The sequence below is a fragment of the uncultured Paracoccus sp. genome (assembly GCF_947487305.1).
Lineage (GTDB): Bacteria > Pseudomonadota > Alphaproteobacteria > Rhodobacterales > Rhodobacteraceae > Paracoccus.
Genome location: NZ_CANKWH010000017.1, coordinates 1 through 53,684, shown reverse-complemented (window position 1 = coordinate 53,684; position 53,684 = coordinate 1). Strand labels below are relative to the sequence as shown.

Sequence of the window (53,684 nt, the reverse complement as noted above, 5' to 3'; positions counted from 1 at the left end):
TGGTACATACTGTCCCGATGGATACCACACCCACCCGCGCCCGCCGCTTCCAAAGCTATGACCAGTCTCGCGGCTGCGCCGTCGAGGGCGCGCTGGAAGTCATTGGCGGCAAGTGGAAGGGGGTCATCCTCTTCCACCTGCTGGGCGGCAAGCTGCGCTTTGGCGAGATCCGCCGCGCGGTCGGGTCGATCACCCAACGGACGCTGACCAATCAACTGCGTGAGCTCGAGGCTGACGGCATCCTGACCCGCACCGTCCATGCCGTCGTGCCGCCCAAGGTCGAATACGAGTTGACCGCCAAGGGGCAGGCGCTGGCTCCGATCCTGCTGGCTTTGCGGGAATGGGGGCAGGAGCATGTCCTCGCGGCGCGCGAGGATCGCTGAGCGCAATCGGTGTACGCGCTGTGAATGCCCTGTGCACCCGCAGTGCACGCCCTGTGCAGCCAGATTCCCCGCAATTGCTGGCCGAAATGACAACGCCGCGCCGGGTGTTGCCCGACGCGGCGTTCGCTTGTTGCACGCCCTCGGCGGGCGGAATCAGACCCGCTCGATCGCCACGGCGATGCCCTGACCGCCGCCGATGCACATGGTAATCAGGCCGATCTTGCCGCCGGTCCGCTCCAGCTCATACAGCGCCTTGACCGTCAGGATCGCCCCGGTCGCGCCGACCGGGTGGCCTAGCGCGATGGCACCGCCATTGGGGTTCACCTTGGCCGCGTCGAAGCCCAGCTCCTTGCTGACCGCCAGCGCCTGCGAGGCAAAAGCTTCATTCGATTCGATGACATCGAAGTCCTCGACCTTCAGGCCGGTCTTCTCCATCAGCTTCTGCACCGCCGGGATCGGCCCGATGCCCATGATCCGCGCCGGCACCCCGGCCACGGCATAGCCCAGCACCTTCGCGCGGGGTTTCAGCCCGGCGGCCTCGGCGGCTTCCGCCCGCGCCAGCACGATCGCCGCAGCGCCGTCATTGATGCCGCTGGCATTACCCGCCGTCACCGTGCCGTCCTTCTGGAACACGGTCTTCAGCCCGGCAAGTTTCTCGAGGCTGGTTTCCTTGGGATGCTCGTCCGTGTCAAAGACCTGCGGCCCCTTGCGGCCCTTGATCTCGACCGGAACGATCTGCTCCTTGAAATACCCGCCCGCAATCGCAGCCGCCGCGCGCTTTTGCGATTCCAGCGCGAATTCGTCCTGCATCTCGCGAGTGATCTGGTTCTCGGCGGCAACGTTTTCCGCCGTCACACCCATATGGCCGGTGCCCATCGGGCAGGTCAGCGCGCCGGTCATCATATCCAGCATCTTCTGGTCGCCCATCTTGGCGCCAAAGCGCGCGGAGGGCACCGCATAGGGCGCGCGGCTCATGCTTTCGGCGCCACCCGCCACGGCGAAATCGGCATCGCCCAGTTCCAGCGACTGCACCGCCGAGACGATGGCCTGCGCGCCCGAGCCGCACAGCCGGTTCACGTTCATCGCCGGGGTGGTGTCAGGAACGCCGGCATCCAGCATGGCCACTCGGCTCAGATACATGTCGCGGGGTTCGGTGTTGATGACATGGCCAAAGACCACATTGCCGATCTGGTCGGGGGTCAGGCCGGCGCGCTCGATCGCGGCCTTGGTGACGGTGGCGGCCAGATCGATCGGCGGCGTGGCAGCGAGGCTGCCCCCGAAGGTGCCAATGGCGGTGCGCGCACCGGACAGGATGACGATATCGCTCATGTGAATTTCCCCCAACAACATATGATGGCGGCAACCTAACCACCACTTTGCCCTGCGGAAACCCCTTGCTTTCGGTTGTGACGCTTGGTGAAGATGCGCCCCATGCCGACCGACAGCGCCTTTCCCCGGATCAGACTGCGCCTCGATTTCGGCCGCGGGCTGGTGCTTGGGCCGGGCAAGGCCGATCTTCTGGCTGGGATAGCCGAACTGGGTTCGATCTCGGCGGCGGGGCGGCGGATGAAGATGAGCTACAAGCGTGCGTGGTCGCTGGTGGAAGAAATGAACGCCGCCTTTGCCGCGCCGCTGGTCGACAGCAGCCGTGGTGGCGCGGGCGGCGGCGGCGCGTCGCTGACCCCCACCGGGCAGGCGGTGCTGGCGCATTTCCGCGGACTCGAGGCGATGCTGGCCGAGGATGCCCGGGGCGATATCGCCGGGATCAGTGCGCTTCTGGCCGATATATCCGATGGAAAATAACCCTTGCCCCGTCGCGCGGCAGGCGGTTATGTCCGTTGAGACATATCGGAGCTCGCCATGCGCCTGACGCCTCTCGCCCTCGCTCTCCTTCTCGCCCTGCCGGCCCAGGCCGAGCAGATCAATGTCTTCGCCGCCGCCAGCCTCAAGACCGCGCTGGACCGGATCGCCGCCGACTGGCAGGCCGAAACCGGCGACGAGGTGCTGGTCTCCTATGGCGGCTCCTCGGCCTTGGCCCGTCAGATCGTTGAAGGCGCGCCCGCTGACCTGTTCATCTCGGCCTCGATCCCGTGGATGGACGAGATTGAAAAGGCCGGGCTGGTGCAGGACGGCAGCCGCAGGGACGTTTTGGGCAACAGCCTGATCCTCATCGCCCATGGCACGGTCGAGCCGATGACAGACCTGCCCGCCGATCCGGTTGCGATGCTTAGTGGCGGCAAGCTGGCCATGGCGCTGGTCGATTCGGTGCCTGCCGGCCAGTATGGCAAGCAGGCGCTGAACTCGCTGAACCTTTGGACCGCGCTGGAACCGCATGTCGCGCAATCCGACAATGTGCGCGCCGCCCTGGCACTGGTCGCCACCGGCGCCGCGCCCTATGGCATCACCTATGCCAGCGACGCCATCGCCGAGCCGAAGGTCACGGCGGTCTATACCTTTCCGGCCGAGAGCCACGATCCGATCACCTATCCGGCGGCGCTGACCTCGGACAAGCCAGCGGCCAGGGCCTTCCTCGACGGCCTGTCCTCGCCCGGGGCCACCTCGATCTTCACCGCCAATGGCTTTGACCCTCTGACATGAGCTGGCTCGGCCCGGAGGAATGGCAGGCGGTTGCGCTGTCCTTGCGGGTTGCGACCGTCGCCAGCCTCTTCGGCCTGCCACTTGCCATCGGCATGGCCTGGCTCTTGGCCCGCAAACGCTTTCCCGGGCATGGACTTCTCAGCGCGGCAACGCATCTGCCGCTGGTCCTGCCGCCAGTGGTAACGGGGCACCTTCTGCTGATGACCTTTTCGCGTAATGCGCCCCTCGGCGGCTTTCTGGATCGGATCGGCATGTCTCCGGCCTTTCACTGGACCGGGGCGGCCATCGCCGCTGGGGTCATGGCATTTCCCCTGATGGTCCGGGCCATTCGCCTCGGGTTCGAAGCGGTCGATCCACGGCTCGAGCAGACCGCCCTGACACTTGGCGCCGGTCGTCTCTCGGTCTTCTGGACCGTGACATTGCCGCTGATCCTGCCGGGAATCATCGCAGGCGGCGCCCTCGGCTTCGCCAAGGCCATGGGAGAGTTCGGGGCGACCATCACCTTCGTCGCCAATATCCCGGGCCAGACCCAGACCCTGCCGCTTGCGATCTTTTCGCTGCTGCAGGTTCCCGGCGGCGAAACAGCGGCGTCGCGATTGGTGCTGATGTCGATCCTGATTGCGGTGGGCGCGGTCATCATCTCTGAAATTCTGGCGCGCCGGGCGCAGGCACGACTTCTGGCATGAGCCTTCACGTCGCCTTTCGCCGCCGCTTTGCCGGCCTGTCTCTGGATGTCGATTTCGATGCGCCAAACGGGGTGACGGCGATCTATGGCCCCTCGGGCTGTGGCAAGACGTCCAGCGTCAATGCCGTGGCCGGGCTGCTGAGGCCCGACGCGGGCCGGATCGTGCTGAACGGTCACACCCTGTTCGATGACAGGGTGAACCTGCCGCCGAATCGGCGGCGCATCGGCTATGTCTTTCAGGATGCGCGGCTGTTTCCGCATATGACCGTGGCGAAGAACCTCGACTACGGCGCGCGTTTCGCCCCCGATCCTGCCGATCTGGCGACAAGGTCGCGGGTGATCGACATGCTCGGTCTTGGCGAGCTGCTGACCCGCCGCCCCGCCGGTCTTTCGGGAGGCGAGCGTCAGCGGGTCGCCATCGGAAGGGCGCTCTTGTCCTCGCCGCAGCTGCTGATCATGGACGAGCCGCTGGCCTCGCTGGACCCGGCACGCAAGGCCGAAATCCTGCCCTATCTGACCCGGCTGCGGGCGGCGGGCGGGCCGCCGATCCTCTATGTCAGCCATGCGATGGCCGAGATCGCGGCCTTGGCCGATCAGCTGATCGTCATGGCCGAGGGCCGCGTCACCCATGCCGGGCCACTGACGGATGCATTGGCCGACCCCATTGCCGCGCGGCTGATCGGCGGGTCCGAGGGCGGTGCATTGCTGCCCGCCACCATCGCCGAGCACAGCGCCGATGACCTGACCCGGCTGGACACACCGGCGGGCGCCCTGTGGCTGCCGCGCGCGCCGCTGGCCGTCGGCGAACAGGTGCGGCTGCGCATCCTTGCGCACGAAGTAATGCTGTCACGCGAGCATCCGCAGGGGCTGTCGGCGCTGAACGTGCTGCCGGGGCAGGTGCTGCAGGTCTCGACAGGGGCCGACAAGGTGCTGGTGCAGCTGCAACTCGGTCAGGCGCGGCTGCTGTCGGCGATCACCGCGCGCTCGGCGCAGGCACTGGCGCTGGCACCGGGCGCAGCATGCTTTGCGATCTTGAAGACCGTGGCGCTGATCCAGACCGGCTGAGGCGCGTCAGGCGATGACCACGCGCGTTTCCCATTCCTTGCAGCGCCGCATCAATTCGGCGGGCAGGGGGCGATCGACGAACACGGCATCGAGATCGCGGATCGAGATGATCCGGACCGGGGCCGAACGCTCGAGCTTCGAGAGGTCGGTCACAAGAAATGCCTTGCGCGCCTGCGCCACGATGGCGCGGCTGACGCGCACCTCGGCCATGTCGAAATCCAGAAGATCGCCATCCGCATCCAGCGCCGACGTGCCGATAACGGCATAGTCCGGCTTGAACTGCGCCATGAACTCGGTCGTCAGATCGCCCACCAGACCGCCATCCGACCGCCGCAACGCGCCGCCCGCCACCACCACCTCGCAGGTCTCGTTGGCGACCAGGATATTGGCGACGTTCATGTTGTTGGTGATCACCGTCAGGTTGCGATGGTTCAGCAATTCGCGCGCCACCGCCTCGGTCGTGGTGCCGATATTGATGATCAGCGAGGAATTGTCGGGGATCTCGGCCGCGCAGGCGCGGGCGACAGCGGCCTTGGCCTCCTCGTTCATCCGACGGCGCTCTTCATAGCCGATATTGCTGACACCCACCGGCATGACCGCGCCGCCATGCACCCGGTCCAGCATCCCCTGATCGGCCAATTCGCTGAGATCGCGCCGAATCGTCTGTGCCGCGACCTCGAATCGCGTCGCCAGATCATCGACCGAAACCCGGCCACTGGCCTTGGCCAGCTCCAGAATCTCTACCTGCCGGATGTTCAAAGCCATGTTCACTCTCCCATGCCGCTAGGTAAGATCGATGTTCGTTTTCTGTCAATACGAACATATACGAACCAAAACGAATAATTCTGATTGACAGAACGCACGCCCCCGTGATCGGATGCAGCGCAATGGGAGAGGGGAACCATGTCGGAAACGACCGATCTGTTCATCATTGGCGGTGGGATCAACGGCTGCGGCATTGCCCGCGATGCCGTGGGCCGCGGGCTGTCGGTGCGTCTGGCCGAGATGGGCGATCTGGCGCAGGCCACCAGCTCGAAATCGACCAAGCTGTTCCATGGCGGGCTGCGCTATCTGGAATACCTCGAAATCCGGCTGGTGCGCGAGGCACTGCGCGAACGCGAGGTTCTGTTGCGGGCCATGCCCCATATCAGCTGGCCCCTGCGCTTCGTGCTGCCGCTTGACCCGAAGATGACCTTCGAATCGGACACGCCGGTGTCGCGGATGCTGTCGAAGCTGATGCCCTGGCAGAAGGGCCGTCGCCCCGGCTTCCTGATCCGCGCCGGGCTGGCGATGTATGACAGCCTTGGCGGGCGCAAGATCCTGCCGGCGACCACCTCGATCGATCTGACCACCGGCCCCGAGGGTCGCCCGCTGCAGGACCGGCTGGCGAAAGCCTATGAATACAGCGATTGCTGGGTCGATGATGCGCGTCTGGTGGCGCTGAATGCCCGCGACGCGGCCGAGCGCGGGGCCGACATTCTCGTCCGCGCCGAGGTCAGCGATGCCCGGCGCGAGGGCAAGCTGTGGAAGATCACCCTGTCGGATGGGCGCATCTTCCATGCCCGCGCGCTGGTCAATGCCGGTGGGCCCTGGGTCGGCCATGTGATCCATGACGTGATCCACCTGCCCAGCACGGAATCGGTGCGGCTGGTGCGCGGCAGCCATATCGTGGTGCCGAAACTCTATGACCACGGCAAAGCCTATTTCTTCCAGGGCTCGGACGGGCGGATCATCTTCGCCATTCCCTATGAGCGTGACTTCACCCTGATCGGCACCACCGATCAGGACCATCAGGGCAGCCCGCTGGATGCCGAATGCACGCCGGCAGAACAGCAATACCTGTGCGATTTCGCCTCGCAGTATTTCAAGCAGCCGGTGACGCGCGAACAGATCGTCTGGACCTATTCCGGGGTCCGGCCGCTCTACGACGATGGCGCGAAATCGGCCACGGCGGCGACGCGCGAATACGTGCTGTCGCTTGATGCCAATGGTGCGGCCTGCCTGAACGTCTTTGGCGGCAAGATCACCACCTATCGCAAGCTGGCCGAACACGCGCTGCAGAAGCTGGCGCCGCATTTCCCGCAGGCCAGCGGCGACTGGACGGCCGGTGTGCCCCTGCCCGGTGGAAATTTCCCGGTGGACGGCGTCGACAGCCTGATCGCCACGCTGCAGCGCGATTATCCCTTCCTGTCGCCCGATTGGGCGCATCGCCTGATCCGCGCCTATGGCATCGATGCCCGCACCCTGCTGGGCGATGCACGCAGCGCTGCCGATCTCGGCCGCGACTTCGGCGGAACGCTGACCGAGGCCGAGGTCCGCTGGCTGATGGACCATGAATTCGCCCGCCATGCCGATGACGTCGTCTGGCGGCGCAGCAAGTTGGGCCTGCGGATGCAGTCCGATCAGATTGCCGCGCTTGAGGCGTGGATGACCGAGAAAAGGGCGGCCGCATGAGCCTAGAGCTGAAAGACATCTCGAAATCGGTGGGCGGGCGGATGCAGATCTACCCAACCGACCTGACGCTGCAGCCGGGCACCATGAACGTGCTTCTGGGCCCGACGCTTGCAGGCAAGACCACGCTGATGCGGCTGATGGCGGGGCTCGACAAGCCCTCAACCGGGCGGGTCATCTGGAACGGTCAGGACGTGACCGACCAGCGCGTGCAGGACCGCAAGGTCGCCATGGTCTACCAGCAGTTCATCAACTACCCGTCGATGAGTGTCTATGACAACGTCGCCTCGCCATTGCGGCTGATGGGCGTCAGCCGGGACGAGATCGACCGCCGGGTGAAGGCAACGGCCGAGATGATGCGCCTGACCCCGATGCTGGGCCGCAAGCCGCTGGAACTGTCGGGCGGCCAGCAACAGCGCTGCGCATTGGCCCGCGCGCTGGTCAAGGGTGCCGGCCTGGTGCTTCTGGACGAACCGCTGGCTAACCTCGACTACAAGCTGCGCGAGGAATTGCGCGCCGAGATCCCGCGCATCTTCGAGGAATCGGGCGCGATCTTCGTCTATGCCACGACCGAACCCGAAGAAGCGCTGCTTCTGGGCGGCAATACCGCGACCCTCTGGGAAGGCCGGGTCACGCAATTCGGCCCGACGCCCAGCGTCTACCGCGCGCCCCGCGACGCCACCACCGCCCGGGTGTTCAGTGATCCGCCGATGAACTTCACCACCGTCACCGTCTCGAACGGTCGAGCCGGCATCCGTGATGCGGTCTGGTCGGCAGGCGATCTGCCCAATGGCAGCTATCTGGCCGGCTTCCGCCCCTCGCACCTGTCGCTGCACCAGACACCCAACGCGCTGCCGCTGTCGGCGGTGCTCGACACGACCGAGATCACCGGCGCACAGACCTTCCTGCATCTGCATCACGAGGGCGACCGCTGGGTCGGCCTGGTGAACGGCGTCCATGACCGCGATCACGGCCAGCAGCTGACCGTCTGGCTCGACCCCGCGCATATCTATCTGTTCAGACCCGACGGCGCGCTTGCCCGGTCCGCGCCCTATGCGGCGGCGGCCTGACAGCGCGACGAGGGAGGAGAAACATGACCAAGATCACACTGGAAAACCTGGCCCACAGCTATCTGCCCAATCCGACCAAGGATTCGGACTATGCGCTGAAGCCGATGACGATGACCTGGCAGGATGGCGGCGCCTATGCGCTGCTGGGCTCGTCCGGTTGCGGAAAATCGACGCTGCTGAACATCATCTCCGGGCTGCTGGTGCCCTCGCAGGGCCGCATCCTCTTTGGCGACCGTGATGTGACCAGCCTGCCCACGGCGGACCGCAACATCGCCCAGGTGTTCCAGTTCCCAGTCGTCTACGACACCATGTCGGTGCGCGACAACCTGGCCTTCCCGCTGCGCAATCGCGGCATGACCGAGACCGAGGTGGCCCAGCGCGTGGCGCAGGTGGCCGAGATGATCGGCATGGCCGACACGCTGGACCGTCGCGCCCGCGGGCTGACGGCAGATGCCAAGCAGAAGATCAGCCTTGGCCGCGGCATGGTGCGGCAGGACGTGAACGCGATCCTCTTCGACGAGCCGCTGACCGTCATCGATCCGCATATGAAATGGGAATTGCGCACCCAGCTGAAGGACCTGCACCGTCAGTTCGGCCATACCATGATCTATGTCACCCATGACCAGACCGAGGCGCTGACCTTCGCCGATCAGGTCGTGGTCATGTATGACGGTCGCGTGGTGCAGGCCGGCACGCCGCAGGCGCTGTTCGACGCGCCCGAGCATACCTTCGTGGGCTACTTCATCGGCTCGCCCGGCATGAACGTGATCGACGCCCGGATCGAGGGCGCCACCGCCCATGTCGCGGGCGGGCAGGTGCGGCTGGCCCATGGCTATGACGCCCATCCGGGCAAGGTGCAGCTGGGCATCCGCCCCGAATTCCTGCGCATCGCCGCCGGCGACGAGGGCCTGCCCTTCACCATCCGCCGCATCGAGGATGTCGGCCATCACCGCATCCTGCGCGGCCGGGTCGGCGACACCGAGGTGAACGTGATCGTTCCCGAGGGCCAGCCGATCCCCGAGGGCGCGAACCGGGTGATCCCCGATCCCGCCCATACCCATGTCTATGTCGATGACTGGCGCGTCGCGCCCCGCGCCTCGGAAAGGGCTGCCTGATGGATAAACCCGTCAACAACCGCGCCTGGTTCCTGGTCCTGCCGGTGCTGCTGCTGGTCGCCTTCTCGGCCGTGCTGCCGCTGATGACCGTGGTGAACTATGCCGTTCAGGACACGTTCGGGAACAACCAGTTCTTCTGGGCCGGGCTCGAATGGTTCCAGGATGTGATCGATTCCGACCGGATCCGCGCCGCCCTTGGCCGCCAGATCCTGTTCTCGGCCATCATCCTTGCGATCGAGATCCCGCTTGGCATCTTCATCGCGCTGAACATGCCGAAGAAGGGGGCCTGGGCGTCCTTCTGCCTCGTCCTCATGGCGCTGCCGCTGCTGATCCCGTGGAACGTCGTCGGCACCATCTGGCAGGTCTTCGGTCGCGTCGATATCGGCCTCTTGGGTCACACGCTGGCCAAGCTCGGCATCGACTACAACTATGTCAATGACGCGCTGGATGCCTGGGTCACGATCATCGTCATGGATGTCTGGCACTGGACCTCGCTGGTCGCGCTGCTCTGCTATGCCGGGCTGCAGTCGATCCCCGACGCCTATTACCAGGCCGCCAAGATCGATCAGGCCAGCCGCTGGAAGGTCTTCCGCTATATCGAGTTGCCGAAGATGCAGGGCGTGCTGCTGATCGCCGTGCTGCTGCGCTTCATGGACAGCTTCATGATCTATACCGAGCCCTTCGTCGTCACCGGCGGCGGTCCGGGCAATGCCACCACCTTCCTGTCGATCGATCTCGTGAAGATGGCGGTGGGCCAGTTCGACCTCGGCCCGGCGGCGGCCTTCAGCCTGATCTACTTCCTCGTGATCCTGCTGATCTCCTTCGTCTTCTACACCGTCATGACCAAAGAACAGGAGACCCTGTAAATGGCTGCTGTCGCCGAATCCAAGGGCCGGGGCGCCGCCATCGTCATGGCGTGCTACCTGCTGTTCCTGCTGCTGCCGATCTACTGGCTTCTGAACATGAGCCTGAAGACCAACCAGGAGATCCTGGGCACCTTCAGCCTCTGGCCGCAAAGCCCGACGCTGGCCAATTACCGCACGATCCTGACCGATCCGTCCTGGTATATGGGCTATGTGAACAGCCTGACCTATGTGGTGATGAACACGGTCATCTCGATCACCGTGGCGCTGCCGGCGGCCTATGCCTTCTCGCGCTATCGGTTCCTGGGCGACAAGCACCTGTTCTTCTGGCTTCTGACCAACCGCATGGCGCCGGCCGCTGTTTTCGCCCTTCCCTTCTTCCAGCTCTATTCCTCGATCGGCCTTTTCGACACCCATATCGCGGTCGCCCTCGCACATTGCCTCTTCAATGTGCCCCTCGCGGTCTGGATTTTGGAAGGCTTCATGTCCGGCGTCCCGCGCGAGATCGACGAGACCGCCTATATCGACGGCTATTCCTTCCCGCGCTTCTTCGTGAAGATCTTCATGCCGCTGATCGCGAGCGGAATCGGCGTCGCCGCCTTCTTCTGCTTCATGTTCTCTTGGGTTGAACTGCTTTTGTCGCGCACACTGACCTCGGTCAATGCCAAGCCCATCGCGGCGACCATGACCCGCACCGTCTCGGCCTCGGGCATGGACTGGGGCGTGCTGGCGGCAGCGGGGATCCTGACCATCATTCCGGGTGCCTTGGTCATCTGGTTCGTCCGCAACTACATCGCCAAGGGCTTTGCCCTGGGGAGGGTCTGATGCCGCTTCTCGATCCCAATCAGGAGAACGCTGTTTTCGCCATCTTCGTCTATGGTGAGGGCCGCAAGCTGATCAGCGCCACCGGCGCGACCGAATATGCCGATGCGGAAGCCGAGATCGACCGCATCGGGCCGCAGGGGGATTACGCGCTGATCGAGCTTTACAAGCGCAACCCTCAGGCCCCGGAAGATCAATGGGGCGATCTGATCGAAACCTACGAGCCCGGGGATTTCTAGGATGTCCGCGCCGGCTTTCTTCTTCACCGAAATATCCCGGGGGTCCGGGGGCAGCGCCCCCGCTCCTCGCGGACCGCAAACCCGAGGTCGCCATGCGTAAATCCGTCTCCACCGGCTTCGCCCTCGCGGGCCTCGTCTGGCTGGGCTTCCTCTTCTGGCTGACCACGCTGGTTCCCATGAAGGACGAGGTCCGGGACTGGTTCGGCAGCCTAGACCCCGGCGGCTGGATGGCATGGACCTTTCCGACCGCCCTGTTCTTCACCATCATCGCGGGCCTGTTGATCCTCTTCACCTGGCTCGCCATCCGCTTCCCCGAGACGCCGCGCAAGGGCGTGTTGGGGATCATGACCACGCGCGGCGACCGGCTGTTCATCAGCCTGCTCGGTTCGGCCTTCATCTGCCTCATCTGGCTTGGGGTGATGGGGGTTCCGGTCTGGGGCGGGCTGGCCGTCGCGCTGATTTACGCCGCAGCGGTGTTCCGCTGGGTGTGACAACCGCCGGCAAGGGCCGGCACAACGGGAGGGATTAACCCAAATGAAACTGCACCTGACGACCGCCATGGCGCTTGCGCTGATGGCAACGGCCGCCCAGGCCGGCATGGAAGAGGCGAAAGCCTTCCTCGATGCCGAAATTGGCGAGCTTTCCACGCTGGACCGCGCCGCGCAAGAGGCCGAGATGCAATGGTTCATCGACGCCGCCGCGCCGATGGCCGGCATGGAGATCAACGTGGTGTCGGAAACCATCACTACGCACGAATACGAATCCAAGGTGCTGGCCCCGGCCTTCAGCGCCATCACCGGCATCAAGATCACCCATGACCTGATCGGCGAAGGCGATGTGGTCGAGAAGCTGCAGACGCAGATGCAGTCGGGCGAGAACGTCTATGACGCCTATGTCAACGACTCCGACCTGATCGGCACGCACTGGCGTTACCAGCAGGCGCGCAACCTGACCGACTGGATGGCCAATGCCGGCAAGGATGTGACCAACCCGAACCTCGACATCGCCGACTTCATCGGCGCGTCCTTCACCACCGCACCGGACGGCAACCTCTACCAGCTGCCCGACCAGCAATTCGCGAACCTCTACTGGTTCCGCTATGACTGGTTCAACGACGAGACCATCAAGGCCGAGTTCAAGGAGAAATACGGCTATGACCTCGGCGTCCCGGTCAACTGGTCGGCCTATGAGGACATTGCCGAATTCTTCACCGGCCGCGAGATCGACGGCAAGAAGGTCTTCGGCCATATGGACTATGGCAAGAAGGACCCCTCGCTCGGCTGGCGCTTCACCGATGCCTGGCTGTCGATGGCCGGGAACGGCGACAAGGGCATCCCGAACGGCAAGCCGGTCGATGAATGGGGCATCCGCGTCGACGAGAACAGCCGCCCGGTGGGCAGCTGCGTGGCCCGTGGTGGCGACACCAACGGCCCGGCCTCGGTCTATGCGATCCAGAAATACCTCGACTGGCTGGGCAAGTTCGCCCCTCCGGCCGCGCAGGGCATGACCTTCTCGGAATCCGGCCCGGTCCCGGCGCAGGGTGAAGTGGCCCAGCAGATGTTCTGGTACACCGCCTTCACCGCCGACATGGTCAAGGAAGGCACTCCCGTGGTGAACGAAGATGGCACGCCGAAATGGCGCATGGCCCCCTCGCCCCATGGTGCCTACTGGCAGGAGGGCATGAAGCTTGGCTATCAGGACGCCGGCTCGTGGACTCTGCTGAAATCGACCCCGGATGACCGCGCCAAGGCCGCCTGGCTCTACGCGCAATTCGTGACCTCGAAGACCGTCGACGTAAAGAAATCCCATGTCGGCCTGACCTTCATCCGCGAATCCACCATCCAGGACGAAAGCTTCACCGAGCGCGCGCCCAAGCTGGGCGGTCTGATCGAGTTCTATCGCTCGCCCGCCCGCCTGAACTGGTCGCCCACCGGCACCAACGTTCCGGACTATCCGAAGCTGGCGCAGCTGTGGTGGCAGGCCATCGGCGATGCCTCCTCGGGCGCAAAGACCGCGCAGGAAGCCATGGACAGCCTCTGCGCCGAGCAGGAGCAGGTGATGGAGCGCCTGGAGCGCGCTGGCGTTCAGGGCGATATCGGCCCGAAAATGGCCGAGGAGCATGATCTTGAGTGGTGGAACAACTTCGCCAAGGAAAATGGCGGCATCGCGCCCCAGCTGAAGCTGGAGAACGAGAAGCCGCAACCGGAAACCATCAGCTATGACGAGCTGGTGAAAAGCTGGCAGTAAGCCGCCGGCAAGGATCGGGGGCGGGCGCAGCCTGCCCCCTTTCTTCTTCCTCCGAATATCCGTCCCGGTGGCCGCGTCGGATGCCTCCGGCGGGGATATTTCGATGAAGAAGAAGCAGGCGCTTCGGGAGGGAAACCATGACCATTCTGGCAATCGATCAGGGGACGACCTCATCGCGGGCGCTGATCTTCAGCGATGACTTGCAGGTCAAGGGCAAGGGCCAGCAGGAGTTCAAGCAGCATTTCCCGCAATCGGGCTGGGTCGAGCACGACCCGGGCGATATCTGGTCCACGACCGCCGCCTCGGCGCGCGCCGCCATCGAGACCGCCGGCAATCCGCGCATCGACGCCATCGGCATCACCAACCAGCGCGAGACGACGGTGATCTGGGACCGCAAGACCGGCGAGCCGATCCACCGCGCCATCGTCTGGCAGGACCGTCGCACCGCCGATCTCTGTGCCCGGCTGAAGGACGAGGGGCAGGAGGCCGCCGTCACCGCCGCCACCGGCCTGCTGCTTGATCCCTATTTCAGCGCCACCAAGATCGCCTGGATTCTCGATCAGGTGGAAGGTGCGCGGACCCGTGCCGAAAAGGGCGAACTGGCCTTTGGCACGGTGGACAGTTTCCTGATCTGGAAGCTGACCGATGGCCACAGCCATGTGACCGACGCCACCAATGCCGCGCGCACCATGCTTTACGACATCCGCAAGGGCGCTTGGTCCGAGGATATGTGCCGCCTGTTCAACGTGCCAATGGCAATCCTGCCAGAGGTGCGCGACAGCGCCGCCGAATTCGGCACCACCCGCGCCGACCTGTTCGGCCGCGAGGTGCCGATCCTTGGCGTGGCCGGCGACCAGCAGGCGGCGACCGTGGGTCAGGCCTGCTTCCAGCCCGGAATGATGAAATCGACCTATGGCACCGGCTGCTTCGCGCTGCTGAACACCGGCGCCGATGCCGTCACCTCGGAAAACCGGCTGCTGACCACTATCGCCTACCAGCTGAACGGCAAGCCCACCTATGCGCTGGAAGGCTCGATCTTCATTGCCGGCGCGGTGGTGCAATGGCTGCGCGACGGGTTGCAGATCATCCGCGACGCAGCCGAGACCGCGCCGCTTTCGGCCAAGGCCGACGACAGCCAGCAGATCATCATGGTCCCGGCCTTCACCGGCCTCGGCGCACCGCATTGGAACCCCAATGCCCGCGGCGCGGTCTTCGGTCTGACCCGCAATACCGGCCCCGCCGAGTTCGCCCGCGCGGCGCTGGAAAGCGTGGGCTTCCAGACCCGCGACCTGTGGCAGGCCATGCGCGCCGACTGGCCCGAGGCCGGCGATGCCGTGCTGCGCGTCGATGGCGGCATGACCGCCAGCGAGCCGGCGATGCAGTTCCTGGCCGATATCCTCGGCGCCCCGGTGGACCGTCCGGTGAATACCGAGACCACGGCCCAGGGCGCCGCCTGGCTGGCCGGCTATCGCGCCGGGCTTTGCCCGGAACCCGAGGAATACGCCAAGGCCTGGCGGCTCGACCGCCGGTTCGAGCCGCAGATGGATGATGCCACCCGCGATGCGCGTTATTCCGCTTGGAACCGCGCCGTTCAGGCCGTGATCGCCGTCTGAGCCTTTCGTGATTTCACCCCGGCGTGATTTCCCTTATGATCGCCAGAAAACAAAGAAACCGGGGCGAGTGACATGAACAGGCTTCTGAAACTGGCGATCGTCGGGCTGGTCGCGTCATGCGGCGGCGGCAATTACAAGGCGCCGCGAAATCTCGACAATGCCTGCGCCATCGTGGCCGAGCGGCCGGCCTATTACCGGGCGATGAAATCGACCGAGCGGAAATGGGGCGTGCCGGTGGCGGTGCAGATGGCCGCGATCCATCAGGAATCGAAATTCATCGGCGATGCGCGCACGCCGCATCAATACGCGCTTGGCGTCATCCCGATCGGGCGGCAAAGCAGCGCCTATGGCTATTCGCAGGCGCTGGACGGCACCTGGGAGGAATATCTGCGCGAGACCGGCAACCGCCGGGCACAGCGCGACGATATCCGCGATGCGACCGATTTCATGGGCTGGTACATGCACAATTCGACCCGGATCCTCGGTATCTCGAAACAGGATGCGGCCTCGCAATACCTCGCCTATCACGAGGGCCGGTCAGGCTATGCCCGCCAATCCTACCTGAACAAAAGCTGGCTGGTGCGCGTCGCCGGGCAGGTCGGCCAGCGCGCCAACATGTATCGCGCGCAACTGGCCTCCTGCCGCAAGTAAGGGGCCACGCGCGCCAGTCCTTTTCGCCGGTTGACGATCCCTGCCGGCTGCGGCCTCATGGCCTCAGCCCCAGCACGAGGATCACCATGTATACCGTCATCGGCACCGTCGGCAGCCGCACCCTGCGGGTGTTGTGGATGCTGGAAGAACTTGGCCTGCCCTATCAGCACGTCCCGGCCAATCCGCGCAGCGATGACGTGGTCGAGTTCAACCCGGCGGGCAAGGTGCCGATCCTGGTGGCCGACGGCACGCCGATCACCGATTCGACCGCGATCCTGACCTTCCTGGCCGATCATCACGGCGCCCTGACCTATGAGGCCGGCACCATCGAGCGGGCGCGGCAGGACAGCCTGACCCAGTTCATCCTGGATGAATTCGACGCGGCGCTGTGGACCGCCGCCCGGCACAGCTTCATCCTGCCCGAAGAGCTGCGCATGTCGGGGATCAAGAACACCCTGCGGTGGGAATTCGAGCGCAGCCAGAAGACCCTGAACCACCGGATGGGCGAGGGCGAGTTCCTGCTGGGCGAGCGGATGACCGTGCCCGACATCATCCTGAGCCATTGCCTCACCTGGGCGCTGGCAGCCAAGTTCCCCATCGTCGAGGCGCGGCTGTCGGACTATCTCGACCGGATGCGCGCCCGCCCGGCCTTCCAACGGGCGGCGGCGAGATAGGGTCTACGGCCCCTCCTGAAACCGCTCATCCACCGGCACGCCAAGCGCGGTGGCCAGCGCATTGGTCTGGCTGGCCATGGCGATGACCGCCAGCAATTCGCCATGCTGCTCGGGCGTCATCCCCTTGGCGCGGGCGGCGGCGGTATGGGAGTGGACGCAATAGGCACAGCCATTGGCGGTCGAGACCGCCAGGTAGACCAGTTCCTTCACCAACGGGTCCAGCGCGCCGGGCGCCATGACCTCTGACGCCCGCTCCCATGTCGCCCTGAGCAGCGCCGGATCATGGGCCAGCGCGCGCCAGAAGTTGTTGACATAGTCGGTCTGCCGCGCCGTGCGGATCGCCTCGAAGACCGCAAGGCTTTCCGCCGGTGCGGCCTCGTCCGACAAAAGCGCCACCGTCGCCATCAGATTACCGCCAGAATGCGGGCCGGGCCGCCGGTGCCGCGCGCGTGCTTGGGTGCGCCCACGAACAGCGTCGCCCCGGCGGCCGGCATCTGGTCCAGATTGGCAAGGTTCTCGATGCCATAGCGCCCGCCCGGCAGCCACGAGTTATGCACCGCGAAATCGGCCGAATTGCCGGGATCGAGCGACAGGGAATCGACCCCGATCGCCGCGACATTCATCCCGGCCAGCAGATCGGTCGCGGATTTCCCGAATCCCGGAAAGGCAAAGCTGCCGTCGGGCGTGTTGCGGAACTCCGGCGTGCCGACCTTGGCCGCCCAGCCCGAATGCATCGCCACGCAGGCCCCCGCCGGGATCTCGCCATGGGCGGCGATCCAGGCCTCGACATCCGCCGCCTCGACCATGGCATTGGCGTCCTCGGCCGCCTTGGCGCTGATGTCGATGACGCAAAGCGGACAGATCAGTGTCTCGGGTGCCAGTTCGGCGACCGAGGTGCCATCCTTCGAGAAATGCAGCGGCGCGTCGATATGGGTGCCGGAATGTTCAAAGATGGTCAGCTTCCACAGCTGATAGCCGGAGCTGTCGAAATTCACCGCCTCCTCGTAGGCGATGCCGGGCACGCCATCGAAGGTGGGGAAATTCTCGTCGAGCACATGGGTCAGGTCGACAACCTTGCCGCTGGCTTGCGCCAATGCGGGCCGGGCAGCAAGGGCACCGGCGGCGATGGCCGCCGCCCCGGTCGCCGCCGCGCCGCTGAACAGCTGGCGGCGGCTCATCATCGATTGCTTCACGGACTCGATCACGCAGGCATTGCACATGGGAATCTCCTGTGGCTGGACCGAGGGAAAGCCTGCCATGACCTCCCGCCTTCGCCAAAGGAATTCTGTGGCAGTCTCAGTGATCCAGCAACCGCGCCGCCGCCTTACCGGCCCGGCGGCCGGTGGCAAGGCAGGTGGTCAGCAGGTAGCCGCCGGTCGGCGCTTCCCAGTCCAGCATCTCGCCCGCCGCGAAAATGCCGGGCAGTGCCGTGAGTTGCAGGTCGCTGTCCAGTGCATCGCCCCGGACGCCGCCCGCCGAGGAGATCGCCCGCTCGAGCCCCATCGGCCCGGCATGGCGCAGCGGCAGGGCTTTCGCGAGGCGCGCCAGCGCCAGTGGATCATCCGGTAAGGGGCGGCCCCATTCCATCAGCAGCGCCACCTTGACCGGATCACCAAGGCCGCGCCGCAGCCAGTTCCCCAGCGACAGCTTGCCGCGCGGTTTCGCAAATCGCGCCGCCAGGGCATCAACCGTCAGGTCCGGTGCCAGATCGACCTCGCCCGGCGTGCCGTCACGCAGTGCCGCCGCGATCTCGTAGACACCGCCGCCCTCGATCCCCTGCCGCCCGATCACCCATTCGCCGCGACTGACCGCATCGCCGGCCCGGATCGCCACGCCCTTCACTGCCGCGCCCAGTTGGCGCTGCATCGGTTCGGACCAGTCGACCCGAAAGCCCATATTGGCGGGCCGGAACTCCGCGATCTCCACTCCCGCGGCCCGCAGCCACGGCACCCATGCCGCGTCCGACCCGAGCCTTGGCCAGCTGGCCCCGCCAAGCGCCAGCACTGTGACCCGAGGCCGGATCACTCGCGGCCCGTCAGGCGTCGCAAACCGAAAGCCGTCCTCGAAGCCGGTCCAGCGCCAGCGCGTCCTGACCTCGACTCCGCCAGCCGCCAGCCGCGCCAGCCAGGCGCGCAGCAGCGGCGAGGCTTTCATGCCCTTGGGAAACACCCGCCCGGTCGAGCCGGTGAACAGTTCGATCCCCAGCCCCCGCGCCCAGTCCATGGCTTCCTGCGGCCCGAAAGAACCCTCATCTTGGCTCAAATATCCCCGGGGGTCCAGGGGCAGGCAGCCCCCGGTGATCCGTGCCGCAAAATCCGCGACAGGCTCGTCCTTGGTCAGGTTCAGCCCCGACTTTCCCGCCATCAGGAACTTGCGCGCCGGCGTCGGCATGGCCTCGGCGACCAGCACCCGCCGACCCGGCGCGGCCAGTGCTTCCGCCGCCATTAGCCCCGCCGGTCCCGCGCCGATCACCAGCGCGTCGACCGCCTCGCTCACCGGCGGCCCCGCGGCATCATGGCGAGACGGATCAGTGCCCGCTCGATCAGCGGCATCTGCGGCGCCCGGCTGCTGGAGCGCAGCGTCAGGTCGGTCTCCAGCAGGTGATGCACCGCCTCTTCCAGCGGCCGCATCCCCCAGGCCTGCGCCTGCCGCGCCATGCGGTCGCGGCGCGGGCCGAAGACCGGCGGGCGCTGGCGCATCAGCCCGGCAACAGGCCCGCCCGGATCGGCGGCGGCGGCGTGCAAGGCGCGGAAATGGCGCAGGGCCGAAATGCACAGCGTGACCGGCGAGGTGCCCTGTCCCTCGATCCGCCGCATCAGCGCGCCGAACTCGGCCGGCTTCCCCTCGGCCACGGCATGGATCAGGTCATCCAGATCGGCCTCGATGCTGGCCGGCGCCATCAGCGCGATCTCGGCAGGCGTCAGCGGCGCGGGGTCGCGATGCTTGTAAAGGCCGATCTTCTCGATGGTCTGGCGCAGATCGCCCGGGTCCAGCGCCCGGGCCAAGGCCAGCAGGTCGGCCATGGCATTGCGTGGCACGTCGCGCAGCCCGGCATCGGCCAGCCAGCGGGTGATCTCCTCCTCGCCCGGCGGGTCGTCATAGATCGGCGCGGTCACGGCGGTCTTGTGACCTTCGAAGAGTTTCCGCAGGGCCGAGGATTTTGCCAGCGCGCCGGCCGTCACCACGATGGCGGCATCGCCCGACTGCCATTCGCCAATGGCCGTGCCGATCGCCGGGGCGGCGCTGTCGGGCGTGTCCTCAACCAGCACCACGCGCTGGCCGGGAAAGAAGCCCACCTCCTTGATCGCATCCAGCAGCTGGGCCGGGTCCTTGCGCAATTCGCCGCCGGCCATCCGGGTCAGGCGCATGTCCTGCTCGGCGTCAGCGCCGGCCAGCGCCGCCACCGCCTCGACCCGCTTTATCGAGACCCGCATCGCGTCCTGACCATAGATCAGCAGGGCGGGGCGCGACGGATCGGGTTGCGCCAGATAGCGCGCGATCTCGCCGCCTTTGAGAATCATGGAGCAGCCGCGAGCAACCGCGTGACCACCTGGTCGGCCAGCATCCGCGCCAGCCGCTGGCGGGCATCATATTCCGCAGTCAGCGTGGCGACGGTGGTGCCCGTGGTCGAATAGGAGGTGAAAGTGCTGACTTGCCCCTCGGTCACGGTCTCGCCGGTCGCCGCTTCGGTCAGCTTGTAATCGGCGCTGCCATTCAGCGAATAGCGCGTGGTGATCTCGTCGGGCGTGATCCCCTGCGCCACCACGGCAATGCGCAGGGTGTAGTCCAGCTCATAGGCGCCGCCGGCGGGACCAAGCCGCTCGGCGATGCGGCGGTTGAACAGGAACTCGTCCGGCGTGTCGGGATCGACCGGGCTGACCTGACCGAAAAGCTTCTTCGCCGCCCCACCCGGACCATAGACCGGCTGCAGCCCGCAGGCCGACAGCGCCAGCAGCCCCGCCAGCAGCGCGCGGCGGGGCATACGGGAATGCGAGAGAGCTTCAAGCCACGACATTGACGATCCGACCCGGCACCACGATCAGCTTCTTCGGCGCCGCCCCTTCGAGGAAACGTTGCACGGTTTCATCGGCCATGACCAGAGCCTCGATCTGGTCCTTGCCCATGTCCTTGGGTACCGAAATCTCGGCCCGGCGCTTGCCGTTGATCTGAATGGGTAGGACGACCGTATCATCGATGAGCATGGCCGGGTCGGCCTTGGGCCATGGCGCATCGACCGCCATGCCCTGCCCACCGGCCAGCGCCCAGACATCCTCGGCCAGATGCGGCACCATCGGCGCCATCAGCTGCGCCATGATCCGCAGCACCGCGCGGCGGGCCTCACCCCCGGCCTTGGACTTGCCGATGGCATTGGCCAGTTCGTAAAGCTTGGCCACCGCCTTGTTGAAGGCAAAGCCCTCGATGGCGCGGGTCACATCGGCAATGGCGCGATGCGCGGCGCGGGTCAGGTCGGGGTCGTCGCCACCCTCCGCCGGCGCCTCGTCGGCCAGCCGCCAGACCCGGGCGAGAAACTTGTTCGCGGCCTCGGCCCCGGCGGCGGTCCATTCCACGTCCCGCTCGGGCGGGCTGTCCGACAGCATGAACCAGCGCGCGGTATCGGCGCCGAAGCTCGCGACAATATTCACCGGATCGACGACGTTCTTCTTGGACTTCGACATCTTGGCCGAGGGGATGATCTCGACCGGCGTGCCGTCGGCCAGTTTGCCGTCCACCACATCCTCGGGCAGGTGATAGACCGGCCGGCCCCGCTCGTCGCGGGTCATGTAGATCTCGTGCGTCACCATGCCCTGGGTGAACAGCGCATCGAAGGGCTCGCTGGCCGTGTCCGGCAGATGCCCGGTCTTCACCATCGCGCGGGCGAAGAAGCGCGAATAGAGAAGATGCAGGATCGCGTGCTCGATGCCGCCGATATACTGGTCCACATTCATCCAGTAATCGGCATCGGCGCGCACTGTCGGGGTCTCGGCATGGGGCGCGGTGAAGCGGGCGTAATACCAGGACGAATCGACAAAGGTGTCCATCGTGTCCGTTTCGCGCAGAGCCTCGCCACCGCAGACCGGGCAGGAGGTCTGGCGCCAGCTTGGATGGCGGTCCAGCGGGTTGCCCGGCACGTCGAAGCTGACATCCTGCGGCAGCAGCACCGGCAGGTTTGCCTTGGCCTCGGGCACCGTGCCGCACTGGCTGCAATGCACCACCGGGATCGGGCAGCCCCAGTAACGCTGGCGCGAGATACCCCAGTCGCGCAGGCGGAACTTGGTCACGCCCTCACCATAGCCCTGCGCCTCGGCATGGGCGATGGCCGCGTCGACCGCCGCTTCGCCGGTCTGGTCGGTCTCGCCGGCAAAGCCGCGGACATAGGTGACGGTCTCGGATTTCAGCGGCACATAGGCCGCCTTGGCGACCAGCGCGTCGGCTTGGGCCAGATCCATGCCGCGCTCGCCAAAGGCGGCGCGGATCGGCAAGCCGTACTTGGTGGCAAATTCATGGTCGCGCTCGTCATGGGCCGGCGAGCCGAAGATGGCGCCGGTGCCGTAATCCATCAGCACGAAATTGGCGATCCAGATCGGCAGATGCCAATCGGGGTCCAGCGGGTGGTGCACGGTCAGGCCGGTATCGAAGCCCAGCTTGGGTGCGGTCTCGATCGCCTCTTCGGTGGTGCCGATGCGGCGGCATTCCTCGACAAAGGCGGCGACCTCGGGCCGGGTCTCGGCCAGAAGCTTCACCAGCGGATGATCCGGCGACAGCGCGAGGAACGAGGCCCCCATCAGCGTGTCGGGACGGGTGGTATAGACCTCGATCCGTTCAAAGCCCGAGGGCGCGTCGACCGTCGCAAAGCCGAATTGCAACCCGCGCGACTTGCCGATCCAGTTCGCCTGCATCAGCCGCACCTTGTCAGGCCAGCCGGTCAGCCCGTCCAGCGCCGACAACAGCTCATCCGAATAATCCGAGATGCGGAAGAACCACTGGGTCAGTTCCTTGCGCTCGACCGCGGCGCCCGAGCGCCAGCCCTTGCCGTCGATCACCTGCTCGTTCGCCAGCACGGTCATGTCGACCGGGTCCCAGTTCACCTGCGCCGATTTGCGGGTGATCAGCCCGGCCTCGAGGAAATCGAGGAACAATGCCTGCTGCTGGGCGACGTAATCGTCGTCGCAGGTGGCAAACTCGCGGCTCCAGTCGATCGACAGGCCAAGCGGGCGCAGCTGGTCGCGCATCGTGGCGATATTGGCATAGGTCCAGTCGCGCGGATGGCCGCCCTGCTCCATCGCCGCGTTCTCGGCCGGCATCCCGAAGGCGTCCCAACCCATCGGGTGCAGCACGCTGAACCCCTGCGCGCGCTTGAACCGCGCCACCACGTCGCCCATCGTGTAATTGCGCACATGGCCCATATGGATGCGCCCCGACGGATAGGGGAACATCTCGAGCACGTAATATTTCGGCCGTTCGTCGCGGGTTGCGGTGAAGGTGCCGGCCTCGGCCCAGGCTTGCTGCCAGCGCGCTTCGCTTTGGGCGGGATCATAGGGCATGGGACACCTCGGGCCGTTCAGGATTGCCCGCCGGGTTTATACGCCGCCGCAGATCAGGTCCAGTGGCCCGGCAAATCACTGGCCCGTTCACTGGCCCGTGATAGGTTGTGTGGTTTAAAGCTTGCCGTCCTGAATGCGCAACTGCCGCGCGCGGGTCAGAATCGCGTCCTCGACCGCCCGGACGGTGCCCGGCTCGACCGCAGAACCGCCGGCGCCCTGCAGCGCCACCTTCAGCGACCGCGCATCCAGCGCCGGATCGCTGATCTTGATCGCCGCGCGATAGGACCTACCACCGCCCGGCGGGGTGCCGTAACCGGTGACGATCACCCCGGTATAGGGATCGACCGACTGGATCGGCAGGAAGTTCAGCACCTCGAGGCTGGCATTCCACAGATACTTGTTCACCGCGACCGTATTGTTCGGGTTCTCGTTATTGCTGAACAAGTCCCAGATGGTCGATTCCGCCCGCCCGCCCGGCTGCCGGTCATCACCTTCCAGCGCGATCTGGTCATCGGTGCCGCGCCCCGTGGCTCCACCACCACCGCCGCCCCCGAAACTGAACGAATCTCCACCGCAGGCGGCAAGAGCCGCGCAAAGCGTCATGGCGAATGTCAGGCGCGCGGCGCGTGCGATCATAATCCGGTCCCCCGTCAACTGGGCATTCTTGGTTGTCGCAGCTTTAGCGCGGAACTGCCGGTGGCGACAAGCGTCTTGGGCAAAGGCCGCGCCGCGGCGGTCCCTCAACCCGACTGTGGCGCATGTGCATCACAGAAAAGAGCAAAGAATTGAGCGGGTGGGCGATTCCGTTGCATCGCGGGACCGAAAGAAGGATGACAGATGCATCCCCAAGGCGGGCGATCCGGTTTGGGCATGAGAGAGACAAGAGGGATCACAACCATGAAAAAGGTTCTTTTCGCAACCACCGCGCTGGTCATGACCGCCGGTGTTGCATCGGCCGAGATCGCGCTGAGCGGCGACGCTCGCATGGGTCTGGTGTACGACGGCAACGACGCCCAGTTTTCGAGCCGTGCCCGCGTTCGCTTCACCGCGACCGGCGAAACCGACAGCGGCCTGTCCTATGGCGCGACCTTCCGCGTTGACCACGAGCGTGGCGACCAGCGCGCTGCCAACGGTACCCGTGGCGCCGTCTACATCTCGGGCACCTACGGCAAACTGTCGATGGGTGACGTTGCTTCGGCTTCGGAAATGGCCGTTGGCGACCTGTATGGCGTCGGCTACACCGGCGGCGACTTCTACGCCAACCTGAACGAGCCGGCCTACCTGACCGCCGATGGCAACAACCTCGACCAGGGTCCGAACATCCTGTACGAATACAGCATCTCGGGCGTGAACCTGTTCGCCTCGGCTTCGGACGGCAGCGACAATGCTTGGGCCGGCGTCTACGGCACCGATCCGGTCGACTGCGGCGTTGACGGCGTCTGCGGCAACGCCGACGACGACACCGACACCGATGTTGCATGGTCGGTTGGCGCCAGCTACGAAGGCACCTTCTCGAACGGCACCTACAATGTTGGCCTCGGCTACGGCAAGCACGGCGACGCGAAAGAAATCGTCGTTGGCGGTGAAGTCACCTCCGGTGCGTTCATGGCCAAAGCCTTCTACGCCGACTACTCGGACCGTCCGTCGATCGACTTCGGCGTTGGCGACAACGACACCGTCACCTTCGACAACACCCTGTACGACTACGATCGCGCCTTCGGCCTGTCGCTCGGCTACGAGTACAACAACATGCTGTTCAAAGGCTTCTGGCGTCGTGACGAGGGCGAGGCCAGCGCCATCGCTCCGGCCGGCACCGGTGACGTTGAGTTCGACAGCTGGGGTATCGGCGTTGACTACGATCTGGGCGGCGGCGCGACCGTTGCAGCCGGCATCGCGGACAGCGACTGGATCGCCGACACCGTTGCCGACGTGGGCATCAAGTTCACGTTCTGATCGGTTCAGAAACGAACTTCGGAAAGAGCGGGCCTTGCGCCCGCTCTTTTCTTTTCGGTAGGTCTGGGCCATGGGATTGAACGACATCAAGACGCGCATTGCCGCCGCCGCCGAAAAGGCCGGGCGGGTTGCAGACAGCATCACCCTGATCGCCGTAAGCAAGGTCCAGCCCGAGGATCGGGTTCTGCAGGTGCTGGACACCGGTCAGCGGGTCTTTGGCGAGAATTACGTGCAGGAGGCGCAGGGCAAATGGCCCGGCTGGCGGGACCGCTTTCCCGGCGTCGAGCTGCACATGATCGGGCCGGTGCAATCGAACAAGGCCAAGGCGGCGGTCGGGCTGTTCGATGCCATCCACACGCTGGACCGGATGTCGCTGGCCAAGAAACTGGCCCAGCAGATCGCCGACCAGGGCCGCGCGCCGCAGCTGTTCATCCAGGTGAATACCGGCGACGAGCCGCAGAAGGCGGGCATCCTCGCCGATGAACTGCCGGGCTTCCTCGCCGCCTGCCGTGACCTGGGCCTCGCGCCGCAGGGCCTCATGTGCATCCCGCCCGAGGATCAGGACCCGGTGCCGCATTTCCGCCTGCTGCGGAAACTGGCCGAACAGAACAACCTGCCCTTCCTGTCGATGGGCATGAGCGCCGATTTCGAGGCCGCAATTGCCGAAGGCGCGACGCATATCCGCGTGGGCTCGGCCATCTTCGGCGCGCGCGATTACGGCTGAAGCCGGTCAGCCGAGCAGCGGCACGATCAACCGCGTGCCGGGCTCGGCGCGGCTGGCAATCCAGATCAGGTCAGGTCGCGCAAAGGCGATGCAGCCCTCGGTGCCGAAATGTGGGCGTCGCCATTGGTGCAGGAAGATCGCGCTGCCGCGACCGGGAACAGCTTCGGGCCAGTTCCAGTCGGTCGTCAGGATCAGGTCATAAAGCGGATCGGCGCGGCGCAGTCGCTCGTGGCTGGCCTGCAGCGGTGCGCGGGCGTGGTAATTGTAATCGCGATGATCCGGCGCATCGCACCAGAGATCGCCGGGCAGGATCGGCCGCGCCCAAGGGGCAGGGCGTGCCAGCCGGTCGGGACGATACCAGAGGCCGGTGATGTGATGATGCCCGGCAGGCGTGGCGCCATCGCCCTCTCGCTTCTCGGCGGAGATGCCCCCCTTGCCGATGCTGCAGGGGAACAGCCGGCCGTGAAAGCGGATGCCAAGCGGGGTCAGGACCAGATCGAAGGGGCTCACAGCAGATGCCCCGATTTCTCGGCCTTCACGTCCAGGTAATCGGTGTTGTGGCGGTTCCGCGCCACGATCAGCGGCACCCGCTCGGTCACCTCGATCCCGTGCCCCTGCAACATCGCCACCTTGCGCGGGTTGTTGGTCAGAAGCCGCACCTGATCGAACCCCATGCGCTTCAACAGGTCCGCCCCGATGCGGAAATCGCGTTCGTCATCCTCGAACCCCAGCCGGTGATTGGCCTCGACCGTGTCGAAGCCCTGGTTCTGCAGCGCATAGGCGCGCATCTTGTTGGCCAGCCCGATCCCCCGGCCCTCCTGATTGAGATAGAGCAGCACTCCCTGCCCCTGACTGCCCATCAGGTTCAGCGCCGAATGCAGCTGCGGGCCGCAATCGCATTTCAGGCTGCCCAGCACATCGCCGGTGAAACAGGCCGAATGCAGCCGCGCCAGCACCGGCTGGTCGCGCGGCGGATCGCCGATCTCGACGGCGTAATGTTCCTCGCCACCATCATCGGGACGGAAGATGTGCAGCCGCGACCGCTCGGCCGCGCCAAGCGGCAGGCGCGCGCAGGCGACCGGGTTCAGGGCGGCTTCGCTGGCCAATTGCGCCATCAGCGGGCCGGGCTCCACGCTGGTCAGACCGGGTTGCGGCGGGGCCGGCACCACAAGCACGGCGGGCAGAAGCTGCGCCGCCTTGGCCAGCGCCAGCGCCGCCAGATGCGGCGCGGTCTGGCCGCCGCGATCGGTGAACAGCGGCCCCTTCATCGGCGTCATCAGATCGCCCGAGGGATCGGCAATGGCCCGCAGCCAGCGCAGATCGGCACCACCCGGCACCTGCACCCGCGCGAGACCCGCATCATAGGCCCGCGCCTTCAGCGTCTCGGCCCGCCGCTCGGTGATCGCCAGGACCGGCCGCCCCATCGCCTGCATCGCCGCCATCCGCGCAGGCGACAGCGTCTCGACCGCCGCCGCCAGATGGCCACCGATCATCACTGGCAGGCCCATCCTGAGGTCGGTGCGGGCGCGCGAGACGGTCTCGGCAAGGGTGGGGATCAGGCTCATCGGCTCCGGGATTCTGAAACAATCTGAAACATAACGCCCCCTGCCGACAACTCCATGTGAGATTTCTGACATGTTGCTGGACGGAAACGGTGCGCGACCCCATCCATCCCTCAATGAGGCAAAGGAGGCAAGCATGCCTGGACTTAAAAAGATCCTGCTGGTCGATGACGAAGACGACCTGCGCGAAGCCCTGGCCGAGCAGCTGGTGGCCACCGATGATTTCGACGTGCTCGAGGCCGGCAGCGGCGCCGAGGCGATGGAGGCCAGCAAGGGCCATATCTTCGACCTGGTGATCCTCGATGTCGGCCTGCCCGATACCGACGGGCGCGAGCTGTGCAAGAAGCTGCGCAAGCACAATGTCAAATGCCCGATCGTGATGCTGACCGGCCATGACACCGATGCCGATACCATCCTCGGCCTCGACAGCGGCGCGAATGATTACATCACCAAGCCGTTCAAGTTTCCGGTGCTGCTAGCGCGCCTGCGGGCACAGCTGCGCACCCATGAACAGTCGGAAGACGCGATCTTCCAGCTTGGGCCGTACACGTTCAAGCCGGCGATGAAGATGCTGATCGACCAGAAGGACCGCAAGATCCGCCTGACCGAGAAGGAAACCAATATCCTCAAGTTCCTCTACCGCGCGCAGGATGGCGTGGTGCCGCGGGATATCCTGCTGCACGAGGTCTGGGGCTATAACGCCGGGGTCACCACGCACACGCTGGAAACCCACATCTATCGCCTGCGCCAGAAGATCGAGCCCGATCCCTCGAACGCGCGTCTGCTGGTCACGGAATCGGGCGGCTACCGGCTGGTCGCCTGAGCCGATCACGGCCTGAATAAACGTTTGTGAACTGCCGGAACCGGTCGCCCCGGCAGGCGTTCACCCCCCGAAGCCCAGTGGTCGGAGGATGCGGCCACACCAAAGTTCGAAGACCCCGGCGCGATCCCCGCCGGGGTCTTTCGTTTTGGGGGCGGCTTGGCGCCGTCTCCGGCACGCCGGATGCCGCCTTTCCACATTCCTTGTGCACTCGCCTGCGGGTGGTGGCGGATTTCCTGCGCGATCTGGTCAGCCAGAACCGCGAGGCGCTGAGCGGATAGGCTGCCCCCTTACCCCCGCCCGTGCGGCACGGTCCAGTCCTCGACCGGACCGATCGGGATGATGCGGTTCGGGTTGATGGTCGCGTGGCTGTAGTAATAGTGCCGGATGTAATGATCCGGCCGCACCGTCTCGGCCACGCCCGGCCATTGATAGAGCTCCCGCGCCCAGCCCCAGAGGTTCGGATAGTCGATGATCCGGCGGCGGTTGCACTTGAAATGGGTGTGATAGACGGAATCGAAGCGGCAGATGGTGGTGAACAGCCGCCAGTCGGCCTCGGTGATCCGCCCGCCGGTCAGATAGCGGTGCTGGCCCAGCAGCCCCTCGATCCAGTCGAGACTGTCGAACAATGGCCCGACGCCCCGGTCATAGGCCGATTGCGAGGTGGCGAAGCCCGCGCGATAGACGCCGTTGTTCACCGTGGCATAGACCCGCTCGTTCACCGCCTCGATCTCGGGGCGCAGGCTCTCTGGCCAATAATCGTCCTCGTTCCCGGTCACGCGGTTGAAGGCGCCGTTGAACATGCGGATGATGTCGGCGCTTTCGTTCGAGACGATCCGGTCACGCTCGCGGTCCCAGAGCACCGGCACCGTCACCCGGCCCGAGGCCTTGGGATTGTCGCGCAGGTAGATGTCGCGCAGGAAGTCGCTGCCGAACAGCTGGTCCCCATCGGCGCCGGGAAAATCCTGCGCGAAGGTCCAGCCATCGGCCAGCATGTCGGGATGGACGGCCGAGATGTCGATGTGACCGCCGAGGTCCTTCAGCGCGCGGAAGATCAGCGTCCGATGCGCCCAGGGGCAGGCATAGCAGACATAGAGATGATAGCGCCCGCTTTCGGCCTTGAACCCGCCCTCGCCGGTCGGTCCCGGCGTGCCGTCGGCGGTGATCCAGTTGCGATGCCGCGCGGTGTCGCGGACGAACTCGCCGCCATGCGAGGCGGTGTCATACCATTCGTCCGTCCAGACGCCGTTGACCAGTTGACCCATCTCGTCCTCCTGCCGTTCAGCCGATGGCCCGGTCGCGCGTCTCGGTCCTGACCAGAACCGCCAGCGCGATGGCCGCCAGCACAAGCAACAGTGCAAATGTGCCAATGGCAAGGCCAAAGCCCTTGGCGATGATCGCGCCCAAGAGGCTGGGGGCGAGAATGCCCCCCAGTCTGGCGATGGCGCTGGCCGTGCCCATGCCGGTGCCGCGCAGCGCGGTCGGGTAGAGTTCGGGGGTGAAGGCGTAAAGCGCGCCCCAGGTGCCGAGAAGCGCAAAGCTCATCAGGATCAGCGCGGCGGCGATCATCATGGCCGAGGTCGCGATGGTGAAGAGGAAACAGCCCGCCGCGCTGGCCAGCAGGAACCCCATCAGCGTCACCCGCCGCCCCAGGTTTTCGACCCCCCAGGCGGCCAGCGCATAGCCCGGCACCTGCGCCAGCGCGAGGATCAGGAGGAAGCCATAGCCCCGGACGAAGCCGAAGCCATCGCCCGCCAATTGCCCCGGCAGCCAGATGAACACCCCGTAATAGGACAGCGAGACGAGGAACCAGACGGTCAGGATGCCAAGGGTCCGCGCCCGCAGTGCCGGGGCGAAGATCGAGGTTTCGGAGGCCGGGTCATGGCTTGCGGTGGTGATGCGGGCACCCTCGGGCAGCGGCGCCTTGCCATTGGTGGTCAGCACCCGGTTCATCACATGGCGCACCTCGTCCTGCCGGTCGTGACGCACGAGGAACATCGGCGATTCCGGCAGCCACAGCCGCAGCCAGAAGCCGATCAGCGCCGGGAAGGCCGCCACGGCAAAGATCCAGCGCCAAGCTTCGGCCGCGCCGTTCACGCTGGCAAGCCAGGCGGTCAGGGCGATGACGATGGTGCCGACGGCCCAGAACCCCTCCAGCCAGACGAGCCAGCGGCCCCGGTTCTTCGGCGGCAGGAACTCTGCCATCATGGCGTAATCGACCGGCAGCGTACCGCCCACCGCCATGCCGGTGACAAAGCGCAGCGCCATCAGCGCGCCGAGGCTGGGGGCAAAGGCGGCGGCAAGGCCGAAGATCGCATCAGCCGCCACGGTGATCAGCAGCACCCGCCGCCGCCCGATGCGGTCAGCCAGCCGCCCGAAGAGGTATGCGCCGACGAACATGCCCAGAAAGAACAGCGTGCCGGTATACTGGATCGCCTGCGGCACGCTGAGGCCGAAACTCGCGGCAATCGACGGCGCCGAAAAGCCAACCGAGATCACCTGCATCGCATCCGCCGCCCAGACCAGCCCGAAGATGCCCAGCAGGCGCCATTGGAAGCGGCCGATGCCACCGCGCGTCAGGGCCTCGTCGATGGTGATGGTCATGGCGCGCTCCCTGCTCCGCTTGGGCGGCATCCTGACCGCAGGACGGGCGGGGAACAACGGCCTTTTTCCGGCCGAACTCGACACGGCCCAAGCGCGCCGCTAGTCTCCGCCGCGAATGAGAATGAGGATGCCCATGTTCACGATTGCCACCTGGAACATCAACTCGGTCCGCCTGCGCGAGGCGCTGGTCGCGCGCCTGCTGTCGGAAGAAGCACCGGACATCCTCTGCCTGCAGGAAATCAAGTCGCCGGTCGAGAAGATGCCGCTGCAGGGATTTGCCGATCTGGGTTATCGCCATGTCGTGGCGCGCGGGCAAAAGGGCTATAACGGCGTCGCCATCCTGTCGCGCCTGCCGATCGAGGACGCCGGCGACCGTGACTATGCCAGCCTCGGCCATGCCCGCCATGTCGCCGCTCGGCTGGAGAACGGGGTCACGATCCACAATTTCTATGTCCCGGCGGGCGGCGACATTCCCGACCGCGCGCAGAACGAGAAGTTCGGCCAGAAGCTCGACTTCCTGACCGAGATGCGCGACGCCTTCCATGCCGACCAGCCGCAGAAATCGATCATGGTGGGCGACCTGAACATCGCCCCGCGCGAGGATGACGTCTGGTCGCACAAGCAGCTTCTGAAGATCGTCAGCCATACCCCCGTCGAGGTCGAGCATCTGGGCGCGGCACAGGATGCCGGGAATTGGGTCGATATCACCCGGCAGGACATTCCGTCCGGGCTGCTTTACTCGTGGTGGTCCTATCGCGCCAAGGATTGGGATGCCGCCGACAAGGGCCGGCGACTCGATCACATCTGGGCCACGCCCGACATCGCCAATGCCGGTCACGGCAGCCGCATCCTGCGCCCGGTCCGGGGATGGGAACAGCCGAGCGACCACGTGCCCGTCTTCGCCAGTTTCGATCTCTGAGCATGGGCCGGTTCTCGCGCCGCGCGCTGCTGCTGGGAACGGGCGCGGTCATCGGCGCTTGGGCCGCGAACCGGCTGGCCCCCTGGCATGACACGCTGGACGGGGTGCCGCTGACCGGTCCCGCGCCCGAGGGCACACTGAACGATGCCTCGCTGCTGTCCGAAACGCCGATCGCCAAGCATATCATCCTGACCGAGGCCCCCGGCGAGGCGCTGATCGCGCGGCTGCGGGCGGAACTGGCCGAGGCGCAGGCGGCGGGGCGGCCGCTGTGCCTGTCCGCCGCGCGGCATTCGATGGGCGGGCAATCGCTGCCCCGCGACGGCACCGCGCTTGGCTGGGAAAATGGTCGGATCGAGATCGACAGCGCCGCCCAGACCTATCTCGCGCCTGGCAATGCCCGCTGGTCGCAGGTGATCGCCGCGCTGGACCCGGTGGGCCTGTCGCCCAAGGTGATGCAGTCGAACCATGATTTCGGCCTTGCCGCGACCTTCAGCGTCAACGCCCATGGCTGGCCGGTGCCGCATGGGCCGATGGGCTCGACCGTGCGCAGCCTGACGATGATGCTGCCCGATGGCGAGGTCGTCACCTGCTCGCGCACCGAGAATGCCGAGTTGTTCGGCATGGCGATGGGCGGCTATGGACTCATTGGCCTGATCCTGACCATGGAGGTCGAGGCGGCGCCGAATGCGCGCGTGACGCCCAGCTTCGAACAGATGCTGGGAACGGGCCTCGCGGATGCCTTTAGGAAGGCGCTGGACGATCCGGCGGTGGGCATGGCCTATGGCCGCCTGTCGGTGGATCGCGCGGGGTTTCTGGATCAGGGGCTGATGATCGCCTATCGCCCCAATGAGGACCAGACCGACCTGCCGCCCGCCAGCGGCTCGGGCTGGGTGTCGAAGGTGGCGGCCCGGATCTATCGCGCGCAGCTTTACCGCGAGCCGATGAAGCACCTTCGCTGGTGGACCGAGGCGAGCCTGAACCCGCGCTTGGGCGGCAGTTCGACCCGCAACAGCCTGATGAACGAGCCTGTCGCCACGTTGGATGACGGCGATCCGGCGCGGACGGACATCCTGCACGAATATTTCGTGCCGCCCGACCGTTGGTCGGATTTCATCGCCGTCTGCAAGCAGGCGATCCCGCCCAGCTATCAGGAGATGCTGAACGTCACCATCCGCTATGTCGCGGCGGATACCGACAGCTGGCTGGCCTATGCCCCGACCCCGCGCCTTGCCGCCGTCATGTCCTTCAGCCAGGAAATGTCAGCCCGGTCCGAGGCCGACATGGCCCGCCTGACGCGCGAGCTGATCGACGGCATCGCCGCCATCGGCGGCAGCTATTATCTGCCCTATCGCCCCCATGCCACGGTCGAGCAATTCGCCCGCATCTATCCCCGCGCCGAGCGGCTGGCCGCTGCCAAACGCCTGCTGGACCCGCAACTGACGCTGCGCAACGCCCTGTGGGACACATATCTGGAGCCGCTATGAGTTTTCATCAAAAGGTTGCCCTGTTTTATGCGCTGGCCCTGCTGGGCGCTGCATCGATCAACTATATTCCCGGCCTGACCGACCCGGACGGACTGGCCTTCGGCGTCTTCGCGCTGGATATCTTTGACGACCTCCTGCATCTCGGCTCGGCCCTCTGGGCGCTGGCGGCGGCGCTGATCTCGGCCCGGGCGGCGCGGAATTTCCTGCTGATCTTCGGCGCGCTCTATCTGGCCGACGGGCTGATGGGGCTGGCAGTCGGGTCGGGCTATCTCGATCTCGGCATCGTCAATAACGGCGTCCTCGACCTGCCCTTCGGCTTCAAGATCATGGCCAATGCGCCCCATATCCTCTTGGGCGGCTTTGCCCTGCTGGCAGGGGCGCGGAAGTGAGCTTCCTCTGGCGCTGGCTGAAGCGCGGGGTGCTGGCACTGCTCGTCGTCCTTCTGCTGCTGGCCCTGCCGGTCATCCGCAACGAGACCATGTGCCGGGGCGAACCCCTGCCGCAGGATCACAGCCCCATCGTCAGCCAGACCCGCGACGAGTCGCGCACCTTCACCACCTATCCCGAATGGCACATCGTCCACGCCTATGCCGATTACGCGCGCGTCATCGCCTCGGGCGACCCGGATGATTTCCGCTTCCTGCAGGCCATCGGCGGCTTCTGGTCCTCGCTCTGCCCGCTGACCGAGATGGCGGATGCGCATGGCGGTTTCACCACAGAGTCCAAGGCGACGATCTACACCATCGGCGTCAGCTTCACGCTGGAACTGATGCTGAAGGCGGCTTACGAAGAAACGCTTGGCCGCGTGGCAACATGGGTTCGTGGGCCGGATCACAGCCCGCTGGACCGGCTGTCGGCGCAGCAGGCGGCGGATTATGCCGCCTTCCTGCAGCAGACGCCGTGGTATCGGTGGGATTTCACCAGGGACGCACAGGCGCTGGACGATGCCGCGACCGGCGCCTTCCGCGACCGTGAGCGTCGCTTTGCCCTTGGTATCGAGTACCGCGCCAAGGCCGCCTATGCCCGCGCCATCGCCGGCGCGGTGGCTGCGACCGGTCAGGACGAGCTGACGCTGCGCGCCGTGGTCACGGGCCTGACCGAGCCGCAACTGACCGCGATCCCCGGCGTCACCGTGATCCAGCGCCGCCCCGAAGGGTTCGAGATCAAGACCCCGCGCTATCGGGAACTGACCACGATCCTGCAGCGCATCACCGGCGAGGGCGGGCAGGTCGTCGAGATCGCCGGCAATGACGACATCCTTTTGACCGCGATCACCAATGGCCCCGCCGATCTGGGCGCGATCTTCACCTTTCCCCTGCAGGGCAGCCACGAGATGCGGCACCTGATCGTAGTCAAGGTGCCCGATCTTGCCAGCCGCCTGCGCGATCTGGATGCCTCGGGCGCGCGGCTTGAACATATCCACGACTACTGATGAGGCGTGTGCTGACCTATGCGCTGGCCCTCGCCCTCGGCTGGCTGGCGCTGAAGGCCGGTGGCATGTTCATCCCCGGCGCCGCGCCCTCGGCGCTGGTCATCGCACCCGCGCCCGACCTGCTGGCCCGCCTGCCCGAGGCGCGGCTGGTCCATGCGACCCGCCTGACGGCCACGGTCAGCAATGTCAGTGCCGCAGAAATCTATCGTCGGGGCGCGGGGCTGTTGGTCCTGCCCGCCGGATTGCCGCTCTGCATGATCCCGCCCGAGCCACGCTGACCTTGTAACCCAAGGGGGCATGGCCCTATCTATGCCCAGACCCTGCAAGATGAGAGACGCGATGCTGACCCTTGGTTCCGAACCCGCCGCCGCCCCTGCCGCCAGCGATTTCATCAAGGATGTGACAGAGGCCAGTTTCATGGCCGAGGTGGTCGACATGTCGATGACCGTGCCGGTGATCGTCGATTTCTGGGCGCCGTGGTGCGGCCCCTGCAAGACGCTTGGCCCCCAGCTCGAGGCCGAAGTCGCCCGCCACAAGGGCCGGGTGCGCATGGCCAAGGTCAATGTCGACGAGAACCAGATGATCGCCGGGCAGCTCAGGGTCCAGTCGATCCCGACCGTCTATGCCTTCTTCCAAGGCCAGCCGGTCGATGCCTTCCAGGGCGCGATCCCGCAAAGCCAGATCAAGCAATTCGTCGACAAGCTGGTCGCGCTTGGCGGCGATGATGGCGGGCTGGCCGATGCGCTGGCCGCCGCCGAGGCGATGCTGGAGGAAGGCGCGGCAGAAGATGCCGCCGAAACCTTCGCCGCGATTGCCGAGGAAGAGCCCGAGAACCCGCAGGCCTGGGGCGGGCTGATCCGCGCCCATCTGGCCAAGGGGGACGCCGATGCCGCCGCCGCCGCGCTGGACCAAGTGCCCGCCGCGATCACCGGCAGCGGCCCGATCGAGGCCGCCCGCGCGCAGCTGCAACTGGCCCGTCAGGCCGCCGATGCCGGACCGCTGGCCGAACTGCAGGCCAAGGTCGATGCCGACCCCGCCGACCAGCAGGCGCGGCTGGAACTGGCACAGGCGCTGCATGCGGCGGGCGAAGTGGAGCAGGCCATCGATGTGCTGCTGGAGAGCTTCCGCCGTGACCGCGAGTGGAACGAGGGCGCGGCCAAGGCGCAATTGCTGACCATCTTCGACAGCCTCAAGCCCACCGATCCGCTGGCCCAGAAAGGCCGTCGCCGGCTGTCCTCGCTGATCTTTGCGTGATGCGCACGCCGCATCCCCTTCCTGACCGGGTTCCCCTCTTTCCCTTGCCGGGGGCGCTGCTTCTGCCGCGCGCCCGGCTGCCGCTGCAGATCTTCGAGCCGCGCTATCTGCAGATGCTCGAGGATACGCTGAAATCCGGCCACAGGATGATCGGGATGATCCAGCCGCACGAGGATGGTCTGGCTTCGGTCGGCTGCGCCGGTCGCGTCGTCGCCTTCAGCGAGACCGACAACAACCGGATGCTGATCCAGCTGCGCGCCGTATCGCGCTTTCGGCTGATCGAGGCCGAGGAGGGATTTCAGCCCTACCTGACCGGCCGTGCCGACTGGAGCGGTTTCGGGATCGATCTGGGCGGAACCGAGTCCGACCCCGAGTTCCAGCGCGGCCCGTTCCTGGAACGGCTGAAACGCTTCATGGAAGAGCGCGAGCTGTCGACCGATTGGGAAAATGCCAGCGCCGCCGAGACCGAGACGCTGATCAATTCACTGTCGATGCTGTTGCCCTTGGATGTCGAGGAAAAGCAGGCCCTGCTGGAAGCCCCGACCCTGGCGGAACGGCGGGCGCTGCTGGACGGGCTGATCGAATATGCGCTGCGCAGCGGCGAACACGAGGAACGACTGCAATGACTGACGACACAGCCACACACGCCCCGGGTTTTGACCGCCACATGCTCGAGGCTCTGGTCTGCCCGGTCACGCATACGCTGCTGCACTATGACCCCGACCGGCAGGAACTGGTATCGCGCGCAGCCGGCCTTGCCTTTCCGATCCGGCAGGGCATTCCGATCATGCTGATCGACGAGGCCCGCCAGATCAAGGCCGATGACGACCGGCCGCAGGGCTGAGGCGGTCAACGCGGTGCAGTCCGAAACCGGCACATGGCGGCAATTGCCGGGCTGGGTGGTCGCGCTGATCCTGCTCTGCTGCGGGATAGAACTGCTGATCGTGGCGCTGCAACTGGCCGGCTGGTCCGACGCGCGCGGCATGGCGACCGTCTACGGCGGCTTCTGGTCGCGGCTCTTCCACGATCTCTGGCCGGTCTATCCCGGCCAGCAACTGGCGATGTTCTTCAGCTATGGCGTCCTGCATGGCGGCATCCTGCATCTGGCGATGAACATGGTCTCGCTGGCCGTGGTGGCGCGCGAACTGGCCAAGCTGACCGGGCCGGGCGTCATGCTGCTGGTCTATCTGATTTGCCAGATCGCCGCCGCCGGCCTGTTTGCGCTGATGGCCCCCGCCGCAGGGCCGATGGTCGGCGCATCGGGTGCGGTCTTTGGCCTTGCCGGGGCGCTGGTCGGTTTGGTCGCCATCCGCCGCCGCCAGCGCGGCCAGCCGATGGGGCCGCTGTGGCGGGCGGTGGCGAATATCGTGGTGCTCAATCTGGGCCTGACGCTGCTCGTGCCCGCCATCGCCTGGCAGGCGCATCTGGGCGGCGCGGTGGCGGGTCTGGCGCTGGGTCTGTGGATCGGCCGAACGCAGCCTGCGTCAACCCGACGATAGACGAGGCCGCCGGCTTCGGCCAAACATGGCGGCCATGACACGGCTGACCCTGACCCAACGCATCCTGAGCGTGATTTTCGCCATCCAGCTTGCGCTGCTGGTGATACTGACGCTGTTCAGCCTGCAGAACCTGCGCCAGACCGTCACCAGCGAATTGCGCACCGGGGTCGAGACCGCCCGCTCGCTGGTCCTGGCGACCATCGGCACGATGCAGGACGCGGTGCCGCTGGACCGGCTGATGGCCACGCTGCCAGAGCGGCTGGTCTCGCCCCGCAACGCCGCCATCACCATTCTCGACGCACGTGACGGCGCCTTGCACCAGGTCACGCCCGCCGCCGGCGTCACCACACCGGCGCCGCTGTGGTTCGCCCGCCTGATCGCGCCCGAGCCGCAGGAAACCCGCCTGCCGGTGGTGATCGAGCGGCGGATGCTGGGCTATGTCTCGATCACCGCCGACCCAACGGCGCAGATCGCCACCGCATGGCAGGACATGCGCCGGATCCTCGGGCTGACGGCACTGGCCGCGCTGTTGCAGGGGGCGCTGATCGTCTGGCTGACCCGGCGGGCGCTGCGCCCGGTGGGCGATATCGCCGCGCGACTGACCGACCTGACGCAGGGCCGGCTGGAGGCGCGGGTCGGCCCGCTGCCGCAGCCCGACCTCGCCCCGATCGGGCGTGGGGTCGATCTGCTGGGCGCGGCGCTGGAACAGGCCCGTGCCGAGCGCGAGCACCTGCAGCGCCAGGTCATCACCCGCACCGATGACGAGCGCAAGGCCATCGCCCGCGACCTGCATGACGAGATGGGGCCCTGTCTCTTCGGCCTCAGGGTCGAGGCCGATGCCCTGCGCCAGCGCAGCGACGACCCGGCGATCCGCGACCACGCCGAGGCCATCGCCGCCATTGCCGGCGAGATCAGCCGGGTGAACCGGGCGCTTCTGGACGACCTGCGCCCCGCGCCCCTCGGGCAGTTGCCGCTGGCCACGGTGCTCAAGGGCCATGTCCAGGACCTTGCCGCCCGTTTCCCCGACACCGGGATCCGCATCAGCATCCCGCCCGACCTGCCCGAACCAGACGAGGCCACCGCCCTGACCCTGTTCCGTATCCTGCAAGAGGGCACGACCAACGCCCTGCGCCACGCCGGCGCAGGGCGGATCACCGCCACGTTGGGATCCGATCCGACGCACTGGACCATGACTGTCCGCGACGATGGCAAAGGCATCGCCCCCGGCACCCCGCGCGGCACCGGACTCTCGGGCATGGCCGAGCGGATCGCGCTTCTGGCTGGCAGGCTGGACATCAGTTCGGATAGAACGGGGACGACGCTGACCGCCGCATTGCCAAGGGGCCGTAACCGATGAAATCCGCGCTGGTTGTCGATGACCACCCGATCACCCACCTGGGTGCCGGCCGGCTGCTGCGCGAGCTTGGCTATGACGACATCCATCAGGCGATGAATGCGCGCGAGGCGATTCAGCAGGCCCGCGACCGCCAGCCCGCCCTGATCGTGCTGGACATCACCCTGCCCGATGGCGACGGGCTGTCGATGATCGGCGATCTGCTGGCGGCGGTTCCGGGCGCGCGGATCGTCATTTTCTCGATGAATGACCAGACCGGCTTTGCCGCCCGCGCCATCGAGGCGGGGGCGCATGGGTTCCTGTCGAAGAACGCCCCGCCCGAGGAATTCCGTCAGGCCATCCGCGCGCAGGAGGCGGGCGAATTCTACCTGAACCCGAAACATGCCATCGCGCTGGCCACCATGCGCGCCGGCGCCGGCGCTGATCCGCTGGCACAGCTGAGCCAGCGCGAGACCGAGGTGCTGCGCCAGATCGGTCAGGGGCAAAGCCTGCAGGCCATCGCCGATGCGCTGGGGGTCAGCTACAAGACCGTCGCGAATACCTCGTCGGCGCTGAAGAAGAAACTTGCGGTGGATGGCATGAACGGGCTGATGCGCATCGCCCTGGAACGGGGCGTCTGATGGGTCTGGATCTCGACGATACGAAAAAGGCGATTGTCATCGTCGACAATGCCATCATCGTGCCGCCGCCGCGCGGCATGGGCGGCAACAACAACCGCTTCCAGTCATCGGGCGTGCTGACCGCCGAGGGCGAGATGGTCGAGAACTCGATCACCTGGGGCGAGGGACGGCAGGTCAATCTGGCACCCGAGATGCCCGATCCGGCCAGCATCGAGCACCTGCCCGGCCAGCACATGTTCGGCGGGATGCTGTTCGGCCATTTCGGTCATTTCCTGGTGGAATCCACCACCCGTCTCTGGGCGCTGGACGAGCTGCGCCCGGCGATCCAGAGCATCGTCTATACCCCCAAGATCAATGCCCGCCCGATGCAGTTCGTCCGCCAGTTCCGGCCGCTGTTCAACGTGCTGGGCGCGACCGTGCCGGTGCGCTCGACCCCGGTGCCGCTGCGCGTCGACCGTCTGTTCGTCCCGCGTCAGGGCTTTGGCCAGTTCGAGCTGATGCGGGGATCCGAGGCGTTTCGCAGCTACATGCGCCGCTTTGCCGGCCGGACCGTCCCGGCCAAGGGGGCAGAAAAGATCTATATCTCGCGCTCGGGCCTTGCGCGGGACCGGGGCGGGATCATCGGCGAATGGCTGCTGGAAGAACAGCTGAAGGCCGAGGGCTTCGAGATCTATCACCCGCAGAACCACCCGCTGCTGGATCAGGTGGCACAGTACAAGGCGGCGAAGATGATCGTCGCCTGCGACTGCTCGCCGCTGCACCTGGTGGGCTTTGTCGGCAATGCCGAACAGAAGGTCGCCATCATCAAGCGCCGCAGCATGGACCTGATCCCGCATTTCGTCGACCAGCTGCGCCTGTTCCAGAATATCGACGCCTTCGAGGTGGACGTGCTGGTCGAGGACTGGCTGCCCTATCCCGACAAGCGGCCCGGCCGCCGCTCTTGCGGCGAGATCAGCTTTGCGCGGCTTGGCGCGGCGCTGGCGGAGAAGGGCATGATCTCGGGCCACTTGCCTTGGCGCGACATCTCGGATGCCGAACGCGAGGACGAGCGCGAGCGCCTGCGAGTGCTGCATGACGGCACCCCGTTCTTCCGGATGCTGAACCGCGAGAAATACCTGGCCGGCCAGCAGGAGGGCACGGTCCGGGGCGACAACAAGTTCGCCTGACCGGATCAGCCTTTCTGCATCTCGGCAAAGGGAATGCTGAAGCCCGGCACCCATTGATGGATTCGCCGCCCCGGCAGAACCATCGAGTCCAGCGCCCGCACGCTGCGCCAGCCGCCGCGACCTGCGGGCATGGGGGAGTCGCTGCGGGTGTGCTGACGCAAGACGACCTGATAGGCATAGTTCAGGTTTGCGCGCTCGGATTGCGCCGGAGGCTTGTCAAGCTCGAGCCGGACGCTGCGCGGGCCGGTCTGCGCAGCCGCGATGACCTGACAGCGGGCAGCGATCGAGGTGCTGAACCCCTCGACGGTCAGGTGCGGGTCGGAAATTCCGGGGATCAGCTCGAAGTCGGTATCGCCGGGAAGGTGGAGATCGACCGTCGCCCCCGTCACAACCGCACGCGGCGGGCCGGGGGCATCCAGCAGCCAGCCCAGATCGCTTTCCTCCCCACGATCCCGGGCCAGCAAATGCGCCGCCGCCGCCCCGAGATGCTCGCCGAACAGTGCCCGGGCCTCGGAACTGTAGTGGATCACGTCGGCCAGCGGATAGGGGTAGCCGGTACCGGTGAGGTGAATGTTCTGGTGCATATCAGCCAGATCACGCATCGCCATCCGGCAGCGCCAGCTGTTGCCGCTGCCGCCGCTGGAGGTCCCGGCAGGATCGAGGATCAACCAGTCGACGGGCAGATCGAGTTCAGTAGCTACCTCTGCGACACGCTTGACCAAACGCCCGAAGTTCTGAAGATAGTCCCCGCGCGTGGTGCCGCGATCCGCCTCGCCATGGATGAAATTGACAACGATCCGGCTCAACGGCGCTCTGGCTTGACGCGCCAATCGCTCGGCGGTGCGGATTGTTGTGAACAGATTCAGCAGGATCTGTGAGTCGGTGCCGTCGGCATTGTTCAGAATGCCTTCCACATGACGGTCGTTCTTGGCAACAATCCCCTGAAAGCGCCGCCCTCCGCGACCTTCGGCCCGCACGATGATCCGGCGCGGCAGCACGGGAACACCTTCGTGCAACAGCCGAGCAGCCGCAGCAATTTGGAAAGACTGGTAGTTGCGGCATTTCTTGGTTTCATACGAGGCTGCCGCCGCAGCAACCAGCGCCGTGACCTCGTTCTTCGGGATCGCGCCAAGCAGCCCCCGAAACGCGTTCCCATCATCAAAGGTCACGATCCGCGGATCGCCAAACGCCTCGCAGGCCAGCGCCGGTTCTGCCGGATAGATGTCGGCATTCGACTGCCCATAGGCCAGAAGCAGGACGGAATGATCGGTCATTTCGGCTCTGTTCCTTCGGCCTCAACCGCCACGATCCCCAGCACCGCCTGCACCGCCTTCAGATCGCCCGGTGGCACGCCTCCGCCATCCAGCGCCGCCTGCGCGCGGGCGCGGGCCTCGTCAGTTCGACCGTCGCGGTAGAGAAGCTGGGCCGCCAGCGCGCCCGCCGCGCGATGCGGGCCGGCCTCGTCGGCAAGACGCGTCAGACGCTCCAGATGCGGAAAGGGGCGGTTCTGGCGCAGGGCGCGGCGCACCACCGCGGTCAGGTGCATCTCGGCCCAGCCCGTTTCCGCGAGCAGCCGGTCATAAAGCGCCTCGGAGTCCTCCTCGCGCTTCAGCCGGTCCAGCAGCTGCACATGCTTCGGGATGAAGACCGGATAGGGCATCGTGCCTGCCGGATTGGCGCGCTCGAACTGGGTCAGCGCGACCTCGTTCTCGCCCTCGCGCATGATGGTGCTGGCCAGAAGCCCGGCATAGACCGGCTCGTCCGGCCATTCCTTGGCCAGAAGCGCGAACCAGTAACGCGCCCGCTGATATTTCCGCTGATGCAGCAGGTTCAGCGCAAAACGCTGCGCCGCCCACCGGTTCTCGGCCAGTGGGGCGTCATGGGCCATCTCGCCCGACAGGGCCAGGGCCGACTCGGGGTCTGGCCCCTCCATCTCGATCTGGCTGCGGAAGCTTTTCAGCGCCCGTTCTGCCGCCGTGCCCTTCACCCCGTCCTGCGTCTCGACCGCCAGCACCTTCGCGCGCAACTCGGCATCGGCACTGGCGGCGGTCAAAGGGCCGCGAAAGGTGTTCGACAGGAAATGCCGCGTTTCCCAGACAAGACTGCGCATCTCGACCCGCTTCTGTGGCTCGCCGCGCGACAGGGCGATCAGGTCCAGCACCAGCGGATCGAACGGATAGAGCGGCGCGGACGGGCGCGGATCGGCCAGAAGCCACAACCGCACCGCCTCGGCCGCATAGGCCTGCATCGGCCAGGCATAAAGCGCGCGGCGCAAGAGCGGCGTCGCCGCCTCGGCCTCGCCCGCGCGCAGATGCAGCAGCGCCTGCATGGTATCGATCTCGCTCAGCACATGCGGCAGCGGGATCATCGCGTCGCGGGCCTGCCGGCCGGTCTCGGCCAGCGTCGCAATCTCACCAGCGCGATAGGCATCCTCGCCCCGCATCCGGTAAAGCAGCGGCACGGTATTCCCCTGGTCCAGCTGCCGGTCCAGCATGTCGGACAGATCGCCCGCACGGTCCTGCCGGTCCAGCCAGCGGCGCAGGTGCACCGTGGCCTGGGCGATCTCGCCATCATTGAGGAAGCTTTCAGGTTCTTCCTCCAGCCGCGCCTGCATCGCCACCATGGCCTGTTCCATCGCCTCATCGGTCAGCGACTGGCCGACATCGGCGATCGGCACCGCACCGATGGCGGCGGCGACACGGGAAAAGCCGCTCATCTCGGGCGCAACGATCAGGGCTGCGCGCGACATGGCGTAAAGTTCGAGGAAATCGAATTGCAGCGAGTCGAGATCCTCAAGCTGGATAAGGTCGCTCAGCCGCATCGCCCCGGGCTGGCGCTCGACCAGCCAGTCGATCGAGGCCGGTGTATCCGAGATCAGCAGCGCCGGGCGATCTTGCCCGACGCCCGATTGCCGCATATGCTCCAGATAGATCTCGGGCGGGACATACTTGTTGGGCCAGGCCTTGCCCCTTGCGCGATAGCTGCTGGTCACGTCGCCGTGGCGGATATGATAGGCCGTCACCTGCCGACCGGCAAAGGCGGCGTCGATCCGGGCCATGACATCTTTCACCCGGTCGGTGAAGGTGATCAGCCCCATCGCCGCGCGATAGCCCCGCGCCACCTCGCCCGGGTCTTCGCCCAGCAGCGCAATGGGTCCCGTGGCTTCCTCGATGAAATAGTCCGAGGCCGGATCGGCCTGCTGAACGAACGCTTCCGGCGTCAGGTGCTTGAAGCGGTGGGCCGGGATGATCGAGACGCGGCGGGGGCGAAACTCGGCCTCGGGGATGAAATAGGTCTCGGAAAATTCCGGCGCGAAGAGGCAGGCAAACTGCGAGACATTTGTGCGCTGATCCTGCGAGGGCCAAAAGACGCGCAGCCTTGCACCGGTCAGCCGCGCCAGACGCAGGGCGCTGAGCAGTGGGATCAATCGCGCGCCCAAACCGTCATTGCGCGACATCAGGATATTCGGGATCATTGCACCTTGCGTCTGAGTAGTTTTCCTTCTGCTTTCGCATAGCCTGTATCCCCGCCCCTGTCACGCCGGGCGGCGGCTTGCGCTTTTGTCCTGCCGGCCTATCCTGCGGCGGAAGAATGGAGATATTGCCATGCTGGGATGCTTTACCCTGACCGATGCCGCGCCGGGCGCGGCCGATCAGTTGCTGACCGATCTGGCCGAGAGCCTGTCACGGCAGGGCCTGCGGGTCGTCGGGGCGGTTCAGGTCAATTCCGGCGGCAGCGCCGATTGCGCCTGCGACATGGACTTGCGCGTCCTTGGCGATACGGGGCCGCTGATCCGCATCTCGCAATCGCTGGGGCCGGGCGCGGTGGCCTGCCGGCTGGACTCCGGCGCGCTGCAGACCGCTGCCGGGCGCGTCTCGGCCCGGCTGGCGGAGCGCGCAGACATCTGTATTCTCCCGAAATTCGGCAAACAGGAGGCGCTGGGGCTGGGGTTTCGCGATGTGATCGCCGAGGCGCTGCACCAAGGCGTGCCGGTTCTGATCCACGTGCCGATCGAACAGCGCGCACCTTTCGACGCTTTCGCCGGCGAGTTCGCCGAATGGGTTGATCCCGCAGGACTGGCCGAGTGGAGCCAGCGCGCGATGCGCCAGGGCAAGGCCGCATGATCAAGACCGAACCCGGCGACGAGGTCGATGCACGCGGCTTGCTGTGCCCGCTGCCGGTCCTGCGGCTGCGCAAACGGCTCATGTCCGTGGCACCGGGAACACGTCTGCGGCTGATCGCCACGGACCCGGCGGCGGTGGTCGATGTGCCTCATTTCTGTGCAGAAGGCGGGCATGTCATGGTCGAGATGCGCGAACTGGAGGACGGCGCGCGCGCGTTTACGGTGGAACGCGGCCCGGGTCGCCGCGCGGATTGAACCATATTCTCGGGCGGTATATTCTTGCGGTATCTTCATTGAGGGCGCTCAAATGGGAACCGCAAGCAAGCGCAAGACCTCGCTGACGCTGGATGCCGAGGCGCTCGATCAGGCCAAGGATCTGGGGATCAATGTCTCCCAGGTGGCCGAAGCCGCACTGAGACAGGCCGTCGCAGAGGCGCGCCGCCAGCAATGGCTGGCCGAGAATGCCGAGGCTTTCGCCGCTCAGTCCGACTGGCATGATCGCCACGGGCATCCGCTGGCCGAAATCATGACCGCACCGGGGGCGGGGTCGTGGCAAGGCTGACCCGCCACGATGTCGCCGACTACAACGGCATTTCCATGGTCGTTATAGAAAGCGATCTGCTGCCACCCGATCCGTCCGTAGTCGTCATTCCGTTGCTGTCCGGCTATCCAGCGGTGACGCATCTGAACCCGGTGCTGCGGCATGACGGCAAGGATCTGGTCCTCGCCACCCGCCTCATCGCCTCCGTGCGCCGGTCTCGCCTGCGGCGCAGCGGCACGGTCGCCGATCAGGGCGATCTCGTCACGCGGGCAGTCGATATCCTGATGGCGGGCGTGTAGGGTCGCGCTCGACGCGATCTGCGAACCCAATCAGACCATCACCCCGGGAGGGGAGTATGACGAGCTTTTCCTTTTCCGGCCGCAAGAAATTCTCGGAACTGTCCGAGCAGGAGGTGCTGGCGCTGGCGATTTCCTCGGAAGAGGACGATGCGCGCATCTATCGCAACTGGGCCAGCTTTCTGCGCAATGATTATGCCGCCACCGCCGCCATCTTCGACGGCATGGCCGCAGAAGAGGATGGCCACCGCCAGCAGTTGATAGCGGCGCATCTGGCCCGCTTTGGCGAGGCGATCCCGCTGATCCGGCGCGAGCATGTGGCGGGTTATTACCACCGCCGCCCGGCCTGGATGATGCAGAACCTGTCGCTGGACACGATACGCGCCGAAGCGGCAGTGATGGAGCGCGCGGCGGCCGAGTTCTATGCCCATGCCGCCCAACGCAGCAGCGATGCGGCAACGCGCAAGCTGCTGGGTGATCTGGCCGCCGCCGAGCAGGGCCACGAGACCCGCGCCGAAGAGCTGAGCGACGAGCACCTGACTCATGAGGCACGCGAAACCGAGGCCAAGACCGCGCATCGGGATTTCGTGCTGACCTGGGTGCAGCCAGGGCTGGCCGGGCTGATGGACGGTTCGGTCTCGACTCTCGCCCCGATCTTCGCCACCGCCTTTGCCACGCAGGACACCGGCACGACCTTCCTCGTGGGCCTTGCCGCCAGCCTTGGCGCCGGGATCAGCATGGGCTTTACCGAGGCCGCCTCGGATGACGGCGTTGTCTCGGGGCGCGGCTCGCCGATCAAGCGCGGCATTTCCTCGGGCGTGATGACGGCGCTCGGCGGACTGGGACACGCCCTGCCCTACCTGATCCCGCATTTCTGGACCGCCACGATCATCGCCATGATCGTCGTCTTCGTCGAGCTTTGGGCGATCGCCTGGATCCAGAACCGCTATATGCAGACGCCATTCTGGCGTGCCGCCTTGCAAGTGGTGGTCGGCGGTGGTTTGGTCTTTGCAACCGGGGTGCTGATCGGATCGGGCTGACCCCAGATCGAGGGGTCGAGATGAGCTATGTTCCGCTGCCGCTGCCGGACCGCCTGCAGCTTTCGCCCGAGGACTCGCTGGCCTCGGCCCGCGCCTTCCGCGACCATATGCGCCGGCGGCATTCGGTGCGCGACTTCGCCCCCGACCCGGTTGACCGCGCGGTGATCGAAGCCTGCATCGAGGCCGCCGGCACCGCCCCCTCGGGCGCGAACCAGCAGCCCTGGCATTTCGTCGCCATCTCGGACCCGGCCATGAAGGCCCGCATCCGCGAAGCGGCGGAAGAGGAAGAGCGCGCCTTCTATGCCGGCGGCGGCGGCGATGAATGGCTGGCGGCGCTGGAGCCGGTCGGCACCGGGCCCGAAAAACCGCATCTGACCATCGCGCCCTGGCTGATCGTGGTCTTTGCGCAGCGCTGGGGTGTTGACGCCGAGGGCCAGCGGCACAAGCATTACTATGTTCCCGAAAGCGTCGGCATCGCCTGCGGCATGCTGATCACGGCGATTCATCATGCCGGGCTGGTGACGCTGGAGCATACGCCCAACCCGATGAAATTCCTGAACGAGCTGTGCCAGCGGCCCGAGAACGAGAAGGCACTGATGATCCTGCCGGTCGGCCTGCCCTCGGCCGCGGCGACCGTTCCGGCCGCCGCCAAGCGCAAGAAGCCGCTGGCCGAGATCCTGTCGGTCTTCTGATGCTGGCGATCTTCCTGAAGACGCTGCCCTTCTTCGGCCTGATCGGGCTGGGCTGGCTGGCCGCGCGCACCCGGTTCTTCCCCGAACAAGGCGCGGTCTGGCTGACCAAGTTCGTCTTCTTCTTCGCCCTCTCGGCCATGCTGTTCCGCTTTGCCGCCAATCTGGACCTCGCCGCGCTCTTCGATCTGCGCTTCGTGCTGGCCTATCTGATCGGCTCGTCGCTGGTCTGGGTCATCGGCATGGGTGCCGCGCTGTGGCGCAAGCTGCCCCTGCCCGAGGCGGCGATGGAGGCGCAATGCTGCATGACCGGCAATACCGGCTTCCTGGGCGTGCCGATGCTGGTGGTGCTGTTGGGAGAGCGCGCCGCCGGGCCGGTGCTGATGGTGCTGACCATCGACATGCTGGTCTTCTCGACGCTGATCACGCTGATCATCCACGCCTCGCGCAGCGGCGGGCTGCGGCTGGCGACGCTGCGCCCGATCCTGATGGGCATCGTCGGCAACCCGATGATCCTGTCGATGGTGGCCGGGCTTCTCTGGTCGCAGTTCCACCTGCCCATGCCCGGCCCGCTGGACGAGTTCCTGTCGATCCTCGGCGCCGCCGCCACGCCCGGGGCCCTGTTCGCCATCGGCGCCAGTCTGGCCGGGCGCAAGGCCGCGCGGCTGCTGGCCTCGGGCTGGCTCAGCGCGGCCAAGCTGGTTCTGCACCCGGCTGCCGTGGGCGTCGCCGCGATCCTGCTGGCGGTCGAGCCCTTTGCAGCCGGGGTCATGGTCGCCGCCGCCGCCCTGCCGGTGGCCGGCAATGTCTATATCCTCGCCCAGTATTTCGGCGTCGCGCAGCAGCGGGTTTCAACCGCTATCCTCATCTCGACCGCCGCCAGCATCGTCACCGTGCCGCTGGTCATGCTGCTGATCGGACAGGCCTGACCCCTTCACCCGGCGGGCGAAGCGGGTTACGGCTGGGGCTGGTTCCAGCGTGACGGGGGAAAAGATGCGCAAGATCGAAGACCTGCAATTGCAGAACATCCTGCTCGAGGTGGACGCTGACGGCATTGCCACCGTCACCCTGAACCGTCCGACCAAGCGCAACGCGCTGGATTTGGCCACCATCGACGAGCTGGTGGACATCTTCACCACCCTGCCCCGCGCCGGCATCCGCGCCGCGATCCTGCGCGCCAATGGCGATCATTTCAGCGCCGGGCTGGATCTGGTGGAGCATCACCGCGAGGAACGTTCGGCCAGCGATTTCATGCATGTCTGCCTGCGCTGGCACGAGGCCTTCAACAAGATGGAATATGGCGGCGTCCCGATCATCGCCGTGCTGAAGGGCGCGGTCGTGGGCGGCGGGCTGGAACTGGCCTCGGCCGCGCATATCCGCGTGGCCTCGCAGGATACCTATTTCGGCCTGCCCGAGGGCCAGCGCGGCTTGTTCACCGGCGGCGGCGCGACGATCCGCGTGGCCGACCTGATCGGCAAGGCGCGGATGATCGACATGATGCTGTCGGGCCGCCTCTATCGCGGGCAGGAGGCGGTGGATGTGGGCCTCTGCCAGTATCTCGTGGACGATGCCGAGGCCAAGGCCTGGGAAATCGCCCGCAACGCCGCGAAGAACCCGCCGCTGTCGAACTTCGCCATCTGCTCGGCCATCAGCCACATGCAGAACATGTCGGCGCTGGACGCCGCCTATGCCGAGGCGGTGGTGGCGGGCGTGGTGAACACGCAGGAGGCCGCGAAGGAGCGGCTGGCGGCCTTCGCGGGGGGCACGGCGCAGAAGATCAAGCCGCAGGGTTAAAAGCCGAACAGAGGGCCAGCGCCGGCCCGTGGGTTGGCATCGCGGCGGTGCGCCGACGCGATTTATGGTGCCAGGGCCCTCGTCTGCCTGAACTCGGGACTGACGCACCAAAGCGCCGACCCGGGGGACGGGCCGTCGCTGGCCCGGCGCGCTTCGCGCTTGTTCCGGGCCACGGGCGTCACAGGGGATGTAGACTTTAAACAGTTTGCCACCACTTACCAATTAGGCATAGGAACATGATTGGGATCGAATTCACGCGACTGAACGAAGGAGAGTGTTTGCTTTGCGGCGCCTCCAGATTGCTTACGGGCGAGCACAAAATCAAAGCGTCTTTGCTCAAAGAGGAGTTTGGCAACCGTCCGGCTATAATTTCAGGCAAGGATAGACCAAGAATTCTTCAAAGCCCGCGCTCCAAGCATGCGCATTTCAATGCAGGGATATGTGAAAACTGCAATACTTCCGGCACTCAAGCGGCTGACCGAGCGTTCGATCAACTCCACAGGGGCCTGAAGCAGCTGCGCATGGACGGGTTAGCACTGACAGACGAAAATGGTCAGAGCATGTGTCGTTTGCCATCGAATGTAACTCTTAACTCCTTCAGATACTTTGCGAAGCTACTTTGTTGTTTCCTTGCGGAAGTCGGCGGTCCCAGGTCACGGTCACTTTCCGCGTTTGCATTGGGGCTTTCACACCATAACCCCATCTTTCTCAAGATTAGCCAAGTCCAAAACTATGAAGCGGCACTAAGGGAACTCGACACACAGGGCTTCGCTCAACATGGCGGCCTGAAGTTCCGATTTGATGACCAAAAGCAATGCGTGACATCACTCGAGTCTTCGCTATCGGCTGGCGGGATCCATTATGATTTTTGGGTGCAACTGCGCTGGCTTCCTCGATTGGAGCTCAACCTGGGCTTCGCCGATCTCGTTCGTAATGCTCGCAGAAATATTGATTGAGACTTATGGTCAAAATTTTCGGCTTTAGCGCTATCCTTCATCGCACAGCGAGAGCAATTGACCAGATGGGCCGAAAGGACTTTACCTACCCGCCCCGAACCGCCGCCCCCAACACCCGATCCAACCCCTGCAAAAACCGCGCCCGTTCGGCCTTGCCGAACCCCTTGCCGCCGCCCTGATGGAAGGGATCGGCCGACCGGATATCGGCCATCAGGTCGCGGGTGGCGAGGCGCGGGCCGATATTGGCCACGCTCAGCACCTCGCCGTCATGCTGGATGACCTGCGCCCCGGCCTTCAAACAGCGGTCGGCCAGCGGCAGGTCGCTGGTCACCACCACATCGCCGGGACCGCATGCTTCGGCGATCCATTTGTCGGCCTCGTCCGGGCCCTCGGCCACGATCTTCAGCGTGACCAGCGGGTTCTGCGGCGGGCGCAGCCCGCCATTGCAGACCAGCACCATCGGCACCTTGAGCCGCGTGGCCACGCGCTCTGCCTCGGCCTTGACCGGGCAGGCATCGGCGTCGATGAAAAGCGTGGTCACTTAGTCGCGCAGCAATTCGTTGATTGAGGTCTTCGAGCGGGTCTTGGCGTCCACCCGCTTCACGATCACCGCGCAATAGAGGTTGACCCCGTTCTTCGAGGGCAGCGAGCCGGCGACGACGACCGAACCCGCCGGCACCTCGCCATACATGACCTCGCCCGTTTCACGGTCGACGATCTTGGTCGACTGACCGATGAACACGCCCATGCCCAGAACCGAGCCCTCGCGGACGATGCAGCCCTCGACCACTTCCGAGCGCGCGCCGATGAAGCAGTCATCCTCGATGATGGTCGGACCGGCCTGCAGCGGCTCCAGCACGCCACCGATGCCCACGCCGCCCGAAAGGTGCACATTCTTGCCGATCTGCGCGCAGGAGCCGACGGTGGCCCAGGTATCGACCATGGTCCCCTCGCCCACATGCGCGCCGAGGTTCACGAAGGACGGCATCAGCACTGCGCCCTTGGCGATGAAGGCCGAGCGGCGCACGATCGCGCCCGGCACGGCGCGGAAGCCCGCCGCGCGCCACTGGTTGTCGCCCCAGCCCTCGAACTTGGTCGGCACCTTGTCCCACCAGTTCGACCCCTGCGGCGCGCCCGACATCTCGGCCATGTCATTCAGACGGAACCCGAGAAGCACCGCCTTTTTCGCCCATTGGTTCACATGCCAGTCATTGCCGCGCTTTTCCGCCACGCGCAGGGTGCCGTTGTCCAGCCGGTTCAGAGCCTCTTCCACCGCCTCGCGCAGCTCACCCTTGGTGGCCGGGGTGATCTCGGCGCGATGTTCCCAGGCGGCTTCGATGGCGTTTTCCAGTGCGGCGGTCATGGCAGGCCTCTCTTCGGGTGGCGTTGGGGTTTCATCGGCTATAAGCGTGGAAGCTACTGCGCGCAATCGCCGCGCCCCCAATGCCCGAGGATCAGATGAGCAAGGACGATGACCGCGCCCACCCCTTCCGCGCCAGCCACCAGGACGCCGCTGCCGCGAAGGAAACGCCAGACACGCCGCAGACCCGGGCCCCGGCCTATCGCCTTGCCTTCAGCGACCCCGAATTCCTGCTGCGCGAAGAACTGCGGCCGGTCCGCTTCCAGCTGGAACTGCTGAAGCCGCAGATGATCATGGACGAGCGCGGCATCGAATCGACCGTGGTGATGTTCGGCGGCGCGCGCATTCCCTCGCCCGAGAATGCCGACAAGGCCCGGACCAAGACGCTGCGGGAATTGTCGACATATTACGAGGAGGCGCGGCGCTTTGCCTATCTGATGACCGAGCGCAGCCAGGCCACCTATGGCCGCGAATTCGTCATCTGCACCGGCGGCGGCCCCGGGGTGATGGAGGCCGGAAACCAGGGCGCCGACGAGGCCGGGGGTCAGTCCATCGGGCTGAACATCGTCCTGCCGCATGAACAGGCGCCGAACCCCTTCGTGACGCCCGATCTCAGCTTCAACTTCCACTATTTCGCCATCCGCAAGATGCATTTCCTGATGCGCGCGGCGGCGATCACCGTCTTCCCCGGCGGCTTCGGCACCATGGACGAGTTGTTCGAGACGCTGACCCTGATCCAGACCGGCCGGATGACGCCGATCCCGATCCTGCTGTTCGGGCGGGAATTCTGGGACAAGGTCATCAACTGGCAGGCTCTGGCCGAGGCCGGGACGATCAGCGAAAGCGACTTGAAGCTGTTCCACTATGTCGAGACGGCGGACGAGGCGGTCGAGATCATCGACAATTGGAAGCGGCCGGATCGCGCCGGGTCCTGAACGGCAGCGGACCGCGCCAGAGCATCAGCACCACGGCAGCGGCGACGAGAAGCCCCGCCAGCAGGAAGCCGCGCGGCAGCGCCTCGCCAAAGAGGATCGGCGCGGCGCTGGCCCCGGTGACGGCGGCGACCGAGCCCAGAAGCGACAGGATGACCGGCCCACCGACCTTCTGCAGGATGAAATAGGCGATGTACTGCACGACAAACAGCAGGATATCGGCGATGAGCAGCAGTCGGACCCAGCCATCCTGCCACAGCTGCGCCGGGCTGCCCTCGAAAGCCAGCGCGAAGGGCAGGGTCATCGCCGCGCCCAGAAGCAGCAGCAGCGCCGCCAGCCCGACGGAGCCCGCCCCCTTGGGCCAGTAGCGGGTGCGATAGATATTGCCCAAGGCCAGGATGAAAGGGATGGCGCTGGCCAGCAGGACCCAGCCCGCACCGCCTTGCCCGGCCAGACCCTCCAGCTTGCCTGTTGCCAGGATGACGCCGCCGGTCAGGCCCAGCAGAACCGCCAGCAGCCGGCGGGCGCTGCGCCCCTCCATCCCCAGCAGCCGCGCCAGAACCCATGTGAGCAGCGGCGGGAAGGCGAAGGTCAGCGCCACATAGCCCGCACCCACATGCGCCACCGACAGGTAGCCAAGGGCCGAGGGCAGCGCGGCAAAGACCCCTGCCCCGGCGGAATAGGGCAGAAGCTTCCGCCATCCGCGCAATTGCCCCAAGACACCGGCGATGCCCAGCTGCACCACTCCGGCCAGCGCCATGACCACGGTCAGGAACCACAGCATCGGGGCCCCGGCCTCGGCCACGGACTTGGAGATCAGGATGATGGCGGCCATCGAGACGCCGGAGATCATCAGGCAGATCAGGATCAGCCCCGTGCCGCCTTGGGCCTGGGTAGGATTGCGCATTGCGGGAACCTCCGAGTCGATGATATTATCTTATCGGAAAGTAACTTGATGGCAAGATAAATGTCCGAACCCGATCGTGCTGCCCGTGCCGTCGCCCAATGGCGGCGGGAAATGCCGCAGATGGATGTCTCCGCGATGGAGGTGATCGGTCGACTGAACGACCTCTCTACCGTGATCGGTCGTGACCATCTGGAGCCGCTTTTCGCAGGCTTCGGTCTGCAGCGCGGGGAATTCGACGTGCTGGCCACCCTGCGCCGCGCCGGCGCGCCCTTCACCCTGACTCCCACCGATCTCTACGAGGCGACGATGATGACCTCGGGCGGGATGACGGCGCGGCTGGACCGACTGGAAAAGCGCGGGCTGATCGCCCGGCGACCGAACCCCGAGGACCGGCGCGGCACGCTGGTCAGCCTGACCGAGGAGGGTCGAGTGCTTGTCGAGGCGGCAGTTGTGCCCCATGCGGCGAACGAAGCGCGGCTGCTTTCGGTACTGTCAGAGGAAGAGCGCGAACAGCTCAACGCACTTTTGCGCAGGCTGCGTGCGGCACTGCCGGTTCCAGCCTAGTGTTCTCCACCTGACATAGGATTCCCATTGGTTTCCTGGCGTGTCATGTTGGGCCATGAGACGCGCTGATATC

Annotated in this window: 60 protein-coding genes; 42 read left to right on the top strand and 18 right to left on the bottom strand. The window is 66.0% G+C overall.

The features are described 5' to 3' along the window. The first annotated feature begins 17 nt into the window (after positions 1-17). Positions 18-383, top strand: a complete 366-nt coding sequence (locus Q1A36_RS17195; protein ID WP_299846706.1) for a helix-turn-helix domain-containing protein — start codon at positions 18-20, stop codon at positions 381-383. Between the two features lie 153 nt (positions 384-536). On the opposite strand, the gene Q1A36_RS17190 is transcribed toward Q1A36_RS17195, so the two are convergent. Further along, positions 537-1,712, bottom strand: a complete 1,176-nt coding sequence (locus Q1A36_RS17190) for an acetyl-CoA C-acyltransferase family protein (protein WP_299846704.1) — start codon at positions 1,710-1,712, stop codon at positions 537-539. A 93-nt stretch (positions 1,713-1,805) separates the two neighbouring features. Here Q1A36_RS17190 and Q1A36_RS17185 point away from each other — a divergent pair, with 93 nt between their 5' ends. From Q1A36_RS17185 to modC, 4 genes are read left to right on the top strand one after another with little or no spacing between them, the layout of a single operon-like run. Further along, a complete protein-coding gene (locus tag Q1A36_RS17185) occupies positions 1,806-2,186 on the top strand; it encodes a LysR family transcriptional regulator (protein WP_299846737.1) in 381 nt (126 codons plus the stop codon). Positions 2,187-2,243: 57 nt separating this feature from the next. Continuing rightward, positions 2,244-2,981, top strand: a complete 738-nt coding sequence (gene modA / locus Q1A36_RS17180) for a molybdate ABC transporter substrate-binding protein (protein ID WP_299846702.1) — start codon at positions 2,244-2,246, stop codon at positions 2,979-2,981. Next, a complete protein-coding gene (modB, locus tag Q1A36_RS17175; RefSeq protein ID WP_299846700.1) occupies positions 2,978-3,667 on the top strand; it encodes a molybdate ABC transporter permease subunit in 690 nt (229 codons plus the stop codon). Before modA ends, modB begins: the two co-directional genes overlap by 4 nt. Then, on the top strand, positions 3,664-4,731 hold the full coding sequence (gene modC / locus Q1A36_RS17170; RefSeq protein ID WP_299846698.1) for a molybdenum ABC transporter ATP-binding protein: 1,068 nt from the start codon (positions 3,664-3,666) through the stop codon (positions 4,729-4,731). Before modB ends, modC begins: the two co-directional genes overlap by 4 nt. 6 nt (positions 4,732-4,737) lie before the next feature. Here modC and Q1A36_RS17165 read toward each other — a convergent pair whose 3' ends face one another. Continuing rightward, positions 4,738-5,496 carry a DeoR/GlpR family DNA-binding transcription regulator gene (locus Q1A36_RS17165; RefSeq protein WP_299846696.1) on the bottom strand — a complete coding sequence of 253 codons (759 nt, stop codon included), beginning with the start codon at positions 5,494-5,496 and terminating at the stop codon, positions 4,738-4,740. 138 nt (positions 5,497-5,634) lie between these two features. Here Q1A36_RS17165 and glpD point away from each other — a divergent pair, with 138 nt between their 5' ends. The 11 genes from glpD to Q1A36_RS17110 all read left to right on the top strand — a co-directional run bounded on the left by glpD (position 5,635) and on the right by Q1A36_RS17110 (position 16,476). Then, the gene (gene glpD, locus Q1A36_RS17160) at positions 5,635-7,185 is read left to right on the top strand and encodes a glycerol-3-phosphate dehydrogenase (RefSeq protein WP_299846694.1); all 1,551 of its coding nucleotides are present in this window, start codon (positions 5,635-5,637) and stop codon (positions 7,183-7,185) included. After that, on the top strand, positions 7,182-8,252 hold the full coding sequence (locus Q1A36_RS17155) for an ABC transporter ATP-binding protein (protein ID WP_299846693.1): 1,071 nt from the start codon (positions 7,182-7,184) through the stop codon (positions 8,250-8,252). The genes glpD and Q1A36_RS17155 overlap by 4 nt, the downstream gene beginning before the upstream one ends. A 23-nt stretch (positions 8,253-8,275) precedes the next feature. After that, positions 8,276-9,367 carry an ABC transporter ATP-binding protein gene (locus Q1A36_RS17150; protein WP_299846691.1) on the top strand — a complete coding sequence of 364 codons (1,092 nt, stop codon included), beginning with the start codon at positions 8,276-8,278 and terminating at the stop codon, positions 9,365-9,367. After that, positions 9,367-10,233, top strand: a complete 867-nt coding sequence (locus Q1A36_RS17145; RefSeq protein WP_101753246.1) for a sugar ABC transporter permease — start codon at positions 9,367-9,369, stop codon at positions 10,231-10,233. The genes Q1A36_RS17150 and Q1A36_RS17145 overlap by 1 nt, the downstream gene beginning before the upstream one ends. After that, positions 10,234-11,055, top strand: a complete 822-nt coding sequence (locus Q1A36_RS17140) for a carbohydrate ABC transporter permease (RefSeq protein ID WP_299846689.1) — start codon at positions 10,234-10,236, stop codon at positions 11,053-11,055. Next, complete coding sequence (locus tag Q1A36_RS17135; protein WP_299846688.1) at positions 11,055-11,291, top strand: hypothetical protein; 237 nt, start codon at positions 11,055-11,057, stop codon at positions 11,289-11,291. The genes Q1A36_RS17140 and Q1A36_RS17135 overlap by 1 nt, the downstream gene beginning before the upstream one ends. Positions 11,292-11,467: 176 nt before the next feature. Further along, positions 11,468-11,782: a DUF2160 domain-containing protein gene (locus Q1A36_RS17130; protein ID WP_366141604.1), complete on the top strand. Its 315-nt coding sequence runs from the start codon at positions 11,468-11,470 to the stop codon at positions 11,780-11,782. A gap of 43 nt (positions 11,783-11,825) precedes the next feature. Then, positions 11,826-13,538, top strand: a complete 1,713-nt coding sequence (locus Q1A36_RS17125) for an ABC transporter substrate-binding protein (protein ID WP_299846686.1) — start codon at positions 11,826-11,828, stop codon at positions 13,536-13,538. A 137-nt stretch (positions 13,539-13,675) separates the two neighbouring features. Next, complete coding sequence (gene glpK / locus Q1A36_RS17120; RefSeq protein WP_299846685.1) at positions 13,676-15,151, top strand: glycerol kinase GlpK; 1,476 nt, start codon at positions 13,676-13,678, stop codon at positions 15,149-15,151. Between the two features lie 72 nt (positions 15,152-15,223). Next, positions 15,224-15,802: a lytic transglycosylase gene (locus tag Q1A36_RS17115; RefSeq protein WP_299846684.1), complete on the top strand. Its 579-nt coding sequence runs from the start codon at positions 15,224-15,226 to the stop codon at positions 15,800-15,802. A gap of 86 nt (positions 15,803-15,888) precedes the next feature. Next, entirely contained in the window at positions 15,889-16,476 is a 588-nt protein-coding gene (locus Q1A36_RS17110) for a glutathione S-transferase family protein (protein ID WP_299846683.1), read from the top strand. Positions 16,477-16,479: 3 nt separating this feature from the next. Here the strand turns inward: Q1A36_RS17110 and Q1A36_RS17105 are convergent, their stop codons facing one another. From Q1A36_RS17105 to Q1A36_RS17075, 7 genes are all read right to left on the bottom strand, one after another. After that, positions 16,480-16,881 (bottom strand): carboxymuconolactone decarboxylase family protein, encoded by a 402-nt coding sequence (locus tag Q1A36_RS17105; RefSeq protein ID WP_299846682.1) that lies wholly within the window; start codon positions 16,879-16,881, stop codon positions 16,480-16,482. Next, positions 16,881-17,696 (bottom strand): cyclase family protein, encoded by an 816-nt coding sequence (locus Q1A36_RS17100; protein ID WP_299846735.1) that lies wholly within the window; start codon positions 17,694-17,696, stop codon positions 16,881-16,883. Before Q1A36_RS17100 ends, Q1A36_RS17105 begins: the two co-directional genes overlap by 1 nt. Before the next feature lie 76 nt (positions 17,697-17,772). Then, positions 17,773-18,972 carry a TIGR03862 family flavoprotein gene (locus tag Q1A36_RS17095; RefSeq protein WP_299846681.1) on the bottom strand — a complete coding sequence of 400 codons (1,200 nt, stop codon included), beginning with the start codon at positions 18,970-18,972 and terminating at the stop codon, positions 17,773-17,775. Next, a complete protein-coding gene (gene holA / locus Q1A36_RS17090) occupies positions 18,969-19,997 on the bottom strand; it encodes a DNA polymerase III subunit delta (RefSeq protein WP_299846680.1) in 1,029 nt (342 codons plus the stop codon). Before holA ends, Q1A36_RS17095 begins: the two co-directional genes overlap by 4 nt. Next, complete coding sequence (gene lptE, locus Q1A36_RS17085; RefSeq protein WP_299846679.1) at positions 19,994-20,458, bottom strand: LPS assembly lipoprotein LptE; 465 nt, start codon at positions 20,456-20,458, stop codon at positions 19,994-19,996. Before lptE ends, holA begins: the two co-directional genes overlap by 4 nt. A gap of 19 nt (positions 20,459-20,477) precedes the next feature. Then, the gene (leuS, locus tag Q1A36_RS17080) at positions 20,478-23,018 is read right to left on the bottom strand and encodes a leucine--tRNA ligase (protein ID WP_299846678.1); all 2,541 of its coding nucleotides are present in this window, start codon (positions 23,016-23,018) and stop codon (positions 20,478-20,480) included. A gap of 114 nt (positions 23,019-23,132) precedes the next feature. Beyond that, complete coding sequence (locus tag Q1A36_RS17075; protein ID WP_299846677.1) at positions 23,133-23,654, bottom strand: DUF3576 domain-containing protein; 522 nt, start codon at positions 23,652-23,654, stop codon at positions 23,133-23,135. A gap of 261 nt (positions 23,655-23,915) precedes the next feature. Here Q1A36_RS17075 and Q1A36_RS17070 point away from each other — a divergent pair, with 261 nt between their 5' ends. Further along, a complete protein-coding gene (locus tag Q1A36_RS17070) occupies positions 23,916-24,971 on the top strand; it encodes a porin (RefSeq protein ID WP_299846676.1) in 1,056 nt (351 codons plus the stop codon). A gap of 70 nt (positions 24,972-25,041) precedes the next feature. Beyond that, positions 25,042-25,695, top strand: coding sequence for a YggS family pyridoxal phosphate-dependent enzyme (locus Q1A36_RS17065; protein WP_299846675.1), 654 nt, complete (start codon positions 25,042-25,044; stop codon positions 25,693-25,695). A gap of 6 nt (positions 25,696-25,701) precedes the next feature. On the opposite strand, the gene Q1A36_RS17060 is transcribed toward Q1A36_RS17065, so the two are convergent. Next, complete coding sequence (locus Q1A36_RS17060; protein ID WP_299846674.1) at positions 25,702-26,205, bottom strand: L,D-transpeptidase family protein; 504 nt, start codon at positions 26,203-26,205, stop codon at positions 25,702-25,704. Next, positions 26,202-27,260: a GTP cyclohydrolase II gene (ribA, locus tag Q1A36_RS17055; protein ID WP_299846673.1), complete on the bottom strand. Its 1,059-nt coding sequence runs from the start codon at positions 27,258-27,260 to the stop codon at positions 26,202-26,204. The genes Q1A36_RS17060 and ribA overlap by 4 nt, the downstream gene beginning before the upstream one ends. Before the next feature lie 133 nt (positions 27,261-27,393). On the opposite strand from ribA, the gene Q1A36_RS17050 reads away from it, so the two are divergent. Then, positions 27,394-28,080 carry a response regulator transcription factor gene (locus tag Q1A36_RS17050; RefSeq protein WP_299846670.1) on the top strand — a complete coding sequence of 229 codons (687 nt, stop codon included), beginning with the start codon at positions 27,394-27,396 and terminating at the stop codon, positions 28,078-28,080. 287 nt (positions 28,081-28,367) lie between these two features. Here the strand turns inward: Q1A36_RS17050 and Q1A36_RS17045 are convergent, their stop codons facing one another. Together Q1A36_RS17045 and Q1A36_RS17040 are read right to left on the bottom strand one after the other, a co-directional pair. Next, complete coding sequence (locus tag Q1A36_RS17045) at positions 28,368-29,342, bottom strand: glutathione S-transferase family protein (protein WP_299846668.1); 975 nt, start codon at positions 29,340-29,342, stop codon at positions 28,368-28,370. A gap of 16 nt (positions 29,343-29,358) precedes the next feature. Then, on the bottom strand, positions 29,359-30,681 hold the full coding sequence (locus Q1A36_RS17040; RefSeq protein WP_299846666.1) for an MFS transporter: 1,323 nt from the start codon (positions 30,679-30,681) through the stop codon (positions 29,359-29,361). Between the two features lie 127 nt (positions 30,682-30,808). Here Q1A36_RS17040 and Q1A36_RS17035 point away from each other — a divergent pair, with 127 nt between their 5' ends. The 12 genes from Q1A36_RS17035 to Q1A36_RS16980 all read left to right on the top strand — a co-directional run bounded on the left by Q1A36_RS17035 (position 30,809) and on the right by Q1A36_RS16980 (position 40,409). Further along, positions 30,809-31,600, top strand: coding sequence for an exodeoxyribonuclease III (locus Q1A36_RS17035; RefSeq protein WP_299846664.1), 792 nt, complete (start codon positions 30,809-30,811; stop codon positions 31,598-31,600). A gap of 2 nt (positions 31,601-31,602) precedes the next feature. Further along, a complete protein-coding gene (locus Q1A36_RS17030) occupies positions 31,603-33,084 on the top strand; it encodes an FAD-binding oxidoreductase (protein WP_299846662.1) in 1,482 nt (493 codons plus the stop codon). Beyond that, complete coding sequence (locus Q1A36_RS17025) at positions 33,081-33,473, top strand: DUF4383 domain-containing protein (RefSeq protein ID WP_299846660.1); 393 nt, start codon at positions 33,081-33,083, stop codon at positions 33,471-33,473. Before Q1A36_RS17030 ends, Q1A36_RS17025 begins: the two co-directional genes overlap by 4 nt. Further along, positions 33,470-34,516, top strand: a complete 1,047-nt coding sequence (locus Q1A36_RS17020) for a hypothetical protein (RefSeq protein WP_299846658.1) — start codon at positions 33,470-33,472, stop codon at positions 34,514-34,516. The genes Q1A36_RS17025 and Q1A36_RS17020 overlap by 4 nt, the downstream gene beginning before the upstream one ends. Continuing rightward, a complete protein-coding gene (locus tag Q1A36_RS17015) occupies positions 34,516-34,794 on the top strand; it encodes a hypothetical protein (RefSeq protein ID WP_299846657.1) in 279 nt (92 codons plus the stop codon). The genes Q1A36_RS17020 and Q1A36_RS17015 overlap by 1 nt, the downstream gene beginning before the upstream one ends. Positions 34,795-34,855: 61 nt before the next feature. Then, entirely contained in the window at positions 34,856-35,770 is a 915-nt protein-coding gene (locus Q1A36_RS17010; RefSeq protein ID WP_299846733.1) for a co-chaperone YbbN, read from the top strand. Further along, complete coding sequence (locus Q1A36_RS17005) at positions 35,770-36,396, top strand: LON peptidase substrate-binding domain-containing protein (RefSeq protein WP_299846655.1); 627 nt, start codon at positions 35,770-35,772, stop codon at positions 36,394-36,396. The genes Q1A36_RS17010 and Q1A36_RS17005 overlap by 1 nt, the downstream gene beginning before the upstream one ends. Further along, a complete protein-coding gene (locus Q1A36_RS17000) occupies positions 36,393-36,614 on the top strand; it encodes a Trm112 family protein (RefSeq protein ID WP_299846653.1) in 222 nt (73 codons plus the stop codon). Before Q1A36_RS17005 ends, Q1A36_RS17000 begins: the two co-directional genes overlap by 4 nt. After that, positions 36,592-37,269 (top strand): rhomboid family intramembrane serine protease, encoded by a 678-nt coding sequence (locus Q1A36_RS16995; RefSeq protein ID WP_299846651.1) that lies wholly within the window; start codon positions 36,592-36,594, stop codon positions 37,267-37,269. The genes Q1A36_RS17000 and Q1A36_RS16995 overlap by 23 nt, the downstream gene beginning before the upstream one ends. Before the next feature lie 34 nt (positions 37,270-37,303). Next, positions 37,304-38,626 (top strand): histidine kinase, encoded by a 1,323-nt coding sequence (locus Q1A36_RS16990; RefSeq protein ID WP_299846649.1) that lies wholly within the window; start codon positions 37,304-37,306, stop codon positions 38,624-38,626. Next, positions 38,623-39,243 (top strand): response regulator transcription factor, encoded by a 621-nt coding sequence (locus Q1A36_RS16985; protein ID WP_299846647.1) that lies wholly within the window; start codon positions 38,623-38,625, stop codon positions 39,241-39,243. The genes Q1A36_RS16990 and Q1A36_RS16985 overlap by 4 nt, the downstream gene beginning before the upstream one ends. After that, a complete protein-coding gene (locus tag Q1A36_RS16980; RefSeq protein WP_299846645.1) occupies positions 39,243-40,409 on the top strand; it encodes a glycosyltransferase 61 family protein in 1,167 nt (388 codons plus the stop codon). Before Q1A36_RS16985 ends, Q1A36_RS16980 begins: the two co-directional genes overlap by 1 nt. 5 nt (positions 40,410-40,414) lie before the next feature. Here Q1A36_RS16980 and Q1A36_RS16975 read toward each other — a convergent pair whose 3' ends face one another. Together Q1A36_RS16975 and Q1A36_RS16970 are read right to left on the bottom strand one after the other, a co-directional pair. Beyond that, entirely contained in the window at positions 40,415-41,683 is a 1,269-nt protein-coding gene (locus tag Q1A36_RS16975) for a hypothetical protein (RefSeq protein ID WP_299846643.1), read from the bottom strand. Further along, positions 41,680-43,884 (bottom strand): hypothetical protein, encoded by a 2,205-nt coding sequence (locus tag Q1A36_RS16970; RefSeq protein ID WP_299846641.1) that lies wholly within the window; start codon positions 43,882-43,884, stop codon positions 41,680-41,682. Before Q1A36_RS16970 ends, Q1A36_RS16975 begins: the two co-directional genes overlap by 4 nt. Before the next feature lie 130 nt (positions 43,885-44,014). Between Q1A36_RS16970 and Q1A36_RS16965 the strand changes: the two genes are divergently transcribed. The 9 genes from Q1A36_RS16965 to Q1A36_RS16925 all read left to right on the top strand — a co-directional run bounded on the left by Q1A36_RS16965 (position 44,015) and on the right by Q1A36_RS16925 (position 49,848). Next, positions 44,015-44,533: a DUF2478 domain-containing protein gene (locus tag Q1A36_RS16965; protein ID WP_299846639.1), complete on the top strand. Its 519-nt coding sequence runs from the start codon at positions 44,015-44,017 to the stop codon at positions 44,531-44,533. After that, positions 44,530-44,787 (top strand): sulfurtransferase TusA family protein, encoded by a 258-nt coding sequence (locus tag Q1A36_RS16960; protein WP_299846637.1) that lies wholly within the window; start codon positions 44,530-44,532, stop codon positions 44,785-44,787. The genes Q1A36_RS16965 and Q1A36_RS16960 overlap by 4 nt, the downstream gene beginning before the upstream one ends. 52 nt (positions 44,788-44,839) lie before the next feature. After that, entirely contained in the window at positions 44,840-45,094 is a 255-nt protein-coding gene (locus Q1A36_RS16955) for a type II toxin-antitoxin system CcdA family antitoxin (RefSeq protein ID WP_299846636.1), read from the top strand. After that, positions 45,082-45,372, top strand: a complete 291-nt coding sequence (locus tag Q1A36_RS16950) for a CcdB family protein (protein ID WP_299846634.1) — start codon at positions 45,082-45,084, stop codon at positions 45,370-45,372. The genes Q1A36_RS16955 and Q1A36_RS16950 overlap by 13 nt, the downstream gene beginning before the upstream one ends. A 56-nt stretch (positions 45,373-45,428) precedes the next feature. Beyond that, complete coding sequence (mbfA, locus tag Q1A36_RS16945) at positions 45,429-46,409, top strand: iron exporter MbfA (protein WP_299846632.1); 981 nt, start codon at positions 45,429-45,431, stop codon at positions 46,407-46,409. Positions 46,410-46,429: 20 nt separating this feature from the next. Beyond that, positions 46,430-47,101, top strand: coding sequence for a nitroreductase family protein (locus tag Q1A36_RS16940; RefSeq protein ID WP_299846630.1), 672 nt, complete (start codon positions 46,430-46,432; stop codon positions 47,099-47,101). Continuing rightward, the gene (locus tag Q1A36_RS16935) at positions 47,101-48,027 is read left to right on the top strand and encodes an AEC family transporter (protein ID WP_299846628.1); all 927 of its coding nucleotides are present in this window, start codon (positions 47,101-47,103) and stop codon (positions 48,025-48,027) included. The genes Q1A36_RS16940 and Q1A36_RS16935 overlap by 1 nt, the downstream gene beginning before the upstream one ends. Before the next feature lie 64 nt (positions 48,028-48,091). After that, on the top strand, positions 48,092-48,892 hold the full coding sequence (locus Q1A36_RS16930; protein WP_299846626.1) for a crotonase/enoyl-CoA hydratase family protein: 801 nt from the start codon (positions 48,092-48,094) through the stop codon (positions 48,890-48,892). A gap of 236 nt (positions 48,893-49,128) precedes the next feature. Continuing rightward, a complete protein-coding gene (locus tag Q1A36_RS16925) occupies positions 49,129-49,848 on the top strand; it encodes a hypothetical protein (protein WP_299846624.1) in 720 nt (239 codons plus the stop codon). Positions 49,849-49,933: 85 nt separating this feature from the next. Here Q1A36_RS16925 and Q1A36_RS16920 read toward each other — a convergent pair whose 3' ends face one another. Both Q1A36_RS16920 and dapD read right to left on the bottom strand, forming a co-directional pair. Beyond that, the gene (locus Q1A36_RS16920) at positions 49,934-50,389 is read right to left on the bottom strand and encodes a YaiI/YqxD family protein (protein ID WP_299846622.1); all 456 of its coding nucleotides are present in this window, start codon (positions 50,387-50,389) and stop codon (positions 49,934-49,936) included. After that, positions 50,390-51,211 carry a 2,3,4,5-tetrahydropyridine-2,6-dicarboxylate N-succinyltransferase gene (dapD, locus tag Q1A36_RS16915; protein ID WP_299846620.1) on the bottom strand — a complete coding sequence of 274 codons (822 nt, stop codon included), beginning with the start codon at positions 51,209-51,211 and terminating at the stop codon, positions 50,390-50,392. It lies immediately after the preceding gene. A 95-nt stretch (positions 51,212-51,306) separates the two neighbouring features. Between dapD and Q1A36_RS16910 the strand changes: the two genes are divergently transcribed. Continuing rightward, entirely contained in the window at positions 51,307-52,143 is an 837-nt protein-coding gene (locus tag Q1A36_RS16910) for a TIGR00730 family Rossman fold protein (RefSeq protein WP_299846618.1), read from the top strand. On the opposite strand, the gene Q1A36_RS16905 is transcribed toward Q1A36_RS16910, so the two are convergent. Next, positions 52,103-53,047 carry a DMT family transporter gene (locus Q1A36_RS16905; RefSeq protein ID WP_299846616.1) on the bottom strand — a complete coding sequence of 315 codons (945 nt, stop codon included), beginning with the start codon at positions 53,045-53,047 and terminating at the stop codon, positions 52,103-52,105. The two genes, Q1A36_RS16910 and Q1A36_RS16905, sit on opposite strands and share 41 nt — an antisense overlap. A gap of 60 nt (positions 53,048-53,107) precedes the next feature. Here Q1A36_RS16905 and Q1A36_RS16900 point away from each other — a divergent pair, with 60 nt between their 5' ends. Continuing rightward, the gene (locus Q1A36_RS16900; protein ID WP_299846614.1) at positions 53,108-53,611 is read left to right on the top strand and encodes a MarR family transcriptional regulator; all 504 of its coding nucleotides are present in this window, start codon (positions 53,108-53,110) and stop codon (positions 53,609-53,611) included. Positions 53,612-53,684: the final 73 nt, after the last annotated feature.

Excerpts from the sequence above, each read along its gene's own strand:
- Q1A36_RS17195 (WP_299846706.1), top strand. The coding sequence starts at position 18 with ATGGATACCACACCCACCCGCGCCCGCCGCTTCCAAAGCTATGACCAG.
- Q1A36_RS17190 (WP_299846704.1), bottom strand. The coding sequence starts at position 1,712 with ATGAGCGATATCGTCATCCTGTCCGGTGCGCGCACCGCCATTGGCACC.
- Q1A36_RS17185 (WP_299846737.1), top strand. The coding sequence starts at position 1,806 with ATGCGCCCCATGCCGACCGACAGCGCCTTTCCCCGGATCAGACTGCGC.
- modA (WP_299846702.1), top strand. The coding sequence starts at position 2,244 with ATGCGCCTGACGCCTCTCGCCCTCGCTCTCCTTCTCGCCCTGCCGGCC.
- modB (WP_299846700.1), top strand. The coding sequence starts at position 2,978 with ATGAGCTGGCTCGGCCCGGAGGAATGGCAGGCGGTTGCGCTGTCCTTG.
- modC (WP_299846698.1), top strand. The coding sequence starts at position 3,664 with ATGAGCCTTCACGTCGCCTTTCGCCGCCGCTTTGCCGGCCTGTCTCTG.
- Q1A36_RS17165 (WP_299846696.1), bottom strand. The coding sequence starts at position 5,496 with ATGGCTTTGAACATCCGGCAGGTAGAGATTCTGGAGCTGGCCAAGGCC.
- glpD (WP_299846694.1), top strand. The coding sequence starts at position 5,635 with ATGTCGGAAACGACCGATCTGTTCATCATTGGCGGTGGGATCAACGGC.
- Q1A36_RS17155 (WP_299846693.1), top strand. The coding sequence starts at position 7,182 with ATGAGCCTAGAGCTGAAAGACATCTCGAAATCGGTGGGCGGGCGGATG.
- Q1A36_RS17150 (WP_299846691.1), top strand. The coding sequence starts at position 8,276 with ATGACCAAGATCACACTGGAAAACCTGGCCCACAGCTATCTGCCCAAT.
- Q1A36_RS17145 (WP_101753246.1), top strand. The coding sequence starts at position 9,367 with ATGGATAAACCCGTCAACAACCGCGCCTGGTTCCTGGTCCTGCCGGTG.
- Q1A36_RS17140 (WP_299846689.1), top strand. The coding sequence starts at position 10,234 with ATGGCTGCTGTCGCCGAATCCAAGGGCCGGGGCGCCGCCATCGTCATG.
- Q1A36_RS17135 (WP_299846688.1), top strand. The coding sequence starts at position 11,055 with ATGCCGCTTCTCGATCCCAATCAGGAGAACGCTGTTTTCGCCATCTTC.
- Q1A36_RS17130 (WP_366141604.1), top strand. The coding sequence starts at position 11,468 with ATGAAGGACGAGGTCCGGGACTGGTTCGGCAGCCTAGACCCCGGCGGC.
- Q1A36_RS17125 (WP_299846686.1), top strand. The coding sequence starts at position 11,826 with ATGAAACTGCACCTGACGACCGCCATGGCGCTTGCGCTGATGGCAACG.
- glpK (WP_299846685.1), top strand. The coding sequence starts at position 13,676 with ATGACCATTCTGGCAATCGATCAGGGGACGACCTCATCGCGGGCGCTG.
- Q1A36_RS17115 (WP_299846684.1), top strand. The coding sequence starts at position 15,224 with ATGAACAGGCTTCTGAAACTGGCGATCGTCGGGCTGGTCGCGTCATGC.
- Q1A36_RS17110 (WP_299846683.1), top strand. The coding sequence starts at position 15,889 with ATGTATACCGTCATCGGCACCGTCGGCAGCCGCACCCTGCGGGTGTTG.
- Q1A36_RS17105 (WP_299846682.1), bottom strand. The coding sequence starts at position 16,881 with ATGGCGACGGTGGCGCTTTTGTCGGACGAGGCCGCACCGGCGGAAAGC.
- Q1A36_RS17100 (WP_299846735.1), bottom strand. The coding sequence starts at position 17,696 with ATGTGCAATGCCTGCGTGATCGAGTCCGTGAAGCAATCGATGATGAGC.
- holA (WP_299846680.1), bottom strand. The coding sequence starts at position 19,997 with ATGATTCTCAAAGGCGGCGAGATCGCGCGCTATCTGGCGCAACCCGAT.
- lptE (WP_299846679.1), bottom strand. The coding sequence starts at position 20,458 with ATGCCCCGCCGCGCGCTGCTGGCGGGGCTGCTGGCGCTGTCGGCCTGC.
- leuS (WP_299846678.1), bottom strand. The coding sequence starts at position 23,018 with ATGCCCTATGATCCCGCCCAAAGCGAAGCGCGCTGGCAGCAAGCCTGG.
- Q1A36_RS17075 (WP_299846677.1), bottom strand. The coding sequence starts at position 23,654 with ATGATCGCACGCGCCGCGCGCCTGACATTCGCCATGACGCTTTGCGCG.
- Q1A36_RS17070 (WP_299846676.1), top strand. The coding sequence starts at position 23,916 with ATGAAAAAGGTTCTTTTCGCAACCACCGCGCTGGTCATGACCGCCGGT.
- Q1A36_RS17065 (WP_299846675.1), top strand. The coding sequence starts at position 25,042 with ATGGGATTGAACGACATCAAGACGCGCATTGCCGCCGCCGCCGAAAAG.
- ribA (WP_299846673.1), bottom strand. The coding sequence starts at position 27,260 with ATGAGCCTGATCCCCACCCTTGCCGAGACCGTCTCGCGCGCCCGCACC.
- Q1A36_RS17050 (WP_299846670.1), top strand. The coding sequence starts at position 27,394 with ATGCCTGGACTTAAAAAGATCCTGCTGGTCGATGACGAAGACGACCTG.
- Q1A36_RS17045 (WP_299846668.1), bottom strand. The coding sequence starts at position 29,342 with ATGGGTCAACTGGTCAACGGCGTCTGGACGGACGAATGGTATGACACC.
- Q1A36_RS17040 (WP_299846666.1), bottom strand. The coding sequence starts at position 30,681 with ATGACCATCACCATCGACGAGGCCCTGACGCGCGGTGGCATCGGCCGC.
- Q1A36_RS17035 (WP_299846664.1), top strand. The coding sequence starts at position 30,809 with ATGCCCATGTTCACGATTGCCACCTGGAACATCAACTCGGTCCGCCTG.
- Q1A36_RS17030 (WP_299846662.1), top strand. The coding sequence starts at position 31,603 with ATGGGCCGGTTCTCGCGCCGCGCGCTGCTGCTGGGAACGGGCGCGGTC.
- Q1A36_RS17025 (WP_299846660.1), top strand. The coding sequence starts at position 33,081 with ATGAGTTTTCATCAAAAGGTTGCCCTGTTTTATGCGCTGGCCCTGCTG.
- Q1A36_RS17015 (WP_299846657.1), top strand. The coding sequence starts at position 34,516 with ATGAGGCGTGTGCTGACCTATGCGCTGGCCCTCGCCCTCGGCTGGCTG.
- Q1A36_RS17010 (WP_299846733.1), top strand. The coding sequence starts at position 34,856 with ATGCTGACCCTTGGTTCCGAACCCGCCGCCGCCCCTGCCGCCAGCGAT.
- Q1A36_RS17005 (WP_299846655.1), top strand. The coding sequence starts at position 35,770 with ATGCGCACGCCGCATCCCCTTCCTGACCGGGTTCCCCTCTTTCCCTTG.
- Q1A36_RS17000 (WP_299846653.1), top strand. The coding sequence starts at position 36,393 with ATGACTGACGACACAGCCACACACGCCCCGGGTTTTGACCGCCACATG.
- Q1A36_RS16995 (WP_299846651.1), top strand. The coding sequence starts at position 36,592 with ATGACGACCGGCCGCAGGGCTGAGGCGGTCAACGCGGTGCAGTCCGAA.
- Q1A36_RS16990 (WP_299846649.1), top strand. The coding sequence starts at position 37,304 with ATGACACGGCTGACCCTGACCCAACGCATCCTGAGCGTGATTTTCGCC.
- Q1A36_RS16985 (WP_299846647.1), top strand. The coding sequence starts at position 38,623 with ATGAAATCCGCGCTGGTTGTCGATGACCACCCGATCACCCACCTGGGT.
- Q1A36_RS16980 (WP_299846645.1), top strand. The coding sequence starts at position 39,243 with ATGGGTCTGGATCTCGACGATACGAAAAAGGCGATTGTCATCGTCGAC.
- Q1A36_RS16975 (WP_299846643.1), bottom strand. The coding sequence starts at position 41,683 with ATGACCGATCATTCCGTCCTGCTTCTGGCCTATGGGCAGTCGAATGCC.
- Q1A36_RS16970 (WP_299846641.1), bottom strand. The coding sequence starts at position 43,884 with ATGATCCCGAATATCCTGATGTCGCGCAATGACGGTTTGGGCGCGCGA.
- Q1A36_RS16965 (WP_299846639.1), top strand. The coding sequence starts at position 44,015 with ATGCTGGGATGCTTTACCCTGACCGATGCCGCGCCGGGCGCGGCCGAT.
- Q1A36_RS16960 (WP_299846637.1), top strand. The coding sequence starts at position 44,530 with ATGATCAAGACCGAACCCGGCGACGAGGTCGATGCACGCGGCTTGCTG.
- Q1A36_RS16955 (WP_299846636.1), top strand. The coding sequence starts at position 44,840 with ATGGGAACCGCAAGCAAGCGCAAGACCTCGCTGACGCTGGATGCCGAG.
- mbfA (WP_299846632.1), top strand. The coding sequence starts at position 45,429 with ATGACGAGCTTTTCCTTTTCCGGCCGCAAGAAATTCTCGGAACTGTCC.
- Q1A36_RS16940 (WP_299846630.1), top strand. The coding sequence starts at position 46,430 with ATGAGCTATGTTCCGCTGCCGCTGCCGGACCGCCTGCAGCTTTCGCCC.
- Q1A36_RS16935 (WP_299846628.1), top strand. The coding sequence starts at position 47,101 with ATGCTGGCGATCTTCCTGAAGACGCTGCCCTTCTTCGGCCTGATCGGG.
- Q1A36_RS16930 (WP_299846626.1), top strand. The coding sequence starts at position 48,092 with ATGCGCAAGATCGAAGACCTGCAATTGCAGAACATCCTGCTCGAGGTG.
- Q1A36_RS16925 (WP_299846624.1), top strand. The coding sequence starts at position 49,129 with ATGATTGGGATCGAATTCACGCGACTGAACGAAGGAGAGTGTTTGCTT.
- dapD (WP_299846620.1), bottom strand. The coding sequence starts at position 51,211 with ATGACCGCCGCACTGGAAAACGCCATCGAAGCCGCCTGGGAACATCGC.
- Q1A36_RS16910 (WP_299846618.1), top strand. The coding sequence starts at position 51,307 with ATGAGCAAGGACGATGACCGCGCCCACCCCTTCCGCGCCAGCCACCAG.
- Q1A36_RS16905 (WP_299846616.1), bottom strand. The coding sequence starts at position 53,047 with ATGCGCAATCCTACCCAGGCCCAAGGCGGCACGGGGCTGATCCTGATC.
- Q1A36_RS16900 (WP_299846614.1), top strand. The coding sequence starts at position 53,108 with ATGTCCGAACCCGATCGTGCTGCCCGTGCCGTCGCCCAATGGCGGCGG.